This is a genomic window from Fibrobacter sp., from assembly GCA_024399065.1.
Classification (GTDB): domain Bacteria; phylum Fibrobacterota; class Fibrobacteria; order Fibrobacterales; family Fibrobacteraceae; genus Fibrobacter.
In genome coordinates, this window is record JAKSIB010000011.1 from 57,672 (window position 1) to 99,879 (window position 42,208).

47 protein-coding genes and 2 tRNA genes (1 of these 49 running past the window's edge) are annotated in these 42,208 nt (G+C 47.6%); 19 read left to right on the plus strand and 30 right to left on the minus strand.

The window, feature by feature from the left end:
- On the minus strand, positions 1–463 hold the 5' end (the start) of the coding sequence (locus MJZ25_07295) for a DUF763 domain-containing protein (protein ID MCQ2123976.1). It extends 848 nt beyond the left edge of the window; only the first 463 of its 1,311 coding nucleotides appear in the window; it begins with the start codon at positions 461–463; its stop codon lies off the left edge, out of view.
- A 30-nt stretch (positions 464–493) separates the two neighbouring features.
- Positions 494–2,482: a CotH kinase family protein gene (locus MJZ25_07300; GenBank protein MCQ2123977.1), complete on the minus strand. Its 1,989-nt coding sequence runs from the start codon at positions 2,480–2,482 to the stop codon at positions 494–496.
- Positions 2,483–2,619: 137 nt separating this feature from the next.
- Between MJZ25_07300 and pepT the strand changes: the two genes are divergently transcribed.
- From pepT to MJZ25_07320, 4 genes are read left to right on the plus strand one after another with little or no spacing between them, the layout of a single operon-like run.
- Positions 2,620–3,900, plus strand: coding sequence for a peptidase T (gene pepT, locus MJZ25_07305; protein MCQ2123978.1), 1,281 nt, complete (start codon positions 2,620–2,622; stop codon positions 3,898–3,900).
- A 55-nt stretch (positions 3,901–3,955) separates the two neighbouring features.
- Positions 3,956–6,058 carry an efflux RND transporter permease subunit gene (locus tag MJZ25_07310; GenBank protein ID MCQ2123979.1) on the plus strand — a complete coding sequence of 701 codons (2,103 nt, stop codon included), beginning with the start codon at positions 3,956–3,958 and terminating at the stop codon, positions 6,056–6,058.
- A complete protein-coding gene (locus MJZ25_07315) occupies positions 6,055–6,663 on the plus strand; it encodes an alpha/beta hydrolase (protein MCQ2123980.1) in 609 nt (202 codons plus the stop codon). The genes MJZ25_07310 and MJZ25_07315 overlap by 4 nt, the downstream gene beginning before the upstream one ends.
- Positions 6,633–7,733: a hypothetical protein gene (locus tag MJZ25_07320; protein MCQ2123981.1), complete on the plus strand. Its 1,101-nt coding sequence runs from the start codon at positions 6,633–6,635 to the stop codon at positions 7,731–7,733. The genes MJZ25_07315 and MJZ25_07320 overlap by 31 nt, the downstream gene beginning before the upstream one ends.
- 46 nt (positions 7,734–7,779) lie before the next feature.
- Here the strand turns inward: MJZ25_07320 and MJZ25_07325 are convergent, their stop codons facing one another.
- A complete protein-coding gene (locus MJZ25_07325; protein ID MCQ2123982.1) occupies positions 7,780–8,442 on the minus strand; it encodes an N-acetyltransferase in 663 nt (220 codons plus the stop codon).
- 277 nt (positions 8,443–8,719) lie between these two features.
- Between MJZ25_07325 and MJZ25_07330 the strand changes: the two genes are divergently transcribed.
- From MJZ25_07330 to MJZ25_07340, 3 genes are all read left to right on the plus strand, one after another.
- Positions 8,720–8,965, plus strand: coding sequence for a TIGR03905 family TSCPD domain-containing protein (locus tag MJZ25_07330; GenBank protein MCQ2123983.1), 246 nt, complete (start codon positions 8,720–8,722; stop codon positions 8,963–8,965).
- Positions 8,966–8,995: 30 nt separating this feature from the next.
- The gene (locus MJZ25_07335; protein MCQ2123984.1) at positions 8,996–9,604 is read left to right on the plus strand and encodes a DUF1349 domain-containing protein; all 609 of its coding nucleotides are present in this window, start codon (positions 8,996–8,998) and stop codon (positions 9,602–9,604) included.
- A gap of 79 nt (positions 9,605–9,683) precedes the next feature.
- A complete protein-coding gene (locus MJZ25_07340) occupies positions 9,684–10,223 on the plus strand; it encodes a rubrerythrin family protein (protein MCQ2123985.1) in 540 nt (179 codons plus the stop codon).
- 419 nt (positions 10,224–10,642) lie between these two features.
- Here MJZ25_07340 and MJZ25_07345 read toward each other — a convergent pair whose 3' ends face one another.
- Positions 10,643–10,903 (minus strand): flavodoxin family protein, encoded by a 261-nt coding sequence (locus MJZ25_07345; protein ID MCQ2123986.1) that lies wholly within the window; start codon positions 10,901–10,903, stop codon positions 10,643–10,645.
- Between the two features lie 35 nt (positions 10,904–10,938).
- On the opposite strand from MJZ25_07345, the gene MJZ25_07350 reads away from it, so the two are divergent.
- The 4 genes from MJZ25_07350 to MJZ25_07365 all read left to right on the plus strand — a co-directional run bounded on the left by MJZ25_07350 (position 10,939) and on the right by MJZ25_07365 (position 13,146).
- Positions 10,939–11,952: a LamG domain-containing protein gene (locus tag MJZ25_07350; GenBank protein ID MCQ2123987.1), complete on the plus strand. Its 1,014-nt coding sequence runs from the start codon at positions 10,939–10,941 to the stop codon at positions 11,950–11,952.
- Positions 11,952–12,416 carry a very short patch repair endonuclease gene (locus MJZ25_07355; GenBank protein ID MCQ2123988.1) on the plus strand — a complete coding sequence of 155 codons (465 nt, stop codon included), beginning with the start codon at positions 11,952–11,954 and terminating at the stop codon, positions 12,414–12,416. Before MJZ25_07350 ends, MJZ25_07355 begins: the two co-directional genes overlap by 1 nt.
- Before the next feature lie 35 nt (positions 12,417–12,451).
- Positions 12,452–12,531, plus strand: a tRNA-Leu gene (locus MJZ25_07360).
- 45 nt (positions 12,532–12,576) lie between these two features.
- A complete protein-coding gene (locus tag MJZ25_07365; GenBank protein ID MCQ2123989.1) occupies positions 12,577–13,146 on the plus strand; it encodes a hypothetical protein in 570 nt (189 codons plus the stop codon).
- A 108-nt stretch (positions 13,147–13,254) separates the two neighbouring features.
- Here the strand turns inward: MJZ25_07365 and MJZ25_07370 are convergent, their stop codons facing one another.
- The 6 genes from MJZ25_07370 to MJZ25_07395 all read right to left on the minus strand — a co-directional run bounded on the left by MJZ25_07370 (position 13,255) and on the right by MJZ25_07395 (position 20,787).
- Positions 13,255–14,028 carry an SDR family oxidoreductase gene (locus MJZ25_07370; GenBank protein ID MCQ2123990.1) on the minus strand — a complete coding sequence of 258 codons (774 nt, stop codon included), beginning with the start codon at positions 14,026–14,028 and terminating at the stop codon, positions 13,255–13,257.
- 108 nt (positions 14,029–14,136) lie between these two features.
- Positions 14,137–15,276 (minus strand): acyltransferase, encoded by a 1,140-nt coding sequence (locus tag MJZ25_07375; protein MCQ2123991.1) that lies wholly within the window; start codon positions 15,274–15,276, stop codon positions 14,137–14,139.
- 20 nt (positions 15,277–15,296) lie between these two features.
- Complete coding sequence (gene tmk / locus MJZ25_07380) at positions 15,297–15,926, minus strand: dTMP kinase (protein MCQ2123992.1); 630 nt, start codon at positions 15,924–15,926, stop codon at positions 15,297–15,299.
- A gap of 33 nt (positions 15,927–15,959) precedes the next feature.
- Positions 15,960–18,929, minus strand: a complete 2,970-nt coding sequence (gene secA / locus MJZ25_07385) for a preprotein translocase subunit SecA (GenBank protein ID MCQ2123993.1) — start codon at positions 18,927–18,929, stop codon at positions 15,960–15,962.
- A 142-nt stretch (positions 18,930–19,071) separates the two neighbouring features.
- Complete coding sequence (locus MJZ25_07390) at positions 19,072–19,755, minus strand: hypothetical protein (GenBank protein ID MCQ2123994.1); 684 nt, start codon at positions 19,753–19,755, stop codon at positions 19,072–19,074.
- 18 nt (positions 19,756–19,773) lie between these two features.
- Positions 19,774–20,787 (minus strand): DUF4421 domain-containing protein, encoded by a 1,014-nt coding sequence (locus MJZ25_07395; protein MCQ2123995.1) that lies wholly within the window; start codon positions 20,785–20,787, stop codon positions 19,774–19,776.
- Positions 20,788–20,853: 66 nt separating this feature from the next.
- Here MJZ25_07395 and MJZ25_07400 point away from each other — a divergent pair, with 66 nt between their 5' ends.
- Positions 20,854–22,281 (plus strand): histidine phosphatase family protein, encoded by a 1,428-nt coding sequence (locus MJZ25_07400; GenBank protein MCQ2123996.1) that lies wholly within the window; start codon positions 20,854–20,856, stop codon positions 22,279–22,281.
- Here the strand turns inward: MJZ25_07400 and MJZ25_07405 are convergent.
- The 9 genes from MJZ25_07405 to MJZ25_07445 form a co-directional block, all read right to left on the minus strand.
- Positions 22,273–23,844, minus strand: a complete 1,572-nt coding sequence (locus MJZ25_07405) for a DUF3943 domain-containing protein (GenBank protein MCQ2123997.1) — start codon at positions 23,842–23,844, stop codon at positions 22,273–22,275. The two genes, MJZ25_07400 and MJZ25_07405, sit on opposite strands and share 9 nt — an antisense overlap.
- A 181-nt stretch (positions 23,845–24,025) precedes the next feature.
- Entirely contained in the window at positions 24,026–24,457 is a 432-nt protein-coding gene (locus MJZ25_07410; protein ID MCQ2123998.1) for a hypothetical protein, read from the minus strand.
- A gap of 19 nt (positions 24,458–24,476) precedes the next feature.
- Positions 24,477–24,549 (minus strand) — tRNA-Met (locus MJZ25_07415).
- Positions 24,550–24,594: 45 nt separating this feature from the next.
- Complete coding sequence (locus MJZ25_07420; GenBank protein ID MCQ2123999.1) at positions 24,595–25,338, minus strand: metallophosphoesterase; 744 nt, start codon at positions 25,336–25,338, stop codon at positions 24,595–24,597.
- Positions 25,339–25,688: 350 nt separating this feature from the next.
- On the minus strand, positions 25,689–26,069 hold the full coding sequence (locus MJZ25_07425) for a polymer-forming cytoskeletal protein (GenBank protein ID MCQ2124000.1): 381 nt from the start codon (positions 26,067–26,069) through the stop codon (positions 25,689–25,691).
- Positions 26,070–26,092: 23 nt separating this feature from the next.
- On the minus strand, positions 26,093–26,893 hold the full coding sequence (locus tag MJZ25_07430) for a M23 family metallopeptidase (protein MCQ2124001.1): 801 nt from the start codon (positions 26,891–26,893) through the stop codon (positions 26,093–26,095).
- A 13-nt stretch (positions 26,894–26,906) separates the two neighbouring features.
- On the minus strand, positions 26,907–27,899 hold the full coding sequence (locus MJZ25_07435) for a ParB/RepB/Spo0J family partition protein (GenBank protein MCQ2124002.1): 993 nt from the start codon (positions 27,897–27,899) through the stop codon (positions 26,907–26,909).
- A gap of 8 nt (positions 27,900–27,907) precedes the next feature.
- Positions 27,908–28,693 (minus strand): ParA family protein, encoded by a 786-nt coding sequence (locus MJZ25_07440; GenBank protein MCQ2124003.1) that lies wholly within the window; start codon positions 28,691–28,693, stop codon positions 27,908–27,910.
- Positions 28,690–29,337 carry a 16S rRNA (guanine(527)-N(7))-methyltransferase RsmG gene (locus tag MJZ25_07445; GenBank protein ID MCQ2124004.1) on the minus strand — a complete coding sequence of 216 codons (648 nt, stop codon included), beginning with the start codon at positions 29,335–29,337 and terminating at the stop codon, positions 28,690–28,692. The genes MJZ25_07440 and MJZ25_07445 overlap by 4 nt, the downstream gene beginning before the upstream one ends.
- A gap of 395 nt (positions 29,338–29,732) precedes the next feature.
- Here MJZ25_07445 and MJZ25_07450 point away from each other — a divergent pair, with 395 nt between their 5' ends.
- Positions 29,733–30,242, plus strand: a complete 510-nt coding sequence (locus MJZ25_07450; GenBank protein ID MCQ2124005.1) for an O-acetyl-ADP-ribose deacetylase — start codon at positions 29,733–29,735, stop codon at positions 30,240–30,242.
- 90 nt (positions 30,243–30,332) lie between these two features.
- Positions 30,333–31,046 (plus strand): YkgJ family cysteine cluster protein, encoded by a 714-nt coding sequence (locus MJZ25_07455; GenBank protein MCQ2124006.1) that lies wholly within the window; start codon positions 30,333–30,335, stop codon positions 31,044–31,046.
- A gap of 102 nt (positions 31,047–31,148) precedes the next feature.
- Here MJZ25_07455 and MJZ25_07460 read toward each other — a convergent pair whose 3' ends face one another.
- From MJZ25_07460 to MJZ25_07495, 8 genes are all read right to left on the minus strand, one after another.
- Positions 31,149–31,937 carry a PhzF family phenazine biosynthesis protein gene (locus MJZ25_07460; protein ID MCQ2124007.1) on the minus strand — a complete coding sequence of 263 codons (789 nt, stop codon included), beginning with the start codon at positions 31,935–31,937 and terminating at the stop codon, positions 31,149–31,151.
- Positions 31,938–31,998: 61 nt separating this feature from the next.
- A complete protein-coding gene (locus MJZ25_07465) occupies positions 31,999–32,463 on the minus strand; it encodes a hypothetical protein (protein ID MCQ2124008.1) in 465 nt (154 codons plus the stop codon).
- Between the two features lie 13 nt (positions 32,464–32,476).
- A complete protein-coding gene (locus MJZ25_07470) occupies positions 32,477–32,860 on the minus strand; it encodes a VOC family protein (protein MCQ2124009.1) in 384 nt (127 codons plus the stop codon).
- Between the two features lie 83 nt (positions 32,861–32,943).
- On the minus strand, positions 32,944–33,615 hold the full coding sequence (locus tag MJZ25_07475; protein MCQ2124010.1) for a radical SAM protein: 672 nt from the start codon (positions 33,613–33,615) through the stop codon (positions 32,944–32,946).
- Positions 33,616–33,624: 9 nt separating this feature from the next.
- The gene (gene queD / locus MJZ25_07480) at positions 33,625–33,957 is read right to left on the minus strand and encodes a 6-carboxytetrahydropterin synthase QueD (protein ID MCQ2124011.1); all 333 of its coding nucleotides are present in this window, start codon (positions 33,955–33,957) and stop codon (positions 33,625–33,627) included.
- Positions 33,958–34,268: 311 nt separating this feature from the next.
- The gene (locus tag MJZ25_07485; protein MCQ2124012.1) at positions 34,269–34,712 is read right to left on the minus strand and encodes a hypothetical protein; all 444 of its coding nucleotides are present in this window, start codon (positions 34,710–34,712) and stop codon (positions 34,269–34,271) included.
- A 24-nt stretch (positions 34,713–34,736) separates the two neighbouring features.
- The gene (locus tag MJZ25_07490; GenBank protein MCQ2124013.1) at positions 34,737–35,306 is read right to left on the minus strand and encodes a hypothetical protein; all 570 of its coding nucleotides are present in this window, start codon (positions 35,304–35,306) and stop codon (positions 34,737–34,739) included.
- A 116-nt stretch (positions 35,307–35,422) separates the two neighbouring features.
- A complete protein-coding gene (locus tag MJZ25_07495) occupies positions 35,423–35,929 on the minus strand; it encodes a GNAT family N-acetyltransferase (GenBank protein MCQ2124014.1) in 507 nt (168 codons plus the stop codon).
- Between the two features lie 132 nt (positions 35,930–36,061).
- Between MJZ25_07495 and MJZ25_07500 the strand changes: the two genes are divergently transcribed.
- The 3 genes from MJZ25_07500 (at position 36,062) to MJZ25_07510 (ending at position 38,530) form a co-directional block, all read left to right on the plus strand.
- Positions 36,062–36,460, plus strand: coding sequence for a pyridoxamine 5'-phosphate oxidase family protein (locus tag MJZ25_07500; protein MCQ2124015.1), 399 nt, complete (start codon positions 36,062–36,064; stop codon positions 36,458–36,460).
- A 608-nt stretch (positions 36,461–37,068) separates the two neighbouring features.
- Entirely contained in the window at positions 37,069–37,692 is a 624-nt protein-coding gene (locus MJZ25_07505; protein MCQ2124016.1) for a hypothetical protein, read from the plus strand.
- Positions 37,693–37,747: 55 nt separating this feature from the next.
- A complete protein-coding gene (locus MJZ25_07510) occupies positions 37,748–38,530 on the plus strand; it encodes a YIP1 family protein (protein ID MCQ2124017.1) in 783 nt (260 codons plus the stop codon).
- A gap of 5 nt (positions 38,531–38,535) precedes the next feature.
- Here the strand turns inward: MJZ25_07510 and MJZ25_07515 are convergent, their stop codons facing one another.
- From MJZ25_07515 to MJZ25_07525, 3 genes are read right to left on the minus strand one after another with little or no spacing between them, the layout of a single operon-like run.
- A complete protein-coding gene (locus MJZ25_07515) occupies positions 38,536–39,210 on the minus strand; it encodes a hypothetical protein (GenBank protein MCQ2124018.1) in 675 nt (224 codons plus the stop codon).
- Between the two features lie 56 nt (positions 39,211–39,266).
- Positions 39,267–40,208, minus strand: a complete 942-nt coding sequence (locus tag MJZ25_07520; GenBank protein MCQ2124019.1) for a lysophospholipid acyltransferase family protein — start codon at positions 40,206–40,208, stop codon at positions 39,267–39,269.
- Positions 40,209–40,253: 45 nt separating this feature from the next.
- Positions 40,254–40,733: a hypothetical protein gene (locus MJZ25_07525; GenBank protein MCQ2124020.1), complete on the minus strand. Its 480-nt coding sequence runs from the start codon at positions 40,731–40,733 to the stop codon at positions 40,254–40,256.
- Between the two features lie 76 nt (positions 40,734–40,809).
- On the opposite strand from MJZ25_07525, the gene MJZ25_07530 reads away from it, so the two are divergent.
- Positions 40,810–41,073 (plus strand): hypothetical protein, encoded by a 264-nt coding sequence (locus MJZ25_07530; protein ID MCQ2124021.1) that lies wholly within the window; start codon positions 40,810–40,812, stop codon positions 41,071–41,073.
- 40 nt (positions 41,074–41,113) lie between these two features.
- Entirely contained in the window at positions 41,114–41,935 is an 822-nt protein-coding gene (locus tag MJZ25_07535; protein MCQ2124022.1) for a sigma-70 family RNA polymerase sigma factor, read from the plus strand.
- The last annotated feature ends 273 nt before the right edge of the window (positions 41,936–42,208 follow it).

Below are 42,208 nucleotides of genomic sequence, written 5' to 3' on the forward strand. Positions count from 1 at the left end.
CTTCATCCGTCACAATAAAGTTGTGCTGATAAAGTTGAAAACCGTCCTGTACCGCGGTGCCGTCCACCTTGGCGCAAAGGCGGCTTGTGCGCGACAAGAAATTTCCGTCCACACCGGTTCTATCACCAATCTGCAAAAGTTCCGTAGGTGTCTCGCGGGAGAACTTTCCGCGACCACCACACACGTAAATTCCGAGATCATTCGCAATAGGATTCAAACCACGCTTCAGCGCATACATGACGCTAGTGGTGATTCCGGAAGAATGCCAATCCATTCCCAGCACAGCACCAAAGGACTGAAACCAAAGAGGATCACTTAAACGTACAAGGAATTCCTTCTTGCCATAATTTTCAACAATGGATTCTGCAATCAATCTTCCCAAGTCTCGCATACGGTCCGCGAGCCAGCGAGGCACTGTACCCGTATGCAAAGGAAGATCGGCAACACCTGTACGTTTCGGCATAATCCAATTTTAGAAATTTAACAACTGCCGTTACCTGAAAATTGCAACAAACTTGTCGCCATCCTTGGGAGAAACCAATCGCGGATTTTCAGTAGAGCCATCAGACCAACTCTTGAAAATACCAGCGCTTCCAACAGCTTCCAGCAGCATATCGTTCCCGCTGAAGAATGTTCCAGTATAATTGACGCGGGGCAGTTTCATTCCATCAATGGTCACTGAACCATTTCCTTCTGCTCCGACAGTTACTGTAATATCGGCACCAAGACCAAATTCCTTACGATATTCTTCGCGAAGAGATTCAGTTCTACCCTTGGCATTTTTCAAAATGTAGTCACCACGCCTGTCGAAGCCGCATCCTAAATCATAATAGAACCCGCAATAATTTCTAGGGAATTTCTGCATGTCCCTGGTAATTTCCGCATCCGGAATTTGAGCATTCAAATTTGCGACAGAAGCGACCAAGCGATCATAGGTTAAATAATCGTTCATCATGACAGCGCCATGATTGACAAACATTCTTGAGAAATGCGGATTAGCACGAAGCTTGATGAATATGTTCGCAAAGAATCCCGGACCGGTTCTATCTTCGGGACTGGATGCCGATACTCGAGAATTTCGAATCCATGCAAACATACCACCCGTATTTCTTTGGAAATCGCTACTGACCCACTTCCAGCCGAGACTCTGGTCTGTATCAAACAACATGAACTTGAACGGCTGTCCCGGAGAACGCCAAGCACGAACGTTATTACTGGGCCAGTCTGCATTCTGCAAATAGAACTGAGCAGCAATATAGTCGGCATAATTGCCTACGTCCATCATGGTCTTAACTTTGTCGTAGTTTACGTTACTGGAACCACCAAAATTATTGCTTCCTATAAAGTCAAGAAGTGCTTTGTATTGAGAACCGTCGCCAGCAACTGGAGTCACAACATCTTTCTTTTGCTTGATGACTTCAACGGTGTTATTGTCGATACCATAATTAGTTTCTACAAAATGTTCATTCAGTCTTTCACGCATGTCGTGAATGCCGTAATATTCGCCATTGTAGAAAACCACAACCTGTCGGCTTCGCTGGTAATCCACAGAAGAGCCTTCCACGATAGCGGTCATGGCAGGGTCACCAATGTAATCGCCTACATAACGGTTACCACTGTTACGAAGATTGAATCCTCTAAACTTGTTCACTTCCGGACGGGTAGCAAACAAGGGATACTTCAATTTTTTGGCGTTATATTGCTTTTTGATTTTGACACCTACAGGCTTTTTGGGATAGGTGCGGCTGTAATTACCCATCAAACCGATTCCAGCATCAACTTCCCAGGCCTTGCCGTCACTGCGGCTGCCATTCTCAAAAAATTCCACATGAATAGGATCTTCAGTTTCATCCATCAATCCCGGGCACCCATAAGGATCCGCACCTTCACAATCTCTGGTATCTACATAGACACGAGAGAAGAAGCTGGGGTTCACACTAATTGCCACCACAGGCATGGAAACAGATTCATTGATGAAATAAGTCTGGGTTGCCCAACGTACCGCAGCACCATCCTTAAATTCAGCACAACGAACTACAGTATTCTTTTCAATAGCCAGTGGTTCCAAAAATTCAGCGGATTCTTCCGACGGTTCGGCACCATTCGTTTCACAACGAATAGTCCCACCCTGAGTCGGTGCAGGAGCCGGAATCACTAAGCCAGAATAGAAACCTGCGGGCGGCAAAAGTACCGGATCCGAATTGACAGGTTCTTCATCTTCTTCGTCTTTTGCATCGGGAGAACCCATTGAATCGCCTTTAGCGGATTCCGTTTCCTTCTGTACCAAATCTTTCAGATACCATGAGAAAAGAGAATCTGATTGAAGAATACTATCAGGAATACCAAGGCTATCCAAATCAAAAACAAAGGAGCCTTCGGGGCTATCAACTTGGACAACATAGGAATCTTCTCCACTACAAGCAGAGAAAATAGCGGAAACAAGTCCCGCAGCAAACATGATTTTGACAAAACCTTTCATCATTATTAAAGATAATTATTTTAAATAAACTAATGAATATTTATTTTTACAATAGGAGTTTAATCACATCCCGCCACTAGTAAGACTCCTAGGTGTTGGTTTATTTCTATTTTCTGGTCGAAAATAACCCAATGCACACTATGAAAGTTCAAGACCGTTTTTTAAAGTACGTTAGCTTTACTACCACTTCCGACGAGACTTCTGAATCCTGCCCCAGTACGGATTGCCAATTTGCGCTGGGCAAATACCTTGCGCAGGAACTGGCCGAAATTGGCCTTCAGCAGGTAAAGATTGACGAGAACTGCTACGTGTACGGTTTGCTGCCCGCAACCGCTGGCCACGAAGACGATACCCCCATCGGCTTCATTAGCCACATGGATACATCTCCGGATTTTTCCGGCGTAAATCCCAAGCCCCAAATTATTGAAAACTACGATGGCAACGATGTGGTGTTGAAAGGCTCTGGCGCGATTTTGAAAGTTACCGATTTTCCCACTTTGAAAACTTTGAAGGGACGTACCCTCATCACCACCGATGGCACCACTTTACTGGGCGCCGATGACAAGGCAGGCATCGCAGAAATCGTCACCGCCATTGAAGAGTTGGTGGAAACGGATCGCCATGCAGAAAGCCGCGGTTACGAAAACTTGAATGGCCACGGGGACATTTGGGTTTGCTTTACTCCAGACGAAGAAATCGGCCGCGGTGCCGACAAGGTGGACCTCGAATATTTCAAGGCCAAGTACGCCTACACTGTAGACGGTGGCTATGAAGGCGACATCGCCTACGAAAACTTCAACGCCGCTAGCGCCAAGTTTATGATTCACGGCAAGAGCGTTCATCCCGGCGAAGCAAAGGGCATCATGAAGAATGCAAGCCTCATGGCTGCAGAAATCGCCATGGCGCTCCCTGCCGACGAAACCCCCGCCACCACCGAAGGCCATCAGGGTTTTTATCACCTGACGGACATGAAGGGCGACGTGGAAAATGCAACCCTCTGGTACATCGTCCGCGATCACGACAAGAAGCGCTTTGAAGAACGCCAAGAATTCCTGCGCAAGATTGCCGCAGAGTTCAACGCAAAATTCGGCGGCACCGCTTTCGCAGACGCAGATAAGAACCGCGCCGGCGGCAACATTGTTGAACTGGAATTAAAGCATTCCTATAGCAACATGCTGGAAGTCATCGAGAAGTGCCCGGAAGTTTTAGAGCGCGCCCGTGCCGCCATCGAGGCAGTGGGCGTCGAGCCCGTCAGCGAACCTGTCCGCGGCGGAACCGATGGAGCCAAGCTCAGCTTCATGGGTCTCCCCTGCCCCAACCTGGGCACCGGCGGCTACGGCTATCACGGTCCCTTCGAACACGTTACCGTCGAAGGCATGGAAGCTGTTGTGAAAATTATCAAGAAGATTTCGTTGAGTTAATCGCCAACGAATTTTCGTGTTTGGGTTCCGATATATTTTCAAGTTTTGACATTCTATGAAGATTCTTCAAATTAACAAGCTCTTCAACAAGTTGGGAAATTTCCAGACGAATCATCGCACTGGAATTCTTATCGCGGTCATCCTCTTTACGCTTCTCGCAGGTGCGGGAATTTTACGCTTCGAGTTTTCCTTTACCAATGACGGCTGGTTCCTTGAGGGGGACGCCGCAAAGGTCAACGCAGAAAAGTTCCGTAAGCACTTCGGGAATGACGCCAGCGTCGTCATGCTGGTAACCGCCAAGAGTGCCCAAGAGGCTGGCAGTGCCGAAGTAACCGCACCAAGTGTCCGCGACTCCGCCATCATGGAAATGCGGGATACCCTTTCCCGCTACATGCTCTCAAACATCCCGCTAGCAAAAGAAATCCACACCATCGAAAATTCCAAAGGTACCGAAGCCCTCCTCCACCTGAGTCTGGAACGTTACAGCGACCCTGCGAATGATGCTGCAAAAATCGGCCGCGCCGTAGCCGACCTTTTGGAACGTCCCGAATTTCAATCTGATCGCTGGGACCTAAACGCCGGCGGCGAGCCTTATCTTGAGGTTTCGAAAAACGATTCCTCCATGCCCCAGGCCGCACGCTCCGTTGTCATCGGCGTGTTCATCATGATTTTCTGCCTGGCGTTCTTTACCCGTAACAAGTACGGCGTCATGATTCCCTTTATGGCAACCGCCTTCGCCATGGCATCCGTTTTCGGCATTTGCGGTTGGCTGGGCGTCAAGCCCGACTTTACTTTGTTCACATTGCCCATGATGCTTGGCATGGCTTTAAGCGTTGGCTACTCCATCCATTACATCAACAGTTTCAAGCAGGCCTACCAACGACTGAACGATCGCAAGCCCGCTCTCGTCGAAGCTGTCACGGAAACGGGCTGGCCCATTTTCTTTACAGTGATGACTACCGTTGCCTCCATGCTTTCCTTCCTGTTCGTGGATATGCCAGTGCTGAAAATCGTAGGCTCCATTTGCGCCGCCATGGTTTTCGCCGTTTACCTGTACGTGATTATTCTGGTGCCGATCCTTTATAGCTACGGCCCCCAAAGTCGCAAGACGCCGAAGCCCCGCGACGAACACCTTGAAAACTTCCTGGAAAAACTCGGTGCCAAGGCCCTGAATTTCAAGCTCCCCATCGTCCTCGTTTCCATAGCCGTTGTGGTGGTAAGCGCCATCGGTTGCAGGGACCTTAAAGTGAACATGGATTATGTGGAAATGTTCGGCACCAAGTTGCCCTTCGTGGAACGCCTCGTGGAGCTTATGAATTCCGAACTGGCCAACGTCTATTCCTACAACATCATGGTGGACACCGGCGAGCCCGACGCCTTCAAGAATCCAGAAAACATGCTGGCCATGGATAGCGCTTCCGCAGACCTTTCCAGCCTTCCGCTGACAAAGATTTCCGAAGGCAAGGCCCGCGTCATGATTGGCGGCGTCACCGATGATTTCAGCATGGCCTACATTCACGTGGAACTGAAGGAATGGAATTCCAAGCAGGTGGACATCGACATCGATAGCGCACAAACTCTGGTCCGCAAGTATTTCCCCAAGGCAGATGTTGGCGTAGAAGGTTACGCCGTGGAACAGTCCTCCATGAACAACAAACTGGTGGAAGGCGAAATCAAGTCCGTGTGCATTTCCTTCGTGGTGATTGCGCTGCTTTTGATCGCTTCCTTCATGAGCGTAAAAACTGGCCTCATCGGCATGATCCCCAACGTGGCTCCCATCCTTGTGATTGGCGGCGTCATGGGTGCATGCGCCTTCAGCATGGACATGATGACTATGATGGTCATCCCCATGGCTATAGGCATTGCGGTGGACGACACCATCCATTTTGTGAACCATTCCAAACTCTGCTTTGAACGATGCGGCAGCTACCGCGAATCCGTTCTCGCCACCTTCCGAGACGTGGGCAAGAGCATGGTCAGCACCACCATCATTCTCTGCATGATGTTCCTCGCCTACATGGTCAGCCCCGTCACCATCTTCTTCAGAGTGGGCCTCATGGCAACCATCGGCCTCGTCACCGCATTGGTGGCCGACTTCACCATCACCCCGGTGCTGATTATGCTGACGAAACCGTTTGGGAAGGAAATCACAAAATGAAAACCCTCGTAATCTACATTCATGGAAAAGGCGGCAACGCTGCAGAAGCTGAACATTACAAGCCTCTGTTTCCTGATTGTAAAGTCATGGGTTTTGATTACAAGGCAGAAACTCCTTGGGATGCCAAGGACGAATTTATCAAATACTTTGATTCCATCTCCACAGGCTTTGATCAAGTCTATCTTATCGCCAATAGCATCGGCGCTTACTTTTCAATGATGTCTCTTAGCTCGGCCAATATCGCCAAGGCCTATTTCATTTCGCCCATAGTGAATATGGAAAAGCTGATTTGCGATATGATGATGTGGGCGGTCGTTTCTGAAAATGAACTCCGCGAAAAGAAAGCCATCGCAACGAATTTCGGTGAAACTCTTTCCTGGGAATACCTAAGCTACGTTCGTGAAAATCCTATCCAGTGGCATGTCCCCACACAAATTCTTTACGGTTCAAAAGACAACCTCGTTTCTTTAGAAACGATTACTGAATTTGCAGGCAAGATTAACGCACCTCTCACCGTTATGGAAGGTGGAGAACATTGGTTCCACACCGATGAGCAAATGAAATTTTTGGATGAATGGATAAAGCTACCGGGAAATTCTCGGTAGAATCAATTACAGAGGTTAGAATGTTCTCTTATTATCTTCTTGATTTTCATGAGTTGTTCAAGTTAGAAAAAACACTCTTTTATTTAATTCCAATTCTCATTGGTTTTGCATTTGCAATTTTATATTGGCAACCGAAATTCAAAAAAATATTTTTTAGAAAAATCTTTCTCGCTCTGTGGGCGGCCAATCTCGTCTACATCATTTATGAACTGCTCTTGAGACAAACGAGTTTTATATCACCCTCTAGAGTAGATGCCAGACCCACGGACATTGCAATCATCGCCCTTGTTCTAGTTGCGTTTTCTATATCCTGCGTTGTAAGCTACTTCTTTAAGCCTAGAAGAATTTGGTCATGGCTATATGTAGTTCTATTATCCATACTCTCGTACGTCGGATTCTCTTATATTTACTGGATTGATTTTCGTGAACCTGTCGCCCATATTGACGACAAAGTTCTAACAGAAACTAGTAGTTACGATTATGAAATAACTTACGAAGAATTTGGAGGTGAAGTAATTTTTGATTCTGACGATTCAACCCAAGAACACTTCAATAGCCACGGCGACAACGCCTATTTTCCAAGCTACTACGCCAAGGGAGATTCCGTCTATTTTTGTTACCGTTATCGCAAATGCGATGGAATTACCTGGCGCATGGCACTCGGAAATAAACGGGATACGACATTTTCTATTGAAGCTACGAAAATGGAACCTTGCGTACCTAAACTGATTAACAGAGAGGAGACCACAAAAATCCAAAAGCTGAAAAAAGACATTGATCGCTACCAACAGGAATATTCAGCAAATCATTACCTTGATGGTTCTTATCTGTATTTAACTTTAAACGATTATGGGCAGAAAAAAGTTCGAAAATTATTCTTGGGCAACCCTGACGAATCTGTTCCAAAAGCCTTGGAAATATTTCAACTTGTAAACTCCTTAAAACCAGCGGATCGTCCGCAGAAGCGCGATTTTGATGACGAATGTAGAGAACGCTCCAAGGCACTGAATGCGCTGATGGAGGAGTACGGGCAAGCTCATAGTAATCGTGGCAATTACTTAATTTATTAAACGGATAAAAAACCTCCCCGGGAAAACCGAGGAGGCTTTTTTGATACTACCCTAGTTGCCCGGGCAGCACTTTCTTTTCCTTGGGCGGGAACTGCTTATCGAATTCCTCCACGTCGTGGTCGTCAACGAAATAGGGCGCAGGGTCCCGATAGGTTCCGCGGATGCCGTCCAGAAAACCGGGCGTCAATTCCTTGATGAGGAAGTAGGGCGCGTCTCCATCGGGATCGTCTGCGTAGCGGATGCCTTTGGAGGTTGCAGCCACAAAACCGCATTTGCCGTAGAACTGGATGTTACCGCACATGGCGATACATCCCGCACCCATTTGGCGGGCACGTTCCAAGGCATAATCCAGAAGCATCTTGCCGAGGCCCTTGCGCTGCATATCTGGGCGAACGCTGATTGGGCCGAAAGTCATCATGCGCAAATGCTCACCAGTATCCACCAAAATCTCACTCCAGGCAAACATCACATGGGCGAGAATTTCGCGGCACGGTTTTACTCCATCTGCCAACCCGCAATTCGCAGGACCTTCCAAAACCAAGGAGAGCTCCGGAATGAACCCGGGGTTACTCCTGTAGCAGTGCAGCACATAATGCTCAAGGCATCCGGGACGGTAAACGTTCCAGAAGGCTTCGCGGGTTAAATTTTCGACAGTAGAGAAATCGGCAGGCTGTTCCTGTCGGATAGTGTATTCAGAATTATTAGACATTGTTTATTTCCTTTTTTTGCGGCAGCCCCATCACGAAGGCAATGCCGCAGGTTCACGAAAAAGAGCAAGTCACGCCACCCGGCGCAACCCGCGTTAAACAATGTCCCAGTTTTGAGTTCGGCCGAAACCGAAATTATGGATAAAGAACATCCAACTCCGAAATAAAGGTTCGGTTATAATATACTCATTTTTCAAGGGAGTGGTCACATTCCTGCCGTAATTTCTACATTGTCCATAAACACAATCGGCGACTTCCAAGGCGCCACGAGAGGCTTTTATGCAGACTAAGGAATTCAGAACCAGCGGCACCTGCGCCCAGCTCATCACCTTCGACTACGAAGACGGCAAGATGTACAACCTCATGTTCCTGGGCGGCTGCAATGGCAACCTGAAGGCCATCGGCAAGCTCTGCGAAGGCAAGGTCATGAAGGAAATTGCCGACATCCTGGAAGGCAACACCTGCAACGGCAAGTCCACCTCCTGCGCAGACCAGTTGGCAAAGGCTCTTCGCGAAGTCATCTAGTAAAAGTTCGCACTCGTCCAAAGGCTTGAAATGACTATCAGCAAGGATCTCTGGAAATGGACCCGCGAGCCTGCCGAATTTAAAATCGACGACGACAGAGTCGAAATCGTCACGGCACCCCACACGGATCTTTGGCAAAGGACCTACTATCATTTCAGAAATGATAACGCCCCTGTTCTGCAGATAAGCACTACAGACAAGTTCTTCTCCTTTACCGTAAAGACGGAATTCCATAGCAAGCGCCGCTTTGACCAGTGCGGAGTGGTGGTATATCTCGACAGCGAAAACTGGCTCAAGGCATCCATCGAGTACGAGAACGAAAGTTTTCAGCATTTAGGCAGCGTGGTCACAAACATGGGTTACTCGGACTGGGCCACTACAGAGGTCAGTGCAGATATCAAGTCCATGTGGTACCGCCTTAGCCGCCGCCAAGACGATTTCTGCATCGAGTGTTCCGAAGATGGCATCAAGTTCAAGCAGATGCGCGTCTGCCACATGCACAAGGCCACTGGCGAAATCCAGTTCGGAATCTACGCCTGCAGCCCTGAAGACTCCTCCTTCAAGGCAATCTTTACAAATATGGAAAAAGGTGAATGCAAGTGGCTCGCCCACAACGGACAGCAACCGGATAATCCCTGATTTCTCAAGCCAATCAAATTAAAACATTGTATATTAAAACCGAAATTCATTTTTTGCGTTATCGCAAGGAGACATAAAAATGGCAAACAAGTACGCTGGTACCCAGACCGAAAAGAACCTCGAAGCTGCATTCGCAGGCGAATCCCAGGCCCGTAACAAGTACACCTACTTTGCATCCAAGGCAAAGAAGGACGGTTTTGAACAGATCGCCGCAATGTTCCTGAAGACTGCAGAAAACGAAAAGGAACATGCCAAGATGTGGTTCAAGGAACTGAACGGCATCGGTGACACCGCAGAAAACCTGAAGGCCGCTGCCGACGGTGAAAACTACGAATGGACCGACATGTACGAAGAATTTGCAAAGACCGCCGAAGCCGAAGGTTTCGCAGCTCTCGCAAAGAAGTTTCGTCTGGTTGGCGCTATCGAAAAGCACCACGAAGAACGCTACCGCGCACTCCTCAAGAATGTGGAAACTTCCGCAGTCTTCGAAAAGAGCGAAGTTAAGGTTTGGGAATGCCGCAACTGCGGTCACATCGTCGTTGGCACCAAGGCTCCGGAAGTGTGCCCGACCTGCGCTCATCCGCAGTCCTACTTCGAAGTCAACGCTGAGAATTACTAGGAGGCGAGAGAAGCGGAAATGAACGTGTTCATTTCCATTTCCGAGCCGACAAGTAAGGCACGCGAAGCGTGCCACTATTAGCAAGGCGAACGCCGCGACAATCGCGGTTCCACCAAATTTAAAAGACCTGAGCAGCTTCGCTCAGGCCTTTTTTGTTCGCAACAAGGTTCTTTTTCAAAAAAAATTGTCACTATTTCATAAAAAATTTATATTCGGTGACATAATTTTTACTTTGTACGAAATTTTATTTCCTTTTCATCAAAAAATTTTGTCACCAAATTAAGCAAATCACCTTTTTAGTGGCATAATCATAGGCTTGTTATCAGCAAAGATATATTATATTGACACTTTTTAGTTTAATTTGTATGTAATTTTTGTCACCAAATTGAGAAAAATTCTTCTTTAGTGACACATTTTCGCTAATTTGCCCCAAAAATTTGTCCCAAAACCTTTGCCAACGCCTCGTAAACCTGCACCATGTCATCCTTCTTCGCACAGGACATGTCCTCGCGAGTAAAGCAGGTATTGCACCCGACGCAAGGCGCAATGTTCATGCGGGCCACGTTCAAAATTTCAACTTCATGATGCGCACTAGCAGCCCCCTCGGCAAAGGCGTTCGCCAGGAGTTCAGTATTGCCGCTCTTTCGCGGGCTTCCCACTAAAATCAAAACCTTGCTCATGATGAAATAAAAATACTATTTTCATGGAATACGTAATGGCCAAACTTTCATTTAAAAAATTTCTTATTGGAACTTTGGGAACTGCCGCGATTTCTATTGCTGCGGACTCTGCTGCGATTATTGCTGCAGAATCTTCCGCCATTCCCAAAGACGGCCTTGTCGCCTATTACCCCTTTACCGACGGAAGCCTAGAAAATGCGGCAAGCGTAACCATGCCCGCAACAAGAGATCCCCTAATCGGCACAGCTCCCGATATCGTCAACAAGGGAGCCTCTTTCGGCACAGACCGATTCGGGAACAAAAATTCCGCGGCGGTATTTAGTGGTGACACAAACTGCTACATGGAGATCCCCGATGACGACGCCTTCAGCATCATTACCACAGGCGCCCTCACCATCTCCGTATGGGTCAGTCCAGCAACGCTAAACTTTAAAAACGCAGAAAAAGGCGGATACGTCCACTGGATGGGAAAGGGAATCCCGCAGCAACATGAATGGACCTTCCGCATGTACAACAAGGACCTGACGGAATCACAGGAGAACCGTCCCAACAGAATGTCCGCATACGCCTTCAACTTAAAAGGCGGCCTCGGTTCCGGAAGCTATGTTCAGGAGGAACTTACCGAAAACGAGTGGATCCATTTTGCAGCTCGCTATGACGTGGCTGGAAATACCATCACCCTTTTCAAGAACGGAGTCCAAAAAGACCAGGACCCGCTTTTCGACGAGACCTACGGTGTACAGGTTGAAAATGGAACAGCCCCCGTGCGTCTTGGGACACGCTCCCTCTGGAGTTTTTTCGAGGGGCGCATCGATGACTTGCGTTTCTATAACCGCTCCCTAAGCGACGAGGAAATTTTCGCACTCTACAACGAAGGCAATTCCTTCGCCACCGACACATCGATTACAGAATCAATTCGTCCCGTTTCATTACGGGGCAAAAGAGAAATCCCGAACCACGGATTTGTCGGATTCAACAAGAGGCAGGGTATCCTATTTAGCGACGGCAAAAAGCAAATGCACGATTCCAAGGGTCGAGGGATTAACTAATGGGTACCGGCAAAATAAAATCCCGAAAGCTCGCAAGGAAAAAACCGCTGACCCGCTCCCAGATGATGCAGGCTGTTCACTCCAAGAACACCAAGCCCGAAGTCATCGTGCGCCGCGGGCTTTTCAAGCAGGGCTTCCGTTACCGCTTGCACCGTCGCGACCTCGCTGGCACTCCGGATATTTTCGTCCTTAAGTACGGCGTGGTAGTTTTCATCAACGGTTGCTTCTGGCATCAGCACGGCTGCAAGCTCACCAGCCGCCCCAAAAGCAATTCCGAATTCTGGGATAACAAGTTCACCAACAACGTGGTTCGTGACATCAAGACCAATTGGCAGCTCTCTCTGGAAGGTTACCGCGTGGCCACCATATGGGAATGTTCCCTCCTGAACGAAGAATCTGCAAAACGTACATTGGAGCGCCTCACCGCATTTATCCAGAGCGACGAAGAATCCATCGAGATTTAGAACCGCGCATAATTATTTATATTTGCGATCCTAACGCGAGAGTGGCGGAATTGGCAGACGCGCCAGACTTAGGATCTGGTACCTCGGTGTGTGGGTTCGACTCCCACCCCTCGCATAAAAATCCCGGGGGCATCCTCGGGATTTTTTTACATTGACAACTATGAAGTTTAAATATGTATTAATATCAGCGGCAATCTTTTTTGCCGCCTGTAGCGATGATTCCTCCAGTAACGCCAATGCTCCCGCCACACCAAGTTCATCCAACAGCGAACTGAGTAGCGAGCAGCAAGTTTCCAGCAGTTCCCTGCCTTTAGAGAATGCAACAGCAGACACACTTTGGAATAAGGCCAACCTAACCTGGTACGAATCCTATCCTGCCCCCAACAGCGAAGAATGCATTGAGTACAATGGCTGTACCTGGGCAGGCTGGTTTGCAGGTCTTGAAGATCAACAGACTGAAGAATGGGTCAGCGAAAACAATATCATCTCCATTCATGAAAGAGACTTCGAAAAGTACAAACTCAAGACATTCCGCTTAAAGAAGAATGGTTTTTCTATTGATGCTGTCGTTTACGACATGTGCTCCGATGAGGATTGCGACGGCTGTTGCACGGAGAATGCTGACCAGGGCGGCGTCGGCTTCTTGATTGACATTGAGAAATACACCAAAAGCCGCTTTAACAATTATGGCTCAGGCGTCATCGAATGGACCTGCCTCGATTGCGAATAACGAAAAAACGCCCGCGTTTCCGCGAGCGTCTTTTAATAGTGAACAGCCGAATTTCGATTATCTCTCGTCTTTCGTCTGTAGGACCGAAGGTCCGTTCTTTCGTCTAAACTACATGCAGGTGTAGCCGCCGTCAACCGGAACCATGATGCCGGTAACGTAGCTAGAAGCCTTGGATGCAAGGAAGATAGCAGCGGTGTCGAGTTCGCCTTCGTTTCCATAGCGTTCTGCCGGGATCATAGTCTTAGCATTCTGCTGGAAGAAGTCGGAGTCGAGAGTTTCCTTGGTGAGCGGGGTATAGAAGTAACCCGGGCAAATTGCGTTAACATTGATGCCCTTGCTGGACCATTCAGCGGCGAGAGCGCGGGTCAGGTTAACAACAGCACCCTTTGCTGCGTGATACGGTGCAGAACCGCAGATCTTGTTACCAACAAGGCCGTACATAGAAGCGATGTTGATGATACGACCGTACTTAGCCGGAAGCATAGCCTTCTTGGCAACTGCACGAGCCATCTTGAAGGTACCACCCAGGTCAACGTTCATTTCGTGGTTGAGCTGATCGTCGGTGATGTCTTCTGCCGGAGCAACAGCGCCGGTACCAGCGTTGTTGATGAGAACGTCGATACGACCGAACTTGGCGAGGATTTCGTCAACAGCTGCTTCGACCTTAGCGGTGTCGGTAATGTCGCACTGGACAGCGAGAGTTTCAACACCATAAGTTTCTGCGAGTTCCTTGGCGACAGCGTCGATCATTTCCTTACGACGAGCGATTGCGACAATCTTTGCGCCCTGGTTTGCGAGAGCCTTAGCCATCTGAACACCGAGACCGGTAGAGCAGCCAGTAACAACAGCGACCTGGCCAGAGAGATCGAAATAATTCTTCATTTTTATTCCTTGTGAATGTTAGTGTTTAAATCCGCAAGAAAATATATGTTTTTATGATGGATTAGGACACACTTTATGTGTTTTTTTACCATTTGTCCTAATTTTTCGCTATTTCTTTAAAATACGGCCCAAAGAATTATCAAATGCCAGTTTAAACACCATGGCAATGGGCAAAGTTACCGCCAAAACGGCCAAACCATAACCTAAATAGAAGGCAAAAGAGTCAAAAACAGTCTTGCAGGCGTCCAACTTGAACCAAATATCTGATCTCCACTGGAGAGTTTTCATAATTGCAAGCTGGTGGAACAGATAAACCATGAATGTACTGGAACCCACGAAGTTCACCACCCAGGCAAATTTGCCATCTTTCTTGATCAGGGAACCTACAGCGTAAATCAACAGGAACAGGCCCACCGCAGTCACAAAACAGGGGGAGCACTGAAGCCACCTGAATCGATTATCCACATAATTGAACTGACCGAACATGTACAGCTGCAGGCCGAACTTCACAGCGAAACCCAGCAGGTAGATACCGGCGCCAATCAACGCAAGTTTCAAACGAGGCAGCTTCTGAACCTTTGACAGGAACTTGGGAACAAACAAGGAAAGTTCGTAACCCAGAATCAGGAAGATGGTGCAATAGCCCCAAAGGAACTTGTCCAAGTCAAGCACGGGATGACGAAGGAAATAAAGGACATCACCCACCACGGCATAACCGATGGCAAAGCAAAGCAAGGTGCGTCGCATCTTGTTCTTCTGCGGATCGTTCTGGCAAAGGAATGCAAGCATGGGAAAGAAGAATACGAAAGACATGTAGGTGCAAATGTACCACAGGTGGTCACCAGGAGCGAGCCTGAAGATGAATCGTTCCAGGTAGTTCCAATCCGCATTGGCAAGGGATGTGACGTTCGGATCGATTGAGTACTTGAAGAAGATCGCAATGACGATGTAGATAAGCGTGGGCACGTAAATATTCACGGCAAAGCTTTTGAGCTTGTACTTGAAGGCGGAGAAAATATCCCCATCGGATTTTACGCGACCGAAAAAGAAGAAACCCGTCACCAAAAGAAACAACGGAACATCGTCTGCAATAATGGTAGAAACAGCGAGACGGCCACTCACAATAGAGGAACCGTCTACAATAGGAACCTGGCTGTGAGCCATGATCACTAGCAAACAGGCGATAATTCGGATGAGTTCGATGGCAGGATTTTTGCCAGCCATTTTCAGTCCAAGGACCTTCGGCATTCTACCACCTAATTGAGGCATTAAAGCTTGGACTTGACCAGCTTCCACAAGTCAGCGAAAACTTCTTCCGGAGAACGTTCGCCATTGACTGCCTGAACACAGTCGCTATAGTCGCGGGCGGCTGCAAGGTAACCCTGACGAACCTTCTCAAAGAATTCAGACTTTTCGCTTTCGAGACGGTCGGGAGCGCCCCCGCGCTTGGCGGTGCGTGCACGGCTGCATTCTACGCTGATATCAATAACTACAGTCAGTTCCGGGAAGCAGTCGCCACAGGTAAGCTCCGTAAGGCGCTGCACCTTCTCGGCGCCAAGCCCGCGGGCATAACCCTGGTAGGCAAAAGTGCTCCACGCGAATCGGTCTGCAATCACGATCTTGCCGGCAGCAAGTGCAGGCTTGATGATTTCGGCAATCACCTGGGCGCGGGCTGCATTGTACAAAAGCAGTTCCGTATCGTCGCCCATAATTCCCTTGAAGGCAGGGTCCAGAAGGATTCCGCGAATTTGTTCGGAAATCTTGGCGCCACCCGGTTCACGAAGTTTCACCACTTCGTAGCCGGCGGCCTCCAGCTCCTTGATCAGCATGTCAATCTGCGTTGACTTGCCGGAGCCGTCGATGCCTTCGAGAGAAATAAAGTGCTTTGCCGTCTTCATTGCGAACAACCTAAGTCACGTTACTGCGACTGATTAGTCAGCGATGTCCTTGCCGTGGCACTTCTTGTACTTGAGGCCGGAACCGCACCAGCACAAGTCATTGCGACCCATCTTCGGAGCCTGGGCGGCAGCGCGACGAGCAGCGGCATTTGCGACAGCGCGATGAAGTGCAGCATTCTGGGCACCCGGCAATGCGGAAGAAGAAACCGGCTGAGCCTGATCTTCGGAGATTGCGTTGGTTTCGGATGCGGCAGCTTCGCCAGCGAGGCCAGCAGCCTTTGCGCCTTCAGCGCTCATTTCTTCTGCGGGAGCTTCGGCAGCCGGTGCTTCAGCGGGAGCGGCTTCTGCGGATTCGCCCTGGGCGGCCTGTTCAGCCATAGCCTTTTCTGCAGCGGCGCGTTCTGCATCGATCTGTTCCTGCGGCTTAAGCTGCAACTGGTCCGGAGACACAGTCACGCCATTGGGCAGAGTAATGCGGATGTTCAAGATACGGAGAGCAGTGAGGGTTGCGATCTTTTCCATGCAGCCTTCGAACAGCTTGAAGCCTTCGCTCTTGTAAACCATCAGAGGATCCTTCTGTGCATAACCGTGGAAACGGATTGCATCCTTCAGGCCGTCCATCTGATAGAGATGTTCCTTCCAGACCTGGTCGATGGTCATGAGGAGGAAGCGACGCTGGATCTGACCGAAATCCTGTTCCGGAATGATCTTGCCCAGCTTTTCGTAACGAGCCTTGCACAGTTCAAGCACTTCATCAAGAACAGTTTCCGGAGTCTTGGATGCTGCGTCTTCCATGGACAAGTTGTATTCAATGCCGAGAGAACGCTGCAGGTCCACATGCAGACCTTCCAGGTTCCACTGTTCCTGGTAAGTACCAGCCGGAACGTACTGAGACACCTTGATATCAAGAGCGTCTTCAATGCGGTTCATAATTTCTTCACTGATGTCTTCACCGTTCAGGATACGACGACGGAGGCCGTAGATCACCTTACGCTGTTCGTTCATCACGTTATCGTAGTCCAGCAAGTGCTTACGGATATCGAAGCTCTGGCCTTCCACGCGACGCTGGGCGCCACGGATGGAGCGGGAAACGATGGGGTGAGTAATCACTTCGTCTTCGCCCACGCCGAAACGGCTCATGAGGTTCTTGACGTTGTCACCGCCGAAGATACGCATCAGGTTGTCATCGAGAGACAGGAAGTACTGGCTGGAACCGTTGTCACCCTGACGACCGGAACGACCACGCAGCTGGTTGTCGATACGGCGGGATTCATGACGTTCAGTGCCGAGAACGTGCAAACCACCAAGTTCGGAAACGCCTTCACCCAGAGCAATATCGGTACCACGACCAGCCATGTTGGTAGCAATGGTCACCTTGCCCTTGCAGCCAGCGTACTGAATGATTTCAGCTTCGCGACCGTGGTTCTTTGCGTTAAGCACTTCATGCGGGATACCTTCCTTTTCCAGGAGGCCATGCAGGTGTTCAGACTTTTCAATGGAAGCAGTACCCACGAGGAGCGGCTGGCCCTTGGCATGACGTTCCTTGATTTCTGCAACGATGGCACGCCACTTGGCATCTTCGGACTTATAGACCAGGTCCTGTTCATCCTTACGGACACAGGGCTTGTTAGTCGGGATGACCCAAGTGTTCATGTTATAAATCTTGATAAATTCGGTAGCTTCAGTTTCTGCAGTACCGGTCATACCAGACAACTTCTTGTACATGCGGAAGTAGTTCTGGAAGGTAATGGTAGCGAGGGTCTGGTTTTCACGACGGATCTGCACGTTTTCCTTAGCTTCGATAGCCTGGTGCATACCGTTGCTATAACGACGACCTTCCATCAAGCGGCCAGTGTTTTCGTCCACGATGATGATTTCGCCATCACGTACGATGTAGTCCACATCCTTTTCATAAAGGTGCCATGCACGGAGGGAGTTGTCGATGAAGTGAACCCAGTCAGCGTGTTCGCCATAAAGGTTGGTAATCTGGAGGATGTTTTCAATATGGGCCACACCCTTGGAAGTGAGCTGGATGACCTTGTCCTTTTCATCCACGCTGAAATCCTTGTTCTTGGTCAGCTGCTTAGCAATTTCATTTGCCTTGGCATACTTGCTGGTAGCGTCTTCGGCAGGACCACTGATGATAAGCGGAGTACGGGCTTCGTCGATCAAGATGGAGTCCACTTCGTCAACGATACAGAAGTTCAGTTCGCGCTGCACGAGATGGTTGGGTTCCACAGCCATGTTGTCGCGGAGGTAGTCGAAGCCGAATTCATTGTTGGTACCGTAGGTAACGTCGGAGTTGTAGCTTTCGCGACGTTCTTCAGGACCGAGACCATTCACGATAAGACCGACGGTAAGGCCCAGGAACTTATAGACCATACCCATCTGCTTGGCGTCACGGCCAGCCAGGTAGTCATTCACGGTCACCACGTGTACGCCGTGGCCGCTAAGAGCGTTCAGGTAAACCGGGAGAGCTGCGGCAAGAGTCTTACCTTCACCAGTAGCCATTTCAGCGATGGCACCTTCGTGGAGCACAAGGCCACCGATCATCTGGACATCGAAAGGCATCATGCGGAAGGGCTTCACGGAATCCGGGTAAAGTTCACGGACCTTTGCGTAGACGGAAGCCGGCATGTAGACTTCCCATTCATTCTTACCGGCGGCAAGTTCAGCCTTGGCAGCGTCAGTATACTGCTGAAGGTCACCCAACTTGCTGAAATCGAAGTTGTTTTCCGGCTTGAAGATGTTGAAGATACCGAGACGGCGGTCGCAAGCTTCCTTACAGACAGCGAATGCTTCCACCTTGATATCATCGAGAGTTGCACCGTTATTCAGCTTTTCACGGAATTCTGCGCTCTTTGCTGCAAGGGCGGCGTCATCCAGGGCTTCCAGGGCCTTGCGGGTTTCGTTGATCTTGTTGATGATCGGACGAAGCTGCTTCACCTTACGTTCGTGGGGTGTACCGAAAATCTTGTGCAATACGGTATCTACAATACTCATTTTGATTCCTTTTTACGGCCGAAGGCAACGCCTCCGGACACTGATTAAAATTTTACGGGGATAATGTAGCAAAAGCGCTGAACATAGCACCACGCCAAATACGGAAAAACAGGCTGAATCGCCTGTTTTTATTGCAATGAAACTATTCCTCGCATCTCAGGACTGCCCTGGTGACAGTCCAGCCATTGAGAGATTCCGGATAGCTGCTTACAGCGGAACCCGAGACGAAAGTTATCTCGTAGTTCATTTTTTCATTCCATTCCATCAAATCGCTCCACAGATTAGGGGCCACAGCATTATAGGTGACTTCCAATTCCGCATCGCTGGCAACTTCCGGATCGTAAGGAGCATTGAATGCAATCATATCATGACCCAAAAGTCCTTCAGGCATGATAGTGCCGGTTTCGTCAACGAGTTCACCGCTGAGCTTGTACAATACGCCAGACTCATCCGCAGACGCCATGAAAATATCGTTGACATGATAACCATAAACCTTAAAATCTGTTGTACCAATTTCAGGATCTAAATGACTTCGTACAACTACGATCGGCAAAGAAAAAGGATCATCTGCATAAGCATTAATTATGTTCACAGTTTTTTCAGACAATGGTATAGGCAGTAAAATCTCCAGAGTCTGTTCACCAGTTATTTGATTGAATACAACATCCGCACCCGTAGCCGGCTCGCTTTCGGAAGGCAGAGCCTGCCCGTTACTATCCAATGGAAACGTAGGACAGCGCTGAGGCTTCACGGGGTCATTTGCTGTGTTACAGCCGGTAAAAACAAGACTTGCTAAAACTGCAAGAAAACCAATTTGCTTCATCATAGACTAACCTCCAAAAGTTTAGAATCTCTTGACCACAAGAATCTCGAAACCGGCAATAAGACGCTGTTCCGTATGGTCACTGTAAATCGAGGGAGAATAATTCACCTGCATCACCGCATTCCAGGACCATTGCTGATGCCACTGGCCCAATGCGAGCTTGCCATTGAAATCCGGGAAGAATCCCATGGAACCGTTCCCGAACGCACCCAGGGCGAGGCCACCCATGGCCCATGCGTTTACAAACAAATTATGAGTAAAGACCCAGGTGTAGCTGTAGCCGCCATGAGCCCAGACACTATAGGTGTCTCGAGTCTTGGAATAGTAATCAATGGCATGGGAACGATCCACGGCCGTGATAGACTGGAACTTGGTTCCAAAAACGGGACTGCCGGCAGAAACAACCTGTATACGGTCCAAAAAATAGGGAGCGCGTACAGAGAAATGATCCTTCCCCGCCTTTACCCAAAGTATGGACAAGTACATGTCGCGCTGGCGAAAATCCACATAACTGGGCAACACACCCGTAGAATCGTCGCTATCTATTTCATCAATTTTTTTGTTAGACGAAAGGCCGCTATACCTTCGGTACTTCAGTTGCATCCACAAGTTCCCCGGGAAAAAATCAAGGCCGGTATCAAAACCTGCAGAACGTTTTCTTCCCTTTTCCGTCGTAAAGGGAAGCGAATATTTCATGTCAAAGGTAAAATCGCTAAGACCGAAGCCAATGCCAAAATCAATGGGCCGGTTGGATTTCAATGTACCGCGATTGTATTCGCTGGTATGAAACGCCACGTAGCTATAGTTCGTGAGAATTCGTGCGGAAATAAAATTGTCGAATTTCTTGACCATGGCCCTGTCGGCATAGGTATTCCATTTGCCGTAGATGTTGTTCTCGCCGTATGTACTAATCTCGCCAGTGGCGCTGTTCTTTCCGGTGACGCCCCCAACATCGTAATCGGCAAACGCCTGTACACAGAGGAACAGACAAAGAGCGAAAACAATGCCGATGAATCTTGTCAGAGGGTTGAACATTAAGTACCTATACGTCTGCGGTATAAAATAGAATTATATTTTAGAATGTTAAAAAAGGATTCACCAATGTCCGTTTTTTCTAAAACACAAAAGCGTCTTTTTTCCATCGACAGAATCACCATCGCAGCAGCTGGCGCGTTATTCGCACTTATGGCCGGCAATGCGGCGGCACAGACCACTGACAGCCTGATGCTCGCCCATCCGGAACTCACCGCAAGCGGGTACTTGCCCTATCCGGAACCGGACAAAAACGTAAAGTACACCAAGGCTCCCGCCGGCTACAAGCCTTTCTATATCAGCCATTACGGACGTCACGGAAGCCGCTATCATTACAGCGCCGACGACTACAAGATGATTTACGAGACCTTGGCAAAGGCAGACTCGGCAAAGGCACTTTCTGTTACAGGCAAGTACGTCATGGCTGCCAGCAAGACCCTGCTGGACAAAGCCGGATCAAAGGCGGGCGACCTCACCGAACTTGGCGCCAAGCAGCACGAGGGTATCGCAAGGCGAATGACGAAAAACTTTCCCGAGGTGTTCAACGACCGCGCAACTGTAAACCGCGCAGGCGCCAAGGGCAAAAAAGTTCCCGCCCACGTTGACGCGTACGCAAGCACGTCCGGACGTTGCATCCTCAGCATGAGCGCCTTCCTGGGCGAACTCCGTGCGCAAAAGCCCAAGGTTGAGATCCATCAGGAAACAGGCAAGAGCCTTATGGCTTTCATCAACACCTTCAGCTTCGACATCACCAAAAACTACGCGGAAACCGCCGAGTACAAGGCCGAAAGCGATAAGCTGTGGCAGAACATCTCCACAAGGAATTTTGAACAAACTCTCTTTGCGGACACCGCCTATGTCGCCAAGAATGTCGACATTTCCAGCCTCTACAACAAGATGTTCGAAATCAACGGAAGCATCCTCGGGATGGAAGAGGACAACAGCCTGATCATTTTTGACAGACTCTTCAGCAAGCAGGAGAAACTCAACCGCTGGAAGGCACAAAACGCCTGGTGGTACAGCATTCTCGGCACCTGCCCTCTCACAGGCGACGACGGCATCAATACTGCAAAGCCCGTGCTGAAACACATCATGGACGAAGCCGAAAAGGTGATTAGCTTTGACGAGGATCCCGCAGCGGCAACACTCCGCTTCGGCCACGATACCGCCATCCTTCCGCTGGCAGGCCTCATGCAGCTGAGCATCGCAAACGCCCAAGTCAAGGACCTCTCGAAACTTCATGAACAATGGACCGACTTCAAGATCATCCCCATGGCGGCAAACCTCCAGATGATCTTCTACAGGGGTTCCCGCGGTTCCAAGCCCGGTGCAGTTTCCACCAAGCCCATCCTCGTGAAGTTCCTCTATAACGAACGGGAAGTCACCGCCCCCATTCCTTGCGACCAGGCAAAACTTTCCAAGAATGAAAAATGCCCAACGGCACCTTACTACCGCTGGGACGATGTTCGTGATTTCTACGGCAATCTTCTAAAATAAGCGGAAGTTGCAATATGCGCCGTAATTGAAAATCCTACGGCTCATGGGTTCAAATAAACCGTTGGAATAGGCAGCCATCTTGACATACGTATCAAGGCGGCTTCCGATCTGCAACCAGGAATTCACGGTGTATTCCAGGAACGTATTGTTCAACGCGAGGAAGTCCCATCCGTTGGCACCATAGTGGGGTAGCGAATTAGGAATGGTGCGCATGGCATCAACCACAAGCTTGTTATAGACACGGAACTTCTGCTTATACTGAACTTCCAGCATCAAGCTGTACTTTGCACCAGTATTGTACTGGTAGTTGTTCATATTGTTTTCGTATTCCGGATGTACTTCCTTGATAATGTCATCATAGCCCATGTCGGCAGTGCCAAGGATAATCCAATAGGCCTGATTCATGACACGGAAACGCAGGTTAGGCGTGAGCCACAGCGCAAGATCCAAGGCGCCACCAATAGAAATAGTGCTGACCGTTGCCAAGTCGCCGTAGAAGGATTCATAGTCCAGGTTCACGGAGAAATCGAGCCAGTGGCCATTGCCATGGATACCGTTGTTCCTCAGCTTTCCCATAACATCAAGTTGCAGCACACCGCCTTCAAAACCTATCTCACCCGTAGCATCGAGAGTAAAATAATCGAAGGGCTGCTTCACGATATTGTAGGGCTTGCCGTATTCCAGATGGCCGGCCAGAAAAGCGTAATGGTCGTTCCATTCCTTGTCAAGTTCATCAACCGCCTTTGTACCGAAACGGTAGTCACTGCCAAATCGAGAACCGCCGCCTACAGCAAGCGTAAGCTCGATGGGAACCCAACCGATATAGGAATCCCTGTTGCCGAAGGCCTTGCGTTGCAGGAATCCGGCAGGCTCCAAAACAAATGCCGCCAATTGCCTGTACCAGGGAACATCGGCCTTGTTATAGGCGAGTCGTGAAAGTCTGTACAGGACTTCACCGAACATGGAGCCGCCAATAGTCGTAGTCACAAGATCGTTGGGCGCCGGGTACTCCGTCTCCGCAAACATTTCCCATGTTAGACTGCCAAGTCCCGCCCAAAGCAAGCTGCGGTAGAAACCGTATCCGCCCGAACGCGCCGCGGCATAATACATGGAACCTTGGTAAGGATGCCCGTAGAAATTGATAGCCCAGTGGTTATGGTCCCAGTCCCAGCCTTCCCTCAAGTTTCGTTTCCAGTAGTCGAGATTTGTGTGGGCGTAATCCTTGTCAAGCACATAGTAGTCCCATGCCCAAACAAGGACATTCTGGCCAAGAATTTCTCCCGCAACTATCGGGGCGGAAATACTGTTCCTCGATACGGCGGCCTCAGAAAGCAGAGGGCTCCTTTTCCAGGAATCCTCCGTGCTATCAGCAGATTTCACTGGAGTGATGTTATCAAGATGGCGTAAATAGTCGCGCAGCTCCATAGCCTGCTGCACACTGATGACAGAATCCTTTTCCAGAAGAATTCGAATCGCCTTGATACGGTCTGCACTGTCCAGCTGTAGCTGCGACCAGCATGCAGAAGCAAGGAGCAAGATACTTATGACAAGCAGACGGACCATGGATTTCCTTAATTTATGCCCCATAATAAATAAAAAAGACAAGGAAGGCAATGGGCACAAATGTTTTTCCCGATTAAACACTCAAATCAAGCGATAAAGCCACCATGAAGTTTTTAACATAGGAATTTTCAAAAAAAAGCAGGCCATAAAGCCTGCCACATTCTCTCGCGATTGCGCGATATTAGTTGTTGGTCTTGACACCGACGCTTTCGAATACAGCCTTGTTCTTGGGATCCGGAAGAGCGACGGTAGTGATCCAGTTGTATTCTGCAATACCTGCGAGACCAATACGTGCGCAAAGCTGGTCACGTGCAATGTTGTATGCGTTGAGGATCTGGATCTTTTCAGCTTCACCAGCCCTGTCGATACGGTCAGACCAGCGAAAACCAAGTTCCATGAGGCCTGCGCTTGCCCTTGCGTAGAACTTCGCCTTTTCTGCATTGATTACAGAGGAGGCGGGTGCAGTGAAAGCATCTACCTGCACGATGGGAACAGACTTGGGAGTCTGAACCTGGAGCTGCTCCATCTGGGGCTTGACCTGTTCTTCTTCAGTACAGGCAATAAAAAAAGAGGCGATAATCAAGAACGTGATTGCGAGAATTCGTTTTGACATATCTGCCTCTTTTTAATACTAGCGGCTTGTGGGCTCGAACCACAGACCTGCGGATTATGATTCCGACGCTCTACCAACTGAGCTAAGCCGCCAAAGTTTCACCAAATTTAGATAAAGACTAAAATTATTTCAAGGGGTTAATCGAAATAAACTTTAGAATCTACGAAATTTTTTCCCCAATTGATGACCTGCCAGCCCGGAGCGGAACTTTTCAGGTTGAAATAGGGGGTGTTCGGGTCAATTTGCATCTGGCATGCAGGTGCTACATGAACCGTTTGACGTCCCAGCGACACCTCGAACTCTTGATGGTAGTGTCCTGTGAAAATATGCGTAAGGTTCGGGATTTCAGCCAGCACCTTCTGGACTTCCAGCATGTTCTTCATGTAGAAACGAAGATCCATGAAGCGGTGTCCGCAGTGGCAAGGAGGATGGTGAACGAACAAAAGAATTTCACCCTTGACCTTGGCGGCTTCATCCTTCAACCAATCCAGCTGCTCGCTGGAAACTTCGCCGCAAGCACTATCCAGGAAGAAAATGCTTCTGCCGGCGATATCGTAGCGATAGTAGCACTTACCATTATGGACCTTGCCCTTAAGATCAAGGTGCTGTTCCATAACTTCAATGCGGTCATGATTTCCGGGGATTACACAACAAGGTACATCAAGACCCTTGATGATGTCAGCGATATACTTGTATGCACCAGGTTCTGCGTCTTCATTAGCCAAGTCACCGGAAAGGACCAACAGGTCAATTCCCTTCATAGACTCGGACTTCAAGGCCTTCATAAAATTTGCACGAACGTCGATATCCTGTACCAGGCTTTCGTCGTCACCGATATGCAAATCGGAAATTTGGCCTATTTTTAAAACTTCAGAACCCATATAGTGGTTATAATATAAGTTATTCGTTGTAACAGTTGTGTAAGTTTTTGAAAATTTCTCGCTTTTGTGACTATAATCATGCACAAAGTAAGATTTTCAGCAGAGTTTTCAATACTGTTCTGTGATTTCTCTGTGAACTAATATTGAAAACTAACCTTCAACACTAATCAACGTTGAAAAAAGTGAATAGAATTTGAATTTTCAACATTTCACCACGATTGAGTTAAATCCATAACTGGTTGAAATTCAATGTGATATATTTTCAGGCCGAAAATTCTATCAACTATTCACCCGACCAATAATCAATACTATTTATATAAATAAGTAGAGATTATTAGTAAGTGTGTTGATTAGAGATTTACTTCCTTAGCAGGCTGCTTTTCCTGCTGCTTAGGCTGGGAAGTAGCACCCATCTGGCAGTTACCCTGGAATACGGCACCTTCCTGGATGATGAGCAACTTGGTCTTGATGTTGCCAACAAACTGGGAGTTGCTTTCAAGGATGAGCTTTTCGGAGCAATCAATGTTACCCTTCACGGAACCTGCGACAACTGCGGAGTTGGTCTTGATTTCACCTTCGACATAGCCCTGACGTTCAATGATCAGTTCGCCTTCGATGGCGATGCTGCCATTCACATTGCCTGCGACACGGACATCGCTCTTACCGATGATGTCGCCCTTGATGGTAACGCTATGACCAATCTGTGTGATTTCCTGTTCTTTTGTAGCCATTGTTTTCCTCTTGTTGAAAAAACTTAGTAATTGAAGAAGGATTCAGGATCCAGAGCCTTTCCATCCTTGGTGATGGAATAGTGAAGGTGAGGAGCGCTTGCGTTCCCGGTTTCACCGATGGTACCGATGACTTCACCCTTATTAACAGAGCGACCCTTTTTGGTCCTGACTTCCTTCATGTGTGAATAGGTAGAAACGTAACCGTTCTTGTGGTCGATGACAACGGTGTTACCCAGTTCGCCTTCGGGACCAGCCGAAAGGACGACGCCACTGCCGGAGGCAAAAATCGGGTTGCCGGACTTTGCTGAAAAGTCAGTGCCTAAATGTTCATTACTTTCAGAGAACTTCTTGCTGACGATGCCCACCACCGGAAGAACGTTGGGAATACGTTCCAGACGGATTTTTTCCTCCATGGGAATCCAGCCGTGGATGCCTTCGTAGTCCACTTCGATTTTTTCGGAAGGGGTGTGGGCAAACTTGTTCTGGTCAATAAGGCTGTTGATCTTGTTGGAATCGTTCTCGATGAAAGTTCCGAGGATGTTCTGGATTCTGCTTTCCAAGACCCAGATGGAGTCGAGGCGGGAGAACAGCTCTTCGTAGTTCTTGTTCTGCTTGACAAGCTGGGCATTGGACACGCGCATCTTTTCATAGCGCACGAGAGTCCTGGAAATGCTGCCCATCTTGTAGATGAACACTCCGGTAACAGCTATCAACAAAACCAAGAAAATTTTCAGCGCAAGGAACCACTTTGTGGATATGCGGAATTTCTTGATTCCGTTGGAATCTTCCGGAATAATCTGTATGGTATAATACTTACCCTTCAAGTTCTGCCTCGGGTTAGCGGTTTTCCATCAGTTCCTGGATTCGGGTCAGGTCATCCATGCTGTAGTAGTTGATGACAATTGTACCCTTGGATTCGGAGGATGCGCTGGGATTCAGCTGGACCTTGGTGCCGAAGAAAGTTTCGAGACGGTTCTCGAAATTCTTCAGGTCGGCGCTGAGTTCACGCTTGGGTGCAGGCTGTGCCGGTGTTTCACCGGAACCAGCTTCGTTGCCACTGTGAACTTCCACCGGTTCCTCGGTGGATTCAGCCGGCTGAGCTGCAGGTGCAATTTCTTCACCGCGAATGATGGCTTCGATCTGACGGACGTTCAAACCTTCTTCGATGATGCGCTTTGCCAGTTCTTCTGCGTTTTCAACCTTGTCGGAGCAGAGGGCGCGGGCAGCACCGGAAGCAATCTTGCCTTCCTGGATCCAGTCAAGAACCTGAGTCGGAAGCTTCAGCAAACGAAGTGCATTGGTGATTGCAGAGCGGGACTTACCAACAGTCTTGGCCAAATCATCGTGGGTATAGCCGTGAAGTTCGATCAATTGTTGATAAGACTGTGCAACTTCAACAGGATTCAAGTCCACACGCTGGATGTTTTCGATAAGGGCCCATTCGCCCATGATCTTGTCATCCAGGTTTTCATAGACCTGTGCCTTGATGGTAGAAAGACCAGCAAGCTTGGTAGCGCGGGTACGACGTTCACCGCTGATGATCTGGTAACGGTCGCCCACCTTGCGGACAGCGATGGGCTGGATCAAACCATGCTTTTCGATGGTTTCGGCAAGTTCCAAAAGTTCGTCGTCGTTGAAAGACTTACGAGGCTGGAACGGGTTGGGGTCAACCAGGTTGACATCGATTTCAACAATCTTCTGCTGGTTTTCAGAATTTTTGTCTTCACTGTTGACAGATTCGCTGGAAGAATTCAAGTCAGAAATATTGATGTTGCTCTTCTGGAGCATAGCGCCCAGACTGCTACCGAATGCGAAAGATTTCTTACCCATTATAAAACCTACTTATCCCTGTTCAAAATTTCTTCTGCCAACTTCATGTATGCCTGGGCACCGCTACTCTGTACATCGTACAGGATGGCCGGCTTACCATGAGAGGGAGCTTCACTCAACTTCACGTTACGGGGAATCATTGCCTGGAACACGGTGTCGCTCAAGTTTTCACGAACTTCTTCGGCAACTTGCTTGCAGAGGCTGAGACGAGAATCGTACATGGTGAGGAGAGCACCTTCGATCTTCAGGTTTGCATTCAGGTTCTTCTGAACTTCGCGGATAGTCTTGAAAAGTTCAGTCATACCCTGAAGGGCATAATATTCACACTGCACCGGGATAAGTACGCTGGTTGCAGCCGTGAGAACGTTAAGTGTTAACAAGTTCAAGCTGGGAGGTGCGTCGATGATGATAAAGTCGAAGTTCTGCTTCAGAACATTCATCACGCGTTCGAGACGACGTTCGCGGCTCATGACGTTCACCAGTTCGATTTCCATGATGGCAAGATCCGGACCGGAAGTGATGATCTTCAGGAAATCAAGGCTTGTATCAAGGATTGCTTCCTTGAGATTATCATAAGTGATGTTATCCGGGTTTTCTGCAAGATTCAGAATTTCGTGGACATCCACGTCTTGCATTTCGTTGAAACCCAGACCCTGGGATGCGTTGCCCTGGGGGTCCATGTCGATGAGGAGAGTTCTCTTCTCCAGAGCGGCAAAACTTGCAGCCAGGTTCACAGCGGTGGTAGTCTTACCTACACCACCCTTCTGGTTGCATATAGCGATCACTTTACTCATTCGTTACCTCTTGTAACTAAAGCATATTCCTGTTCTTCCTGGGGCAATGCATATTTATATATGTGTACTGCCGGATCGTTTTCCAGGTGAACGATATTATTGTAACTCTTCAAGGTGGCGAAAATGCCACCCCGGGCAAGACCCGGCTGGGCGCGTTCCCAGTCGTTCTCGAAAGTGGAAAGCGCACGGCAGCTGACGAAGTCCAGGTAGGCAAGACCGGAAGTTTCGAATCGCTTGCCTACGACGGTCATGTTGTCCAGGTGCAATTCATCCTTCACAAAGTTCATGAACTGCACACGCTTGTTGCGGGGTTCCACTGCATAAAACTGAACATCCGGCATGGCGATTGCCAGCGGGAATGACGGGCAGCCTGCACCTGCACCCATGTCTGCCCATTTGATAGGTTCGAGGCTTGAGGCTCGAGGCGCCAGTGATTTGCCTATATATATATAAGGCACTAGGGAGTCGGTAATGTGGCGGGAGAGAATCTTTTCGGAATCCTTCGGCGAAATCAGGTTGCCGAATTCCTTGGTCTCCACCACCAAGTCAGCAAACTTGTACAGCTTGCCCAAGGTATCTGCGGACAGTTCCACACCATTATCGGCAAGGAATTTCAGTAGCAGATTTTTTTGCATTTCGTCCATTGACGGTTTCAATATCGCTTCCTTCTTTTGTGAAACTCAACATCCTATGGGATGTTGGCGCTTGCCTAATTCATAAAAATAAAATCGGGTGCAAGCGCTACATGCTCATGCTCGGTCATAGAAAAAATGCGTACATTTTTTCTGCGACACTCACTATCGCATGTTTCACGTGAAACAAACCATGACATAATTTAGATAAGGAAAAAAATAAAATCAACAAAAGGAAGCCCGGCCAATGAATTTTCTAAAAATATCTGTGGATATTTTTTTAATTGGTGTTGGGTTTTTGTGAATAAAAAATTTTTGGATGGGCTAACTCATTAATTTAAAAAGAATTAGTTTTTTGAAAAAGGCTGTGAACTTTTGTTGAATCAGACAAAAAGAGGAGGTGGAATATGCTGGAAATTGAGGTCATTCAAGGTGATATCACTAAGCTGAAAGTGGATGCCATTGTGAATGCTGCCAACAGATCTTTGCTAGGTGGCGGAGGTGTGGATGGCGCCATTCATCGTGCAGCTGGAAGAGAATTGTTGGAAGCTTGTCGAGTATTCGGTGGTTGCGAAACTGGGGAAGCCCGAATTACCCCAGGGTTCAAGTTGCCGGCAAAGTTCGTTATTCATACCCCTGGCCCCATCTTCCGGGATGGTTTTCATGGAGAGCCTGAACAGCTGAAAAACTGCTATCTGAACTCCATGAAGTTGGCTGAAGAAAATGGTTGTGAGACCGTTGCGTTCTCTGCCATCTCCACCGGGGTCTATGGCTATCCGAAAAAGGAAGCTACCGAAATTGCCATTTGGGCAGTTCGAAACTACCCCGTTCAAAAGGTGAAAAAGGTGATCTTCTGCTGCTTCGGTGAAGATATGTTGAAAATTTACCAAGATGTTTTGAAGATGATGGCACCTTGAACCGCCTGAAAGTAAGAAAAATATTTGAAGAAAATCTGTACCAAACAAGCCTTCCTTTGCTAGATTTTTCTTTGCAACAGGAAGGCATTTATGATTTCTGAAATTGCCCCCATTCTTGAAAAGTTGAAGGGTACTGAAGAATACGACATCCTGGTCGAGATGGACGCTGTTTACTCCCGGATCGAAGAAAAGCAACGGGAATGGTTTGAAAAGTCTAAGTTCACCTGCCCTCAGGGCTGTGGCAAATGCTGTGAACATTTCGAACCCGATTTATTGGAAAGTGAAGCTCTGTACATGGCCGCCTGGCTATTGTGCAATCAATCTGAGGTAGCCCAGAAAATAGCGGAAGAAGATCACTGGTATGACGTTCTCCGTCGCATGTTTCACGTGGAACAATCGCACCAACGTTGTCCATTCTTCCGGGAAGATATTTCGGGGACGAACCTTCCGGGGCATTGCACCATTTATGGTGGCCGGGCATCCATTTGCCGTCTTTTCGGAGCTGCGGGTTTCAGAGATAAGTATGGCAATGAAGTCTGGAAACCCTGCAAGTTTTACCCGGCGGAAGAACTTGCCGCCATCAAGACTCTGTCTGGTGAACCGATTCTTCATCGGCAATATACTGCAGAAGAAGTAAAAAATCTCTTCGGCGCCCTCCCTCCAGTCATGAGCGACATGATGGAACAAGAAGAAACGTTCACCCCAGACGATGACTCTTCAACATTAATCCACGATATCCTGCCTAAATACATCCAACGGTTAATGTGGATTGTGGATTTGAATTCTGGAAAAGATTCCATATAAGAAAAAGCCCAAGGCATTGCCCTGGGCTCTAAATGTTTCACGTGGAACATAGAGGAATTTCTAGGGGTGAAAACCTCGGGGATTTTTATCTGAATGCTAGTATTAGCAGTTTAATTCGCTGACGGAATAGAGGGTAGCTTTTCCTGCCAGGGTCATTCTTTCACCTTCGATTTTGCAGTAAAGAGTGCCTCCCCTTCGGGATGCCTGCCTTGCAATAATCTCTGGCTTATTCATCCTGCCACTCCAATAAGGAGCGATGTGGCAATGTCCAGATCCGCAAACCGGGTCCTCGTTAATGGCAATTCGGGGGCCGAAACTTCTGGAGACACAGTCTTCCTTGGAACCTTTTGCGGTGACATGAACCAGGAGACCTGGCAGTTCCTTCACCTTGTCGAAGTCCGGCTTCATGTTTTCGATGGTACTTTCGGAGTCGAAAACGCAGAGCATGTCGCGACCCATGTAGGCTTCCGAGGGTCTCACGCCTAAGGCAATTTCCATTTCATCTGTAACGGGAATAGGTTTCAGGTCATAAACCGGGAAGTTCATTTCATAAAGATCCCCATTTCTATTCACAATAAGCTGGCCGCTCAGGGTGTCAAAGACAATTTTCTCTGCCTTTTGTTCATAGAAGTTGAAAAGGGTAAAGGCGGTTGCCAAGGTGGCGTGGCCGCAAAGGTCTACTTCATCACTGGGGGTAAACCAGCGAAGGTGGTACCTGGGGGCGGTTTCGTTATCTTCCATCTTCACCACGAAAGCAGTTTCGGAGAAGTTATTCTCGAAAGCGATGCTATGCATCAGGGGAACTTCCGGCCATTTATCCAGGACGCAAATTGCTGCCTGGTTACCGTGGAAGAGGGTGTCTGTAAATGCGTCTACGATGTATTGTTTCACGTGAAACCTGCCAACGTTGAAGGGTGAGTGTTGCGGTCAAACTTGCTTGGGCATGATTGGGTTATCTCTTCTTGTAGATTATGATTTCGGGGGTGGCGCCGTTCTCCCCATATTCGCATACCAGTATGTGGGAGTTGTTGGCGGCGATTCCATAGCATCGGTCGCTATCCTTCTTGGGCAACTGGTTCCCCAGATAGATATCGTTGTCGTTCAGAAGTTTGACTTTCTGTCCATTGGGTAGGCAGTATTCCATGTTGACGAAGGAGCCGTTCAGGGCAAAAAGTTCCTTCACCTTGGGCATGCCGGTCACTTTGAGGCTGTTGATTTCCTTGAGGAGTTCTACCTTCTTGCAGCAGGAACCTTCGGAACTTTGGCACTGTTCACAGCGTTTCATTTTCTTGCCCAGGCAACATTCTGCCAAAACACATTTACCACCGAAGGGCTTTCCCTTGGTCTTGATGCAGCCGTAACAGCTTTCCTTCATGGAGCATTGATCGCAATTTGCACCGCAGATTGATTTTGCCATAAGATACCTTCTATTAAACAGTCAGTTCCAGCAGGTTGCCCTCAGGATCTTGGACCACACTTTCGTAGTATCCGTCTCCAGTGGTGCGAGGCTGTCCAACGACAGTGACTCCTTCAGCTTCCATCTTGGCGGTCAACTTATCCACGTTTTCTTTTGAGCCAAGAGATATTGCAACATGGCACCATCCGAAATGTGGACAGGATATTGAAGATTCAATATCGGTTCGGTGCATCACTTCAATGCGGGCGCCGCCTTCGAAGGTAATGAACCTGCTGGTAAAACCTTTGGTGGGATTATGATATTCCGGCTGGATGATTCCACCTAAATACTTCTGGTAGAAGCCACAGACCTTTTCGATATCCTGAACCCAGATGGCGATATGTTCCACGTGAAACATTTTGGATTTCCCTTAAATAACCTTTCTTTCCAATATAAAGAAATTGCTCCGCAAAGAGCAATTCAAGTTATTAAAAAATCAATTTAAACTCCCCGAGCGTTCGGGTCCCAAATGATCTTGTGGAGCTGCACCTGGAAACGGACATTGTTCCGTCGTATCACCTCATTCCCAAGAATCCAGTTGACCATGTCCTCATATTTCATTGTCCCGAAGATGGGAGAAACATAGAAGGTGGGGAGCTTCAAACCGTCTCTGGCGTATTCCGCTTCCATGGCCCCGATGACCCGGGCGGCATCCTGAAGATCCTCGTCGGAACCTACCACGAACTTCAGAACATCCTTCCCCCTGAGGGTCATCATGTTCGTGAGTTTCATCTTGGGCTGCATTTCGCTGGAGATACTCTTCCAGTCCATGGTGCAGAAAATGTTCCTGAATCCGAATGGCTTTGGCTGGGTTCCGTTGGTCTCGATGTTCACTTCAAGGCCATAATCGTCCAACATTTTCAATAGAACTTCTACATCCTTGTGGATAAGTGGCTCCCCTCCGGTCAACGTGACGTACTGGGTGTTGAAAGATTTCACCTTCTGAAAGACTTCCTCAGGAGACATCTCCTGGAAATCGCTACCCTCCACGGCGTACATGGAGTCACAATAGGCACAGCGGAGATTGCATCCGAACAGTCGGATGAATACGGCAGGGGCGCCTGTGCGAATCCCCTCGCCTTCGATACTCAAAAATATTTCAGAGATTTTCATGGGTCGACCTCAGTCAACTTCGTATTCGGCGATGTTGTTTTCGCTTTCCTGGACGGTCACCTTGTAGCAGTTGGGAATCTGGTCGCAGATCCACTTGGCCAAGTTTTCGGCGGTGGGATTGAAGTCCACCACGTCATTGATGTACTTGTGGTCCAGCTGCTGGGAGATGATTTCCTTGGAGGCCTTGAAGTCAATGACCATGCCGTTGGCATCCAAGGTCTTGGACTGGCAATAGACGGTAATGATCCAGTTATGTCCGTGAAGATTCTGGCACTTGCTTTCGTAGTTCAGTGCCAGCTTGTGTGCGCCCGAGATTTCGAAGCGCTTCATGATTCTGTACATGAGATACCTAGTTTTGTTTATAGACAGGATGGTTTTTCGAACTGTCCCGCGACTAAATTATGAGCCGCAGTGAATTGATGTTGAAAATATAGTAAATGTTTGCGTGTTGGCATGCTTCGCATGCTACACCCTGCGGTTTGGCTATAAAAACAAGCAAGCTTGTTTTTGCATCCAAACCTTGTGCGTGTTTCACGTGAAACGTTTGCAAACCTAGGATGCGGCAGAGAATTTATTCTCTGACATATCCTAGGTGCAGCAAGTTGGCTCCGAAGGAGCAAACACAGCAAGGCGAAGCCCGCCAACAAAGAATACTACATTCCCCAAAAATTGAAGTGGATGTCGTAGTGTTTGGACAATGTCAAAGGAATGGTTTCGCCTTTCCATTGGATAGTTGCGGGTATTTCCCCATCTACGACATTGCCTTCTTCAGAAAGAAAATAGGCACATGAGTGGTCATATTTCCAATATGAACCCTTGTATTTTCCAAGAGAAGTAGTCAATACAGGACATTCATTGTCCTCTGTATCAGGTACTTTTATTTCAAGTGTAAATCCAGAGTTATGGAACCACGTCGGAATTATTGGTATGATAATGCCAGCTAGACCAATTCCCGAGTTGTATCTTTTTTCGTCAACATTCAGGTTTTCGGTGATTGTCCCATTTTCAGGTTTCCAGGATGTAGAGACATAAAGATGCGCACAAGAACAGAACTCAAAGCAAAATGCAATAATCAATAGTCGTAAAATAGTCTTCATATACATTCCTACTCATTATTTGCATTAGGCATCCGGATACCAAAATGGACGATAACCCCACCACTGTCTCTTTACAAAGAGGTATCGTTTTTCTTCCCCTTTGTATTTTATAGTATATACTTGCTGCTTATCGATGGGTAACTTTCCATAATGACATAGGTCGTAGTGATTATTAATCCCGGTAATATCTTCCGGCTCGTTTTCCAAAATCTTTCCATAAAAAAGATCGTCGTTGGCGTATACCACAGGACATTCCTCACCTTTTTTAGCCCATATTACAAAGTCCCCTGTGTGGCGATCAGGATGTGGACCCTGATAATTTTCTCCCAAGGGAATAAATGGGATAAAAAAAATGAGCCATGAGTTAGCAGTAGTTTTGGTGTAGTAATCCCAGATTTCGTAGTCGGTATTTAGTGATTCTGGATTACCTTCAAATGTACTTTCAGGTGGAATCACCTTACCATTATCATCCAATAAGTTGGGTTCGTACCAGATGAAGTTATGGTAAAGGGAGCAACCTTCCTGGCAAAACATACCTAGAAGCAAAATGAGAATGGTGAAAAATGAAGAGAAGGAAAATGCAGTGCGTTGCATAAAGTGGTCCCCCGATAACCACTAGTAATATATAAAAATCCCAGGAGGCTGATTCGTTCCTGGGACTTTTTAATCTCCTGAGGCCTGTGATGATTATATACTCGAGCCTTGAACCTCTATAGTTCCTGGAAGAAGATCACCGCATCTACGAAACCCAGCTTCTTGTGGTTGAATGCGCCGGGCAGTCGGCACAGCTCCTTGTAGCCCAGACTTTTCCACAATTTCATGGCGGGCTCGTTGGTGCTGATGACGAAGTTGAACTGGATTGCCTTGAATCCCATTTCGCGGGCGACCTTCAAACAGTCCTCGCCCATCATTCGCCCGATGCCTTTGCCACGGACTTTGCTGCTGACCATGAAGGAGGCGTTGGCCACATGGCTACCTCGGCCACGGTGATTCTGGATGATTTTGTAGAATCCCGCGACCTTATCAACAGCGCCTGCTTCGGTTTCGCACTTATCAACAGCCACAAAGCTGCTTACGCCCTTGCCGAACCAGTAGTCAAATGCGTCCTGGTCGCTGGCGGTTTCCTCGAAATCGTAGGTGTCGCCACCTTCGATGACTTCGCGGAAAATAGGTAACATCTGGGGAAAATCTTCAGGAACAGCTCTACGGAGTTTCATATGTAACCTTCAGGCGGATTCGCAAAAAAATCTAACTATATATAATATAGTAAGTGTCGCAATAATATATATATTAGTGTGGTCAAAATTCATTATAACCTCGAGCCTCGTTGCTCGAACCTGGAGCCTTATATGGAAGAAATCAAGGAATTCATCAAGAACTGTGGCGCCTATTTTCTGGCAACTGTAGATGGTGACCAGCCCAAGGTCCGCCCCTTCGGTACCATCGAAATCTTCGAAGGCAAGCTTTACATTCAGACTGGCAAGTCCAAGGATGTGTCCAAGCAGATCCAAGCCAACGGCAAGGTGGAAATCTGCGCCATGGACAAGTCCGGCGCAAGCTGGGTCCGTCTCTCCGGCAAGTTGGTCCGCGATGATCGCCGTGAACCCAAGGTCCACATGCTTGAAAACTACCCCAGCCTCAAGGCCATGTACTCCCCTGACGACGAAAATACCGAAGTTCTCTATTTCGAAAACGGCGAAGCCACCTTCTATAGTTTCGGCGGCGCTCCCAGAACAGTGAAATTCTAGTCCTCGTCTCCAAACGGACAGGTCTCGTTGTTTCATAGAAAAAACGCCTCTGTTTCATACAGAAAATTTTTTTTGCTCGTAGCGGTTCTGCTGCGGGCTTTTTTTGTTTCACGGAAACATCAAAAACAAAAATGAATGTTGATAGATTGTAAACTTTTAATCAACAAAAATAGCGTCAATTGAATAAATATTATGACAATGTTGATAATATTGTCAACAAAATCAGTAGTAACTAACTATCAACAGTTATAGGTTTGTGATTGCTTGATTGTTGATTTTTTTGTGGGTAAAATAGTCAAATCGACGTAAACTTTGGTAAAACTTATTGAAAATCAAAAACTTAGTGGAATGTTTCACGTGGAACATTCTCTCAGGATTGTTGTTGATTTGTTGAAAAAATAATTTATCCACCTGAAATCACAAAATTGTCGTATGTTGATATTTTGTTTATTTATTAGCGAGCTTATGTGAATGAATTTAACTTTTAACACAGCTTATCAACATAAGAAAATTCAAGTACGTTTTTTTGAAAATTTTGAGACGTTGCGCCAAGGATGACTTGAAGGGGTAAAAAAGTTATTTTTGTAGTAGAATTTAGGAGGGAACTTATGAAACAAACATTAATTCTTTTGCTCGCGCTGGTGAGCTTTTCCATGGCGGAACAATTTCCATGGAAAACTTTTGACGTCAAGGTTGGCGCCTATTTTGGAGAACGCGACTACTATGGAGGCATGGTCGCCGGTGCCAATCTCGAAATTGTGAAGCCTTTCAACTCCTATGTGGGCGCCGGTTTTATTTTCGACGTAGGCAGCTCTTTGGGCAGAGATTATTATTTGTATGATAACTATGATGAGCGAGATGACTACCTGGAATTTTCCGATGGCTTGATTCTTAACTTCAACGCACCTATTTTCCAGTACTTCTCGCTGACTGGCAATTTCATGGCTCTTATCTCGTTTAAGAAAATTACGTCTTATCATGGAAATCAGGATGACAGGGTCTGGGGACATGACCCGGAAGGTAATTACACTTATGTGGTGGTCGATAGGTATAAATACCCGGAAGTGGAAAATTATGATAGTGAATCGTTTGCCTTCAAGTCGAATTTCGGTGTCAAATTCCATGGCAAAAATCACCGGTTCGGTGTGGAAATCTATCCTGTGGAGTACCAGATTGAAAGATTTGATTTGCGGTATTCTGTATCAATCAATGCGGTGATGCGTTTGTTCTAGTCTAGTGAACTCAATCTATCTATATTATAGGTTGAGTTTTTTATTGGAACGAAAAATGGAAAAAATACTGGATAATACCTTCCGCGGAAAGCGCACCCTCCTTTGCCTGAAAATTTTTCTGATCTTGATGGTTGTGATGATGCTTCTGGGTTACAGCGTATGGAATATGGCCAACGGCCAGATGGTCCAGAATCCGGATGCACCCATGGCCATGAGTATGTTGCTCTTGATTTTGGGAATAGCCTTTGTGGGTTTCGCCCTTAGCATTACCATTATTGTTATGGCGGTTCATTGGATTTGCTGGCTTTTCCGTTCCACTCAGAATATGAAAAAGTTGCAACCGGATGCAATGTCACCCTGGGCTGCTACGATTTTGTGTCTCATTCCGTTCGTGGGACAGATTGTCCATTATTTCGTTTTCAAGGGCTTGATCAAGAGGACTCAGGCTGAACTGGACTCCCTGAATGGGGTTTGTGCGGCTGTGCCCATGAATTTCCTGAATATCTATTTCGGCCTGACCATCGTGTCGACGATCATGGGTTCTATCGAGGAAATGAAAATTGTCGTAGGGACTGGCGCAGTGTTGGGAGTGGCCGCCTTGGTCCTCTATATAAAAGTCTTCACGGCTTACATCGCCCAGGAAGAATGCCTGTTCAAGTTGCACGAGGAACAGGTTCTCCGCCAGAAGGTAGATCAGGTCCTTCGCGAACGTGAAATTGAGAAGGCTGCCAGCCAGGTTCAGGCTGCGACCTATGAGTCTGAGAAACCGCCGGCAGAAAAGTCCGAAGGTTCGACTTCTTATGCGGATGATGCTCCGCCTCCCCCTCCGGAAAAATAAATGGATTAGTACGAGCTGTGTCCGACTTGTAGGAACAGTTTGTACTTTGCGTCCTTCACGAAGTTCTTTTCGAAACGGCACCCCGCATCGATGAAAAATTTTCGATAGCGGTCGTTGTCGTGGTCTTTGGATTCACCTTTCCAACCGCGGTCGATATAGAAACGAAATCCCAGATCGTCCTGGAATGTGAAACTTTTCAGGTGCCAGCCTTTGGAGATAATCTGGGTTATAAAACGGTGCTTATTGATAATTCCAAACCAACCGTCTGGAGTGACTGGGAAAAAGAGAGTGCCACGCCAAAGGTATGCCATGGCGAACATCCCTATTTCACCGACATAACGGAATTCATTTGGAGCTCCTAAAAGTGCTGCCCCGAATGATGCCGCAAAAGGAGCGATGGTAATGAGACTCCACAATGATTCATCGGAAACCTTCTGGAAGTTTTCGGTCATGGCAATCTGGAAATGGAGAAAGTCAAAACCGATTTCCATGTTGTAGCCCTTGAAGGGGAAAACAGATGTTCCGAAATCGATGTCCAGACTGGTGCTGCCGAAAGTCGGTGTCTGGGAATATCCTGCAAAGAGGTAACGGTTGCCGTCGAATGTCCGGTCAAATTCTTCACGGGGCCAGCACATGGCACTGGTTGCCAACATAAGAACTAAGACAAGAATCCGTTTCATACTAGGAAATGTAGAAAAAACGGACGGCAAATTTTATCGGCGTTTGTCTGCCGAAGTCAGTGGTAAATTTCAGGATTGGTGCTGCGGAAACGTCGATGTGTCCAGCCATACCACAGGGCTGGATTTTCTTTTATGCGGGATTCGAGCCATTCGCTGTACGGACCATCAACTATAGTAGTCATTCTGGAGTGAGTTTCGCGGCTGATAGAATCGGTGTTTTGAATGTTCGTCGCAACCTCTTCGGCATGCAAAATTTTGCGTCCGGGAAGTTCCTCGATCCAGCAGAAAAATACGGGCGTGTTCGGGCGATGTTTCAGCAAGAAATCTGGAACAGGATTGTGGTGAACTTCGCGTCCAAGGAATGTTCCGTCAAGTGCGCTTCTGATGCGGCTGTCCTGATCGGCCAGCAAGCAGAACAGTTCTCCGCTTTCAAGGATGCGCAAAAAATCTCTAGGTGTTTGTGCGTCAACAGAATAAGGTCTCCCGCGGACGCTACGGATTTTTTCGTACACCAGCTTGTTGAGCCACGCGGGCTTCAGCGGAATAAAACTTGCTTTCAGCGGAACGCCGAGTGCGCAGAGCCAAGCGCCACTAGCTTCATAGTTTCCGTAGTGCGCCGTGAGAAAAATTCCGCCCCCGCGCATTTTTTCTACAACCGCCGCGGCACCTTCCGCCAACTCAAAATTCACGCCGCCGACTTTGCAGGGGTAGGCTGCGCCTGGAGAATTTTTCGCGCACGCCTCTGGCAAATTCTTGTAGGTGTCAAAGCAGAAAAGTAACTCCCCCACATGTCGGGTCAAGTTCTTCAGCATTTTCAAGTAGAGGTCGCGCGGTTCCAATTCTGCGAAACTCGGTTCCAATTCTGCGCCTTCCCTGCCCTGCGTTCCTTGTGAAACGTGTTCGTAGTTTTCCAAGACTGTCTTCTTTTTCCAGCCTGTTAGACGAAGCATCGCGTAAGCGACACTTGCGAAAATACGAGCTGAAATTTTTTGAAGCATAGTCATTTAAATAGTCAACAAATTCTAGAGTGGTTTACGTGCAGATTAGAAATTCAACTTTTTAAAACTTTCGTAGTGGTCTGCTGTATAATATACAATGCAACCGCTCCGGTAAATTAATCTCTTTGTTCCTCGGCTTGTTTGGCTGCCGTAATCTACGTCTGCTTCGTGGTAGGATCCGGAGGGCAGCTGACCTTCTCTATTCTCGAATGTGTCGCCGCCGATCATAACGCCCAGCGTTTTCCAAGGATTAAAATTCCACTTGCTGAATGTGTTCCCCGTTTTTTCCTCGTACAGAGCCTGGCCCTTACTTTTGTTTATATAGTTGCTAGGCAGCTTGTCAAACTTACAGATGTAGGCAGACACTGAATCCTTGCTGGTGTATTTTCCTGATTCTTTAACTGCATCATAAACGCTTGTATTTTTTTCATCATCATTTGGCGCGCTGATCGTAGGAGAACTGCAACCAAAAAATCCTGCAAGGTACAGACAGAAAAATGGTAAATACAAACGAATTTTTCTCATGTAGAAGAATATAGGATTTTTCTTGGTCTTGCGTTATGCGCAAACTGATTCTATATTTTTTATCAAGGAGATCATTATGGCTAAAAGAGAAAAGCTGGTCATTGCCGGCAACGCCAAGGCCTCCGCGGAAACCGCGGCAAAGTCTGCAAAAGAATCCGCGGCAATGCGCGCCCTAAGAATCGATGGCTCCGCAAATGGTGCAACGCTTCGCACCCGGGTCATCAGGAATAAAAAACTCTACAACCGAAACTTTAAGCACAAGAAGTCCTTCGCCGATGCGGGGGACTTCCCTTTTTTTATGGAAATTTCCGCGGAAGTCATCGTGGTAGCTTGGTCATGAAAATTTTTTGAAAATAGGTCTTGTCGTTATACTTTTAAATTTGGATATTAGGGAGATGGGGCAAGGAAAATCTTTTGCACGGTTACAGACCCTCAGAGAAGAAATCATAGATATTGGAATTTATCTGGAAACTGGAGGGAAGAAACCTAGGCTTGACAGCAATAGGCGTTTCCTTGATTTTCTGTGGAACACCAAGAACAATGCGTACAACGGAGCGTATCTGCAGAAGAAGGAAAACCAGGGCCTTGTTCGTTATCTTCAGCAAATTTGCAACGAGGCGATTCACCTTCGCAATTCTCTCTCGCAGCAGTACATCTACGTGGTCTATCGACTGGTTCGTCGCTATGGGCATAAGAACCAGGAATATCTTGATCTTGTCCAAGAAGCATTCACAGGATTACTTCGTGCAGTGGACACTTTTGATGTAACCTTCGGTGTTCCCTTTGAAGCGTACGCTACGACATGGATCCGAAAATACTTGAGCCGGCTAGTGGTGTACAACAGTGAAGTTGTCCGTATTCCTGAAAGTCAGGGAAAAAATTCTCGCATGCAAAAAGTTGTTCCAGTGACGAATGTTGTTGAACTGTCTGATGGAATGGATGACGTAACCGACGAATCGGAAAATTACGAACAACATTTTATTAAAACGAATACGGAAGATTACTTGAATGAATGTGTAGATTCGTTGGATTATAAACAACGTAGCGTAATACGTACAAGGTATTTCACGGACGTTAGGAAAAATCAGTCGCTGGAGAAAGTGGGAAATAGTTGTGGCTTGTCCAGGGAACGTGCCCGCCAATTGGAGAGGGGAGCCCTGCAGACACTGGAAAAGAAAATGGAAAATCCTATACGCAATTAGTGTAAATTCTTTCGATTATCTTGTGTGGAAAGGACCGTTCTTTATTATAAAAGGGACGTATTTCGTAAAAAATGTTGCTCGTGATGCAATTTTCGTAAAATGGACGGACGTTTTGCTCTAGAAATGAATGATTTTTCGTTCAATTAGGAAAAATTCTGAAAGATTTGGCTGAAAAAATGGCAGGGAACCGTTTGGGGCAAAAACTTTTCTGTGAATAAAATGTTGATAAATTGGCGGGAATGTGGAATAAATCCCGTTATTTGCGAAAAAAGT

What these genes read in the sequence shown, in the direction of transcription:
- MJZ25_07420 (MCQ2123999.1), bottom strand. Translation starts at nt 25,338, where the DNA reads ATGGGTTCTGAAGTTTTAAAAATAGGCCAAATTTCCGATTTGCATATC.
- MJZ25_07520 (MCQ2124019.1), bottom strand. Translation starts at nt 40,208, where the DNA reads ATGCTTCAAAAAATTTCAGCTCGTATTTTCGCAAGTGTCGCTTACGCG.
- MJZ25_07355 (MCQ2123988.1), top strand. Translation starts at nt 11,952, where the DNA reads ATGGGTACCGGCAAAATAAAATCCCGAAAGCTCGCAAGGAAAAAACCG.
- MJZ25_07435 (MCQ2124002.1), bottom strand. Translation starts at nt 27,899, where the DNA reads ATGGGTAAGAAATCTTTCGCATTCGGTAGCAGTCTGGGCGCTATGCTC.
- MJZ25_07530 (MCQ2124021.1), top strand. Translation starts at nt 40,810, where the DNA reads ATGGCTAAAAGAGAAAAGCTGGTCATTGCCGGCAACGCCAAGGCCTCC.
- secA (MCQ2123993.1), bottom strand. Translation starts at nt 18,929, where the DNA reads ATGAGTATTGTAGATACCGTATTGCACAAGATTTTCGGTACACCCCAC.
- MJZ25_07395 (MCQ2123995.1), bottom strand. Translation starts at nt 20,787, where the DNA reads ATGTTCAACCCTCTGACAAGATTCATCGGCATTGTTTTCGCTCTTTGT.
- MJZ25_07455 (MCQ2124006.1), top strand. Translation starts at nt 30,333, where the DNA reads ATGATTTCTGAAATTGCCCCCATTCTTGAAAAGTTGAAGGGTACTGAA.
- MJZ25_07465 (MCQ2124008.1), bottom strand. Translation starts at nt 32,463, where the DNA reads ATGGCAAAATCAATCTGCGGTGCAAATTGCGATCAATGCTCCATGAAG.
- MJZ25_07475 (MCQ2124010.1), bottom strand. Translation starts at nt 33,615, where the DNA reads ATGAAAATCTCTGAAATATTTTTGAGTATCGAAGGCGAGGGGATTCGC.
- MJZ25_07340 (MCQ2123985.1), top strand. Translation starts at nt 9,684, where the DNA reads ATGGCAAACAAGTACGCTGGTACCCAGACCGAAAAGAACCTCGAAGCT.
- MJZ25_07365 (MCQ2123989.1), top strand. Translation starts at nt 12,577, where the DNA reads ATGAAGTTTAAATATGTATTAATATCAGCGGCAATCTTTTTTGCCGCC.
- MJZ25_07405 (MCQ2123997.1), bottom strand. Translation starts at nt 23,844, where the DNA reads ATGGTCCGTCTGCTTGTCATAAGTATCTTGCTCCTTGCTTCTGCATGC.
- MJZ25_07375 (MCQ2123991.1), bottom strand. Translation starts at nt 15,276, where the DNA reads ATGCCGAAGGTCCTTGGACTGAAAATGGCTGGCAAAAATCCTGCCATC.
- MJZ25_07410 (MCQ2123998.1), bottom strand. Translation starts at nt 24,457, where the DNA reads ATGTCAAAACGAATTCTCGCAATCACGTTCTTGATTATCGCCTCTTTT.
- queD (MCQ2124011.1), bottom strand. Translation starts at nt 33,957, where the DNA reads ATGTACAGAATCATGAAGCGCTTCGAAATCTCGGGCGCACACAAGCTG.
- MJZ25_07490 (MCQ2124013.1), bottom strand. Translation starts at nt 35,306, where the DNA reads ATGCAACGCACTGCATTTTCCTTCTCTTCATTTTTCACCATTCTCATT.
- MJZ25_07485 (MCQ2124012.1), bottom strand. Translation starts at nt 34,712, where the DNA reads ATGAAGACTATTTTACGACTATTGATTATTGCATTTTGCTTTGAGTTC.
- MJZ25_07335 (MCQ2123984.1), top strand. Translation starts at nt 8,996, where the DNA reads ATGACTATCAGCAAGGATCTCTGGAAATGGACCCGCGAGCCTGCCGAA.
- MJZ25_07450 (MCQ2124005.1), top strand. Translation starts at nt 29,733, where the DNA reads ATGCTGGAAATTGAGGTCATTCAAGGTGATATCACTAAGCTGAAAGTG.
- MJZ25_07515 (MCQ2124018.1), bottom strand. Translation starts at nt 39,210, where the DNA reads ATGAAACGGATTCTTGTCTTAGTTCTTATGTTGGCAACCAGTGCCATG.
- MJZ25_07505 (MCQ2124016.1), top strand. Translation starts at nt 37,069, where the DNA reads ATGAAACAAACATTAATTCTTTTGCTCGCGCTGGTGAGCTTTTCCATG.
- MJZ25_07470 (MCQ2124009.1), bottom strand. Translation starts at nt 32,860, where the DNA reads ATGTTTCACGTGGAACATATCGCCATCTGGGTTCAGGATATCGAAAAG.
- MJZ25_07370 (MCQ2123990.1), bottom strand. Translation starts at nt 14,028, where the DNA reads ATGAAGAATTATTTCGATCTCTCTGGCCAGGTCGCTGTTGTTACTGGC.
- MJZ25_07310 (MCQ2123979.1), top strand. Translation starts at nt 3,956, where the DNA reads ATGAAGATTCTTCAAATTAACAAGCTCTTCAACAAGTTGGGAAATTTC.
- MJZ25_07425 (MCQ2124000.1), bottom strand. Translation starts at nt 26,069, where the DNA reads ATGGCTACAAAAGAACAGGAAATCACACAGATTGGTCATAGCGTTACC.
- MJZ25_07345 (MCQ2123986.1), bottom strand. Translation starts at nt 10,903, where the DNA reads ATGAGCAAGGTTTTGATTTTAGTGGGAAGCCCGCGAAAGAGCGGCAAT.
- MJZ25_07320 (MCQ2123981.1), top strand. Translation starts at nt 6,633, where the DNA reads ATGGATAAAGCTACCGGGAAATTCTCGGTAGAATCAATTACAGAGGTT.
- tmk (MCQ2123992.1), bottom strand. Translation starts at nt 15,926, where the DNA reads ATGAAGACGGCAAAGCACTTTATTTCTCTCGAAGGCATCGACGGCTCC.
- MJZ25_07390 (MCQ2123994.1), bottom strand. Translation starts at nt 19,755, where the DNA reads ATGATGAAGCAAATTGGTTTTCTTGCAGTTTTAGCAAGTCTTGTTTTT.
- MJZ25_07300 (MCQ2123977.1), bottom strand. Translation starts at nt 2,482, where the DNA reads ATGATGAAAGGTTTTGTCAAAATCATGTTTGCTGCGGGACTTGTTTCC.
- MJZ25_07500 (MCQ2124015.1), top strand. Translation starts at nt 36,062, where the DNA reads ATGGAAGAAATCAAGGAATTCATCAAGAACTGTGGCGCCTATTTTCTG.
- MJZ25_07350 (MCQ2123987.1), top strand. Translation starts at nt 10,939, where the DNA reads ATGGCCAAACTTTCATTTAAAAAATTTCTTATTGGAACTTTGGGAACT.
- MJZ25_07330 (MCQ2123983.1), top strand. Translation starts at nt 8,720, where the DNA reads ATGCAGACTAAGGAATTCAGAACCAGCGGCACCTGCGCCCAGCTCATC.
- MJZ25_07440 (MCQ2124003.1), bottom strand. Translation starts at nt 28,693, where the DNA reads ATGAGTAAAGTGATCGCTATATGCAACCAGAAGGGTGGTGTAGGTAAG.
- MJZ25_07325 (MCQ2123982.1), bottom strand. Translation starts at nt 8,442, where the DNA reads ATGTCTAATAATTCTGAATACACTATCCGACAGGAACAGCCTGCCGAT.
- MJZ25_07400 (MCQ2123996.1), top strand. Translation starts at nt 20,854, where the DNA reads ATGTCCGTTTTTTCTAAAACACAAAAGCGTCTTTTTTCCATCGACAGA.
- MJZ25_07525 (MCQ2124020.1), bottom strand. Translation starts at nt 40,733, where the DNA reads ATGAGAAAAATTCGTTTGTATTTACCATTTTTCTGTCTGTACCTTGCA.
- MJZ25_07495 (MCQ2124014.1), bottom strand. Translation starts at nt 35,929, where the DNA reads ATGAAACTCCGTAGAGCTGTTCCTGAAGATTTTCCCCAGATGTTACCT.
- MJZ25_07315 (MCQ2123980.1), top strand. Translation starts at nt 6,055, where the DNA reads ATGAAAACCCTCGTAATCTACATTCATGGAAAAGGCGGCAACGCTGCA.
- MJZ25_07445 (MCQ2124004.1), bottom strand. Translation starts at nt 29,337, where the DNA reads ATGGACGAAATGCAAAAAAATCTGCTACTGAAATTCCTTGCCGATAAT.
- MJZ25_07510 (MCQ2124017.1), top strand. Translation starts at nt 37,748, where the DNA reads ATGGAAAAAATACTGGATAATACCTTCCGCGGAAAGCGCACCCTCCTT.
- pepT (MCQ2123978.1), top strand. Translation starts at nt 2,620, where the DNA reads ATGAAAGTTCAAGACCGTTTTTTAAAGTACGTTAGCTTTACTACCACT.